The following is a 57,671-nucleotide window of genomic DNA, read 5'->3' on the forward strand; positions in this document are numbered from 1 at the left end:
CCATTCAAAGAGATATAGTCACCCTCACGGATAATTGTTCCGTCAATCTCCAAAGTACGCGCCTTATAGTCAACCATGATTGCACCAGCACCACTGACACAGCACTTACCCATACCACGAGCAACAACGGCTGCGTGTGAAGTCATACCGCCACGAGCTGTCAAGATACCCTCAGCAGCAGACATACCTGCGAGGTCCTCTGGAGATGTTTCAATACGAACCATGATAACTTGGCGACCATCCTCGTGCCACTTTGTAGCATCGTCAGCGAAGAATACAACCTGACCACTTGCAGCACCTGGAGAAGCTGGCAAACCACGTGTCAACACATGTGCCTGAGCCAATGCCTCCTTATCGAATACTGGGTGGAGAAGTTCGTCGAGTTTGTTTGGCTCACAACGCATAAGTGCTGTCTTCTCATCAATCTCACCCTCATGGAGCAGGTCCATAGCAATCTTAACCATTGCAGTACCTGTACGCTTACCATTACGAGTCTGGAGGAACCAAAGTTTACCTTCTTGTACTGTAAACTCCATATCCTGCATATCGTGATAGTGCTTCTCTAACTTATCTTGGAGTGCATAGAGCTGCTTGTACAACTCAGGCATAGCCTCTTCCATTGAAGGATATTTAGTTGCACGAGTTTCTTCGTCAATATTTTGCTGTGCAGCCCAACGAAGTGAACCTTCCTTTGTAATCTGCTGTGGAGTACGAATACCTGCAACAACATCCTCACCCTGTGCATTGATAAGATACTCACCATTAAAGAGGTTCTCACCAGTACCAGCATCACGAGAGAAGCAAACACCTGTTGCAGATGATTCACCCATGTTACCGAATACCATTGCCTGAACAGTTACTGCTGTACCCCACTCTTGTGGAATACCCTCCATCTTACGGTAGAGGATAGCACGCTCGTTCATCCATGAATCGAACACAGCACAAATAGCACCCCACAACTGCTCCATTGGATCATCAGGGAAGTCCTTACCAGTCTGCTCCTTGATAGCCTTCTTGAAGAGAGCTACAAGCTGCTTCAAGTCTTCAACAGTCATCTCGTTGTCGAGTTTAATTCCACGCTCAGCCTTAACCTGCTGGATAATTGCCTCAAATGGATCAATATCTTCCTTGTTTACAGGCTTCATACCCAAAACAACATCACCGTACATCTGTACAAAACGACGGTAACTATCGTAAGCAAAACGCTCGTTACCCGTCTTTTCAATTAATCCGGCAACCACTGCATCATTAAGACCAAGGTTAAGGATTGTATCCATCATACCTGGCATAGAAGCACGTGCACCAGAACGTACACTCATCAGGAGAGGATTAGCTGGGTCACCGAAGGTTGAATTCATCAAGCTCTCTACATGCTTAACACTATTCTCTACTTCTGCCTTCAGCAAGCCTACTACAGTTTCTTTACCTTTCTCATAATACTCAGTACATACATCAGTGGTAATTGTGAAACCTGGAGGAACAGGTACACCGATGAGATTCATCTCAGCCAGATTGGCACCCTTGCCACCAAGGAGATTTCTCATATCAGCCTTACCCTCAGCCTTACCATTACCAAAGGTATAAACTCTCTTTTCGCTCATAAGTTAAAAATGATAATAAATTTTAGTTATTTCTATAGTGCAAATATACCAATAAATAGGTAAAGTAACAAACTTTTCTATAAAAATTGCTATCTTCACCTTACATTTTTGCTTTGTTAGCGAACACAGACTTGATAAAAACTATCAAGCAGACTACAAACGGGAAAAATTTAGTAACTTTGCAGCGAAATACAAAACAGATTATGAGTAGAAAAAGAAAGCCATTACCCATTCTGGAGAATGTCACAATAGAAGCTGTGGCAGCCGAAGGTAAATGTGTTGCACATGTTGATGATAAAGTTATTTTTGTTCCTTTTGTTGTACCTGGGGACGTAGTTGACCTTCAGGTGCGCAAGAAGAAGCGTAGCTATTGTGAAGCTACAGTCGTTCGATTCATCAGTAAAAGTACTGTACGTCAGGAACCTATGTGTGAACATTTTGGTATCTGTGGTGGATGTAAGTGGCAAAACCTTCCTTACGAAGAACAGTTGAAAGCAAAGCAACAGCAAGTATATGATCAACTGAGTCGTATCGGTAAGGTTGAGCTCCCTGAGTTTCGCTCAATCATGGGTTCAGTACACACCAAGGAATATCGTAACAAGCTCGAATTTGGTTGTGCTAACAAGCGTTGGTATACAGAAGAAGAGTTAAAAGCTCTACCAGAAGGCGTTGGCTTGGCTGAAGGAGCCATTGGCTTCCATATTACAGGTGCCTTTGACAAGGTATATCCTATAGAGAAATGCTGGTTGATGGACGACCTCTGCAACGAGATTCGCAAGGATATACGCGACTATGCACTCTCTACTGGAATGAAGTTCTACGATATTCGTGCACAACATGGCTTATTGCGAGATATTATGGTGCGCAACTCTAATACAGGCGAATGGATGGTACTTGTACAGTTCCACTATGACGAGGAGGGAGACGATGAGCGTGCAAAGGCATTAATGCAGCATATTGCAGACCGTTTTCCACAAATTTCTTCGCTCTTCTACGTTGATAATCAGAAAGGTAACGATACTTTCAACGACCTTGAACTTACACTCTTCAAAGGCAACGACCACATCTTTGAAACGATGGAAGACTTAAGATTCAAGGTGGGTCCAAAGAGTTTCTACCAGACCAATACCGAACAGGCATATCACCTCTATTCTGTTGCACGCGAATTTGCCAACCTTACAGGTAACGAACTTGTATATGACCTCTATACGGGTACGGGTACAATTGCAAACTTCGTCGCAAAAAAAGCTCAGAAAGTAATTGGTATTGAATATGTTCCAGAGGCAATAGAAGATGCAAGGGTTAACTCAGAGGTCAACAAGATTGACAACACGCTCTTCTATGCAGGTGACATGAAAGACATTCTTACAGAGGACTTTATCAGCGAGCATGGACGTCCGGACGTTATCATCACTGACCCTCCACGTGCTGGTATGCATCCAGACGTTGTAAACGTTATCCTCGGTGCAAGTCCAAAGCGAATTGTCTATGTTAGTTGTAATCCTGCAACACAGGCACGCGACCTTGCACTACTTGATGTCGACTATAAGGTAGCTGCTGTTCAACCAGTAGATATGTTCCCACATACACCACACGTCGAGAACGTCGTTTTATTGGAAAAGAGGCAATGATATAGAAACCTACTTTTAAGACAGGGTAACACTTATTCTTTCTAAAGCTCTATCACTTAAGCCTTACGTTCTTATGTTACCCTTTCTTAAAACATTCCATAGGAGCATATGTCTTTATACCCTCCCGTCTTCATTCCCTGATTTACTCAATCAAAAAGAGTTCGCAAACGGTTTAGAAAGTTTGCGAACTCTTTTTCATTTATCCTTAATCAACACCCAAGCCTTCATCATCTTTCACCACCATCTTAGTAGTGTTTTCATCTCCCCTCTCCTCTTGGAGAGGGGCTGGGGGTGAGGTGTTACCCCGCCTCTGGTCCTCCTCCTTCCTTCTCTTTCTTTTCCTTTTCCTTCTTTTCTTTCTCATCCTTCCACTCCTCCCAGTAGATTGTTTCAGAAACCAACGAACGAGTGGCAACCTTGTTGTTCTGCGTGCGCGATGATTCAGGAATAAAGCGAACACGCACACCCTTGATCTGCTTTGCTGTCACTTCTTCAGGCTTCGCGATACCCTTATCGGCGTTGATAGTATAATAAAACGTACCTACGCCCTCCAGTTTCACCGTGCGACCCTCGGCCATAAAGGAAGCCATCACACCGCCAAGATCCTTTAACACAGCATACGTGTCACCACGGCTCACCGTCGAAATCAATGCCAAGCGGTCCGCCACCTGATCTGTTGTTACAGGTTTTCCAACCGTCACTACCTGTGGATACCACAAGCCTGTAATCTTTTTCTTTACTTTTTTGAAAAATGCCATAATATTAATATTTTAAAGTTGATAAATATAGTTTGTAAATTATTTTCTTAATTAAGATAGTCTCACCCCTATTCTCAGGGTACCTCGGTATAGGACTAAGGGTATCTCAGTATAGGACCGAGGTACCCTTAGTCCTATACCAAGATAGCCTGTTTTATAACGCATTGATAATCAATATATTACAAAAGCACATAAACATCCTTATATTTGTAAATATTTTTCGCACTAATTATCACCGAAATCCGAGAATGATTGTCCCCTTAGACCGTAGTAACGGTACTCATAGAGTAACTGTATACGATTATAATGAAACAGTAGGTAGTATGAACGCTCGTGGGAAGCTGGATAAGAATTAGACGACCAAAAGTAACCAACCTCACCAATACGTTTAAGCCAACCACCAATATATTCACCCAATGTTGGTAGGAAGAAGTAATTGTTTGCATCAGCAGGGGAAATATCAGTTGCAAATCTACCATTGCTCCCGAGATAGCCCCCAGGTGTTGTGCTTAAATTGGTTACTCCGTCAGCACTATACGCAGTATTATAATGTCCTTCTGCTTGTAATACCGACTTTTTCTTAAACCAAACACCACTCTTATATAAGCGACCCATTGATGTCCATAGTTCATCACTATCCCAACAAGGGTCACCATATACGACATACCAACTTAACTCATTAGCATTAGGAATAGTTTTAAAGTAAGTAGTCTGAGCGTCAGGACAAGGATGAAGTGTATTAGCCCAACGAGGTTCTGTCATGTAATAAGGCTCACCACCACCATACTGATCTTTAACTGTTGCCTGACTACCACCCTTATTCCATTCATGACCATACCAGTATTGCTTCTGGGCATCCCACATATAGTAATGATCGCCATCGTAATCACGTATATTAAGATTGGCTTTCATATCGTAGTAAGTGTTCTTAGCATAAGTGAAAGAACCTATATTCTTAGTGATTGTTCCCTCCACGTTAGTTCCGAAATCCTTTACCCAATAACGTATTTTTAATGAATGTGTACCTGGCTTGATAATCATATAAGCTCCGTTTGTTGCTAGGCTGGCAGAGGTATTGGTCAATGGGAAGCCATTAGGATTACTACTACTACTCCAGCCACCTGTCGTCAAGACTATATTCTTACCCGTACCTGTACCAGTCAGCTCACCAGTTGACGGATCAAGCGTATAAGTATGAGTGATGTCATTATCAGAAATTACTTCAATTTTTCTTAGATAGCAGCTATTCAACACGGTATTACTTGTGTAAGGCTGGAAAACAAGATAGGCTGCCTGATGATCGAGACGAAAATTAAAGACACTGCCTCCTACAGTACCTGATGCATCGGCTGTACCGCAGTCACCAGATACACCAAAGTGAGTGGTGATATTTGGTGCTGTTTGTGTCTGAGTAGCTGGGATGTTTACCTGGTTATTACTACCATTCCTACCTGGATAATAAACCTTATAGGTAGCACTGTTATTAAACTTACCTGGCACCTTGAATTGGAACGAAGCAACCTTGGAGGTTGGGGCATTACTACTCTTCCGCCATGTACCGTCATCATCCTTTACATAAATATAGTCTCCAGCCTCCCAATAGAAATCACCACTGGTGTAGTCCATTGAAGTGCGGGTCTTAGCCTCATCACCTGCAATGAACGTAGTGAGGTTCTTGTCATTCTCGTTGCCTGTACTTGGTGTCTTTTGCGCAATATCTTCATTAGCGCACGATGAAAACGCCAAAACGAGTCCGCAGAAAGCTGCAAACGATAGCAAGCGCGGCTTTAATAATTTCTTTTTCATTGTCTGTTTCTTCTTTGTGATTCTAATTTTGTTTAATAACTCTCATTTAGTCTTCCCATGATGAAGAAGTTCGTTTACTGCTTTCTTCTAAATCTTCCCATGAGGCTACAGCTTTAGCACTTGAAGGACCCGAAGCGTGATGTCCTGGATTGTGCTGGCTAGGGAAAGAGGTAGCCATAAGGTTAGTTTCTTCATTCATGTGTGCTATCTGGCACTGTGGCGCAAGATAGACTTTTCTTTCTTTTGTTTTCATCATCTTTTTGATTTGATTAAAATAGTTATTATCTACTCTCTATTATGTGGCTTCGTTGCTCACCTTTTATTATATACATCCTAATAACTCTCCTAACCGCTTGCCCTCTCCCTCTCTACAGGCAGATAGCGTGTTACTGCTACCTGCCCGAGAAATCAACGAGAGAAAACAAAATATTATGAGAGAATTACAATTATCTGTTACGGTAAAATCAGTGGTTAGGGTTTCCTTATTCTGCTCTTTAGACAGTTCGGAAACAAGCACAAAAAATAACAAAGGAAACTTACGAAAAGTCCTTTGTTTACTCGTTTGCACGCGATTCGCCTCGCGCGCGTATGCGTGAAAGAAAATAAAAGTAGTTACACCTGCTCTACTAGAGAGAGAGAGAGAGAGAGAGAGAGAGAGAGAGAGAGAGAGAGAGTATAAAATTATTTGGAACTACCAAATAATTTGATATATTTTTCTCATCTTTTTCTGTTAAAGCATCTTTCATGCAAAGTTTATTGCAAGCAACAGGTACAACAACAACAGCATTTACACCTTTATTATATAAGGCACCTGCGTAAGAAGTTGTCATATTAAGATGCTTTGTTATTCTCATTTTGTTATTATTATGCGTTAATTTTCGTTTAACTGGGCGCAAAGGTAATAATAAATATTGGAATAATGCAAGAATAAAAGAATGAAATATTAAAATAAGAGGAAAATTAAAGAATAATATATGGAAAGAATCAAGAACAAGATTAGATAACGAGATCTATAGAAAACGAGAATATAATTTTGAACTTATATAATAAAATACTACCTTTGCATCATTAACAGCCGAGTTATAAACCTAAAATATTATCATTACCTAAATTCATAGAGTTATGAGAAAAACAATTATCCTATCAGCAATGATGCTATGCTCACTTCTCGGTAAAGCACAGGAAGCACCAAAGTGGATTAATAACGTGAAATTGTCTGGCTTCGGTATCGTTCAGTACCAATACAATGGTATGAACAACAACAAGTCAAACAGTTTCAACCTCCGCTTAGGCCGTGTATCACTTGATGGTCGTATCCTTGAAGATTGGGCTTGGAAAGCACAGTTACAGTTCAACGGAAACACATCTACATTGGGCGCATCACCACGATTAGTAGACCTCTTTATTGAATGGCAAAAGTATGATTTCTTCCGTGTTAAAGCAGGACAGTTTAAGAATCCATTCACTTTTGACAACCCTATCCATCCTATTGATCAGGGATTTATGAGTGTAGCACAAGGAGTTCAGAAATTAGCAAGTTTCTCTGACCGAGCTGGTGCACATCCATCTAATGGACGTGACATTGGTGTACAGATTCAAGGAGATTTCCTAAAGACAGGTGCAGGTAGAAATCTTGTTCACTATCAGGTAGGTGTATTCGACGGTCAAGGTATCAACGTAAGAGATGTTGACCAACAGAAGAATATTATTGGTGGCGTATGGGTTATGCCTGTTGAAGGCATGCGCTTAGGCTGGTTCGGATGGACTGGTTCGTATGCTCGCAAGGGAACATGGCTTGATGATACTGGTGCAACACAAAAAGGTGTACGCAGTCTGCAACAACGTCGCTATGCCTTCTCTGCAGAATACAAAGTTAACGATTGGACCATACGCTCTGAATACGTACACTCTACTGGTAATGCCTTCGCTAAAGCACTGAGCAACACAGATGCTTCGGCAGCTACAGACTGCAGTCTTAGTGCAGATGGAGACAAAGCTCAGGGTGTTTATGCTTTAGTCATTGCGCCTATCATTCCTAAGAAGCTACATGCCAAGGCACGTTACGATATGTATCAGCCATCTGATGGTGCTGAAAAGCAGCGTACACAATACGACTTAGGACTTGACTATAAGTTCACCAAAAACCTTGCATTGAGTGGTATTTATTCTTATGTTCATGACCGCTCTATGAATAGTACAGGTAAACCAAACTATTCAATGCTTGACTTAGAATTAAGTTTCCGGTTTTAAAATAAAGAAAAATTAAAGAAAATCACGGATACATTAGGTTGTATCCGTGTTTTTTTATATCTTTGCCGATGTTCGAATAAACAGACATTAACAAACGAGGGTTGTATGTATTGCACGATAAAACATCCTCGTACAAACTCTAAAACATGACAAGACATCAGCACATCGACTATCAGACAGGAGGAATCAAACCTCCTTCTTCATCGGCAGCACGCCGTCGTAAGGCTTTTAATAAGGTAATGAAGATTGTTATGACATTCTTTGCCTTAGCAGTTGTTGGCTTGGCTTACTGGATGTATCACAACTAAGCCTATTATTTCTTTAACGAACAAAAGGTCAAACGTCTACGTCTTATTCAGCTATTTATAGCTGAATAAGTCTGAATTTGTAAGTAAAAACAAGTTCGCAACATCTTGGGAATGTTATTGTTAAATACCTTTCTTGGTAAACATTTCTTATATAAGATTGTCATTAACATCCTACTAAAGTGTAATTAATGACAATTGGTGTCTTCTATCCCACTTTATTTAATGATATCTGCAGCCCAACACATATGGTGCGGAGCCCTAACACCATTCGTGCGGAGGGTAAACACAAGTTGTGTTGCAGGCTAACACATCACAAATAAAGATCTAATATGACTTCACACACTCTTCTATAAGCGATTATTCAAGTACAAATATTATCTATCTTTGTGAACTATATGAAGATGATAATGAGAACCATCATAATCTATTCGCATCATTCTATTATGGAGTTCTTCCCAAGTAGATAAAGACAAGGCAACATGTCCCATCGTGCGTCTCAAGTTAATCTCAACTACAGGGTGAAGCATAAAACCATCTTCTGCAGCAACAATCATCATATCAACGCCTAAAGGACCACTATAAACACCTCGCAAATGATTGGTTAGCAACTGTTCCAAAGCTGAAATAACATCATGTAACAGTTCATTCGACACATAAGTAGACAGAGTAGAATGTTTCTCAGCTTCACCTGCAAGGCTATTACCTACATATGCACCGTTAACAGTATGGAATACTGATAGTCCTGCGTAATGGACTCCATCCGCATCCGCATAAAATTCTACACCAAAATCCTTCACCTTATTGTAATAAGGCTCTATCATTATACCGCCTTGCATCTTTATCACATTCTTAGACCAATTAGCCAAGGCAGCATCCAAGATAGTATCAACATAGCGCACTCCTCTCCCACTGCTACTCCACGGAGCCTTTATCACAGCCTTACCCAAACTCTGAAGAATACTTTCTAACTCTACAATACTATCAACATAGGACGACTTACCAAGTAAAATAGGATGAACAAAGCTCTCTTGTAGTTCCTTTAATACAGAAGAAGAGAACTGACGAGTACTAAGTCTTCGTATATTCGCAAGAGCCTCATCATCAGGAAGTATAGATGGTTTAACACCCATCTGCTCCAACTGAAACTTAATAGAAGAATCCCATCCCCATGGCAAAACCTTATCAATCTGATCTGATAGACGCTCTACACCATTCTTATCAACAAAATTCACCTGCTTACCATAACGCTGAAGACGAGACGCATGCTGCTGAGCAGAACATACGTTTTCCACAAGTACATAATCACCTTCTTCTGCCCACAGAACAGGTAGGTAATCTAAATCATTGCGAAGCTGCCTACCTGCGTGCGGAGCCGTAAAATACTTGTTATCATAAGCTAACGCTATATCATGTTCGGGGTTAAATACGTGTAATGTCATCGAAATCCTTTGTTAATGCTGTGCAAAGGTACATCAAACCAAATATAACACAAAATAAAAACAAAAAAATCATTTTTTGCTATCTATAGTTTGCAAATTAAAGAAATTAATAGTAACTTTGCATGTGGATAATATTATATATAACGGGAACAAGATGGACGCATTCTTTCGCACGCATACTTACTTGGTGGAGCATGTAAATGCCCCAGTGCGTCGTCGTCTCATGGATGAGATTAATTGGGACGACCGGCTCATCGGCATCAAGGGTACGCGAGGCGTAGGTAAAACGACCTTCCTCCTACAATATGCCAAAGAGCGTTACGGCGCTACTGATTGCCAATGCCTTTATGTAAACATGAACAACTTTTACTTCCAAGGCAGAGGTATAGCAGACTTCGCTGGCGAATTTTATCGTCATGGTGGAAAAGTCTTGTTGATTGACCAAGTATTCAAGCAGCCTGACTGGAGTCATGAACTCCGTCAATGCTATGACAATTATCCTGAGTTGAAGATAGTTTTCACAGGCTCAAGTGTCATGAGACTGAAAGAAGAAAACCCTGAACTTAATGGCATTGTAAAGAGCTATAACTTGAGAGGTTTCTCTTTTCGCGAATACTTGAATTTACAAACAAACCAACAGTTTGAGCCTTATACATTAAAGGATATTATAAACAACCACGAGGAGATAACAAGACATATTCTCTCAAAGGTTAGCCCGATGAAGTACTTTGCAGACTATATTCACCACGGCTTTTATCCCTTCTTCTTAGAACATCGTAACTTCTCAGAGAATCTACTGAAGACGATGAATATGATGACAGAGGTAGATATCCTTCTCATCAAACAAATAGACTTGAAATATCTGACCAAGATTAAAAAGCTATTTTACCTTCTTGCCTTGGAAGGCCCTAAGGCTCCAAACATCAGCAACCTTGCTAAAGATATCAACACAAGCCGTGCTACGGTAATGAACTATATCAAAAATCTTGCTGATGCACGACTTATCAACCTTGTATATCCAGTAGGACAAGAGTTTCCGAAAAAGCCAGCAAAGGTTATGTTACAGAACTCTAACTTGATATATGCCATCTACCCCATCCAACTTGACGAACAGCAACTCATGGAGACATTCTTTGTAAATGCGTTACAAGAGGTATGCTTGGTAAATGAAGGTAATAAACAAGGCACATATATTATCAATCAAAAAGAAAAGTTTAAGGTATGTGATACTGGAAAGACTAAAAAGCGATTTAGCACAGACACAACCTATACTATATACAATACTGAGGTGGGAAAAGACAATCAAGTACCACTTTGGCTAATAGGTTTCCTATATTAGGCAAGACCAAAAACATTATAACAATATTCATTTAATAAATTTCAAAATGGCTAAAGAAAAGAAGTTTATCACTTGTGATGGTAACGAGGCCGCTGCTCACGTGAGCTACATGTTCTCTGAGGTAGCAGCTATCTATCCTATCACTCCATCATCTCCAATGGCTGAGCACGTAGACGAGTGGTCAGCACGTGGTCGTAAGAACCTTTGGGGTCAGACAGTAAGCGTTCAGGAGATGCAGTCAGAGGGTGGCGCAGCTGGTGCCGTACATGGTTCACTGCAGTCTGGTGCTCTCACGACAACCTTCACCGCATCACAGGGTCTTCTCTTGATGATTCCTAACATGTATAAGATTGCTGGTGAACTTTTGCCATGTGTATTCAACGTTTCAGCACGTACACTCGCAAGTCACGCTCTTTGTATCTTCGGTGACCACCAGGACGTAATGGCTTGCCGTCAGACAGGTTTCGCTATGTTCTGTTCAGGTTCTGTTCAGGAGGTTATGGACCTCTCTGCAGTTCCTCACCTTGCTTCATTGAAGACATCAGTACCATTCATCAACTTCTTCGATGGTTTCCGTACATCACACGAGTATCATAAGATTGAGTGCCTTGACCAGGAAGATATCCGTCCATTGGTTGACGAGGAAGATATTAAGCGTTTCCGCGATCGTGCAATGACTCCAGAGCGTCCAGTAGTTCGTGGTACAGCTGAGAACCCTGAGACATTCTTCACACATCGTGAGGCATCTAACAGTGCTTACGAGAATGTAGCAGAGGTTGTTGAACACTATCTCGGCGAAATCTCAAAGATTACAGGTCGTGAGTATCACCTCTTCGATTACTATGGTGCTAAGGATGCAGAGAACATCATCATCTTGATGGGTTCAGCAACTGAGGCAGCTCGTGAGGCTATCGACTACTTGATGTCTCAGGGCAAGAAGGTTGGTATGATAGCTGTACACCTCTATCGTCCATTCTCAGTTAAGCATTTGCTCGCTGCAGTACCAAAGTCTGTTAAGCGTATCGCAGTTCTTGACCGTACTAAGGAGCCAGGTGCAGAGGGTGAGCCATTGTACCTCGATGTTAAGAGTGCATTCTATGATGTTGAGAACAAGCCATTGATCGTTGGTGGTCGTTATGGTCTCGGTTCTTCAGATACAACACCAGCTAAGATTATCGCTGTTTATGACAACCTCGAGCTGCCAGAGCCAAAGAATCACTTCACTGTAGGTATCGTTGATGACGTAACCTTCACTTCTCTCCCAGAGGTTGAGGAGATTCCATTGGGTGGTGAAAGCACATACGAGGCTAAGTTCTATGGTCTTGGTGCTGACGGTACCGTTGGTGCTAACAAGAACTCAGTAAAGATTATCGGTGACAACACTAATAAGTACTGTCAGGCTTACTTCTCATACGACTCTAAGAAGTCTGGTGGTTTCACTTGTTCTCACCTCCGCTTCGGTGATAATCCAATCCGTTCTACTTATCAGGTAAATACACCTAACTTCGTAGCTTGTCACGTTCAGGCTTACTTGAACATGTACGACGTTACACGTGGTTTGCGTAAGAATGGTACATTCTTGTTGAACACTATCTTTGATGGTGAGGAACTTGTACACTTCATTCCTAATAAGGTTAAGCGTTACTTCGCAAAGAACAATATCAGCGTTTACTATATCAACGCTACTAAGATTGCACAGGAGATTGGTCTTGGCAACCGTACCAATACTATCCTCCAGTCTGCATTCTTCCGTATTACTGAGGTAATTCCTCTCGACCTTGCTGTTGAACAGATGAAGAAGTTCATCGTTAAGAGTTACAGTAAGAAGGGGCAGGACGTTGTAGATAAGAACTTCGCAGCTGTTGACCGTGGTAACGAGTACAAGCAATTAACTGTTGACCCAGCATGGGCTAACCTCTCTGATGACGATGCTAAGGTAGACGATGCACCAGCATTCGTTAAGGAACTTGTTCGTCCAATGAACGCACAGGCAGGTGACCTCTTGAAGGTTTCTGACTTCGTTAATCATGGTACTGTTGACGGTACATGGTCAGTAGGTACAGCAGCTTTCGACAAGCGCGGTGTTGCTACCTTCGTTCCAAAGTGGGATGCAGAGAACTGTATCCAGTGTAACAAGTGTTCATACGTTTGTCCTCACGCTTGTATTCGTCCATTCGTATTGGATGAGGCTGAGAAGGCTAACTTCAACGAAGAGACACTCGACGTCATCGCTCCAAAGCAGCTCAAGGGAATGCAGTTCCGTATTGAGGTGTCAGTTCTCGACTGTACAGGTTGTAGCAACTGTGCCGATGTATGTCCAGGTAAGAAGGGTAACAAGGCTCTTTCTATGACTCAGTTCGTTGCTGGAGAGGAAGAGGCTAACCACCGTGCAGCTAACTGGAATTACCTCGTTAAGAACGTTAAGAGCAAGCAGAACTTGGTAGACATCAAGTCAAATGCTAAGAATTCTCAGTTCGCTCAACCTTTGTTCGAGTTCTCTGGTGCTTGTGCTGGTTGTGGTGAGACTCCATACGTTAAGCTTGTTTCACAGCTCTTCGGTGATCGTGAGATGATTGCTAATGCTACTGGTTGTTCTTCAATCTACTCTGCTTCAGTTCCTTCTACTCCTTACACAACTAATGAGGAAGGTCATGGTCCTGCATTCAATAACTCACTGTTCGAGGACTTCTGTGAGTTTGGTATGGGTATGGCTATGGGTAATAAGAAGATGCGCGAGCGTATCGCTGTACTTCTTAACGAATCTATGGCTAACGACCATACACCTGCAGAATTCAAGGAGGCTGCTCAGGAGTGGCTTGATAACATGAATGATGCTGATGCATCTAAAGTTGCTGCTGCTAAGCTGAAGCCATTGATCGCTGCTGGTGCTGAAAAGGGATGCCCTGTATGTGCAGAGCTGAAGACACTCGACCACTATCTCGTTAAGCGCAGCCAGTGGATTATTGGTGGTGACGGTGCTTCTTACGATATCGGTTACGGTGGTCTCGACCACGTTATCGCTTCTGGTGAGGACGTTAACATCTTAGTTCTTGATACTGAGGTTTACTCTAACACTGGTGGTCAGAGTTCTAAGTCTACTCCACTCGGTGCTATTGCTCAGTTCGCAGCTAAGGGTAAGCGTATCCGCAAGAAGGACCTCGGTTTGATGGCAACTACATACGGTTATGTTTACGTAGCTCAGATTGCTATGGGTGCTGACAATGCACAGACATTGAAGGCTATCCGTGAGGCTGAGGCATATCCTGGACCATCACTCATCATCGCTTACTCTCCATGTATCAACCATGGTTTGAAGGTGAAGGGCGGTATGGGTCGTAGCCAGGCTCAGGAAGCAAATGCTGTTGCTTGTGGTTACTGGCAGCTCTGGCGTTACAACCCACTGTTGGCTGAAGAGGGTAAGAACCCATTCTCACTCGATTCTAAGGAACCAGAATGGGATAAGTTCCAAGACTTCCTTCACAGTGAGGTTCGTTTCCTCTCTGTCCTCAAAGCTTATCCAAATGAGGGCGAGGAGCTCTTCAAGGCTTGTGAGGATATGGCTAAGCTCCGTTACAAGAGCTATGTTCGCAAGACTCAGGAGGACTGGAGCGAGGAGGCATAATCGCCTAATCCACAGATTAAACGGATATAGTTAAAACACTATATAACATATGTAAAGAGGCTTCTTCATTATGGAGGAGCCTCTTTTTTATACCTATTCGTACAGCTTGCTATACCTTCTCATATACGTATTAGTATCTTACGCCCTCATAATTATAATCTTAATGCCTCACTTTCATCCTCATTAACCGATGTATCACTATCCAACACCTATCGTGCTAAGGCTTAGCACCAATGGTGTTAATAGTGAGCACCATTGGTGCGGAGTAATAAACACGTTGGAATATACTACCAAAATAAAACCAACTTATTATTAAGAACAAGCTATACTACTAAAAACAAACTTAACTGATGTGCTTAGGAGCTTGACTTTCAGAAGCAAATACAAAATTAAGGCTTATATAACAAAAGGTGTATTTGCTTTGTATTTTACAAAATAAATTGTATTTTTGTCATGAGAACTGAATCTTCTAACGTAAACAACAATCATAATATGAAAAGTAAAATCTTATCATTAGCCATTATTATTGCTATTACAATAATTGCGTTATATTGTGTTCTGAATGGACCTGAGACGATTATCCTACATTGGAACATTAGTGGAGAGGCAGACAGCTATGGTCCTAAGTATCTTATATTGGCACATCCAGCTATTTCAATAATCGTCTTCTTGCTGATTATCAACCAAGAGAAGCACCCATACGACACAAGTCTATTGAGCGAACAAAGTCGAAGAAAGAGCTATCCAAAGGCTATCCGTACCATTATGCCCATACTAATGGTAGTTATATTGTATCTTACAGCATGTTCTGCCCAAATGCTTCCCATGTCATCAATAGTACTGCTCTCCCTTATCTTCCTTGCTATAATTATCTTTATCTATAAATCACACAAACAGATAAAGCATTAAAAACGACCTTATTTATTTTGCATTTCGCTTGATTTAATGTATCTTTGTAGCTATGAATGCACAAGAAGCACAGAACATTAAATGGAGTGAGAACATCATCATTGTGGATGGTGATTATATAGACCATGTCGCTTTCGATCTCATTGTCAACTTTGAGCGAATGCTGAACCGTCGTATTCCCGCTGCTGATTTCAGCCAGTGGGTTGTAAACATTGCCCTTGATGGACGTTTGAAGCCAGGAAATCACGAAACACAAGTGGTTCTTTTACATGATAAGAAGAATCCAAAACTTGAGAATTTTGCCCCAGCCGATTATCTGAAAGAACTGAATGGGCAAGCATTCAAGGATTCACAGCTTGGCGAATTTATTATCAATGCTATTGCCACAGGTGATGAAGTAACCAAGAAAGACGATGTTCTTCTCGACCTTCTAAAGACAATTCTTAATCATGAAGAGGTTAAACGTATTATGGTTGTATCAAACGCTGAGGACAGCCAATTGATGAGTACACTTCGTTCTACGCTTCGCGATGTAGATGATGAGCTAAAACATATTACCTTGTTTGCAATGCAACCACTCGAAGGAGGTAATTTCAAACAGCAAATTTTGGGTTACTCGCTTCTCAATGCAATGGGTATATCCGCTTCAGAGATTGAAAGTAAGATTAAGTAAGACATAAAAATAAAGTAATAATATTAAAATAAAAATTCTCAAAATAACATTCCGTTGCTCCCTCTTTGGAGTGGAGAATAGAATGGGAAGACAGAGAATTAAATTGAACTATGGGAAAAGTTTTAATGATTGGCGCAGGTGGCGTAGCTACTGTAGCCGCTTTTAAGATTGTCCAAAACCAGGACGTGTTTACGGAGTTCATGATTGCCAGCCGTCGTAAGGAGAAATGTGACGAACTGGTTAAGGCAATTCATGATAAGGGCTACAAGGCTGACATCAAGACAGCACAGGTTGATGCAGACGATGTTGAGCAGTTGAAGGAACTTTTCAACTCATTCAAGCCTGAGCTGGTTATCAATCTTGCACTACCCTATCAGGACCTCACTATCATGGATGCCTGCTTAGCTTGCGGTTGTAACTACCTTGACACCGCTAACTATGAGCCAAAAGATGAGGCACATTTTGAGTATAGCTGGCAGTGGGCTTACAAGGATAAGTTCGAGAAGGCTGGCTTGACAGCTATCCTCGGTTGTGGTTTCGACCCTGGAGTGTCACAGGCTTATACTGCATATGCAGCAAAGCATCACTTTGATGAGATTCACTATCTTGATATTGTTGACTGTAACGCAGGTAACCACCACAAGGCGTTTGCAACCAACTTTAACCCAGAAATCAATATCCGTGAGATTACCCAGAAGGGACTTTATTATGAAAATGGCAAATGGATTGAGACAGATCCATTGGTAGTACATCAAGATATTACCTATCCAAACATCGGTCCTCGCGACTCTTACTTGATGCACCACGAAGAATTGGAGTCATTGGTCAAGAACTATCCTACGATTAAGCGTGCACGTTTCTGGATGACCTTTGGTCAGCAGTACCTCACTTACCTCGATTGCATCCAGAATCTTGGTATGAGCCGTATCGACGAGATTGAGTATGAAGCACCATTAGCAGACGGTTCTGGCAAGACAGTGAAGGTTAATATTGTACCTTTGCAGTTCTTGAAGGCTGTATTGCCTAACCCACAGGACCTCGGTGAGAACTATGATGGTGAGACTTCTATCGGCTGTCGTATCCGTGGTATCAAGGATGGTAAGGAGCAGACTTATTACATCTATAATAACTGCAAGCATCAGGATGCTTACAACGAGACAGGTATGCAGGGCGTTAGCTATACTACTGGTGTACCAGCAATGGCAGGTGCAATGATGTTCTTCAAGGGTCTTTGGAGAAAACCAGGTGTATGGAATGTGGAAGACTTCGACCCAGATCCGTTCTTGGAGGTACTCAATAAGCAAGGCTTACCTTGGCACGAGGAGTTTGGTGGTGATTTAGAACTATAAGAAGATGGCTTGCTCTTTAGACTTTATTGAATTTGTCAGTAGTCAGATAGCTACTGCAGGGACTGTAAGATACAGGAAGATGTTCGGTGAATACATGATTTATGTTGACGAAAAGCCTGTTATCATAGTTTGTGACAATATACCTTATGTCAAAGAACACGAGGCAATTAAGTCAATGATGCTATCTGCCGAACGTGGCTTCCCTTATGAAGGAGCTAAGGAACACTACGTTTTAGATGTTTCAAGATCTGATTTCGCAGTCAGAGTTATTAAGACCTTAGCAGAGGTTTTACCCTATCCAAAGAGCAGAAAGAAGAAAAAATAGTATTTTATCAATCAAAAACAAGATAATAGTATATGGCAAAAGAAGATACAGGTACGACATCGGCAGCTGAAGGAAAACTGAAAGCCTTGCAAGCTGCAATGTCAAAGATAGAAAAAGACTTTGGTAAAGGGTCCATCATGCGTATGGGCGACGAACAAATAGAACAGGTAGAGGTTATCCCAACAGGTAGTGTTGCACTCGACACAGCACTCGGCGTAGGCGGTTATCCACGTGGTAGAATCATTGAGATTTATGGTCCAGAAAGTTCTGGTAAGACTACATTGGCTATTCACGCTATTGCAGAGGCACAGAAGCAGGGCGGTATAGCAGCCTTCATTGATGCTGAGCACGCCTTCGATCGTTTCTATGCAGAGAAGTTAGGTGTGGATGTTGATAATCTTTGGATTTCACAGCCAGACAATGGTGAGCAGGCTTTAGAGATTGCAGACCAGCTGATTCGCTCTTCTGCTATTGACATTCTTGTTATCGATTCAGTTGCTGCCTTGACTCCGAAGAAGGAGATCGAAGGCGATATGGGTGATTCAGCCGTAGGTTTACAGGCAAGATTGATGAGTCAGGCATTGCGTAAACTTACTTCAACTATCGCAAAAACTAATACTTGCTGCATCTTCATCAACCAGTTGCGTGAGAAGATTGGCATGATGTTTGGTAATCCAGAGACAACAACAGGTGGTAACGCACTGAAGTTCTACAGCTCTGTACGCCTTGACATCCGCCGTGTTACATCTATCAAGGATGGCGATCAGGTTATCGGTAATCAGGTTCGTGTGAAGATAGTAAAGAACAAGGTTGCTCCTCCTTTCCGTAAGGCAGAGTTTGAGATTACCTTCGGTGAGGGTATTTCAAAGATTGGTGAGATTGTTGACTTGGGTGTTCAGTATGGTATCATTCAGAAGAGCGGTAGCTGGTTTAGCTATAATGGGACCAAACTTGCACAGGGTCGTGATGCAACCAAGGCTATGATCAAGGATAATCCAGAACTTGCAGAAGAGCTGGAGGGCTTGATTAAGAATGCTATCATCGAACAGACGAAGTAATAAGCACAAACCTATGGTAACTTGAATGTAACTCTTTCACATAAATACATTCCTGATACCATAGGTTTTTGTATACCCTTATTAAATTCCAGTCCTATAAGGTTTAACAAGGATACTACATTAATTATAAGCTTTATTTTTATGCTTTCATTCTCTTCTCTTAATTCCAACGAGCGCACACTTCTTATGCTGATGGCTTATTTTTACAAATATGGTCAACCTAAGAAAAAACTATCAAACTTGTTGGAGAAGATAATGTTGCCATCTCTTTCCGATTTGGCTTTTAAAAGGTTAATGACCGATGGTTTACTGATAGAAGTAAATCTTCACTACTACGGAGGTGGAAAAGTATTGTACATAAATAAGGATATGCTGATTCCTTCTCTCTTTGAACTTTTCAAAGAAGAAAACAGCCTATTATTACAGCATATTCGCAGACTTTATAAGAAGACTTATAATAATGAAAAACCATCTCCTTTGGTGCGTTTGATAATATATTACATTGCGCCAAATGCAGAGGAAGCAATATCGACTTCCTATGCACAAGTCTTAGATTCATTCAATGACTGTTGCCTTAACTTGATTGATGAAAGAGAATATGAGACCTTCTTTCTATCAATGCCTACAGAATTATTGTCTTTTGTGTTGAATGCAACTCTTCGTATGGCAATGGCTCAGGATAGGATAATAGACTGGGAATATTTAAAACTACTTGTTTTCAGCCGTAAAAAAACAGGCAGTAATGTAGTAAAAAAAAACGAATTAGATTCTGTCTTTGCTTATTATTACTATTTAGGTACGGGTAAAATCTGTATTAATCTCAAAACATCTATAAGCAATATATTTACACTTCAGATAGCAGCGATTGATGCATTGTATAAAGGAGATTACGCTTTAGCCTATAAGCTATATACCAAGGTGATGACTGCTAATAATAAGGTAGCTCCGATTAAGGGACTTTTCGTAAACCCTATTGCTAATTATTATTTCGCAATTGCAGCAATCTTTACTAACACTGAGACCTCACTGAAGAAGTTAGAAACGATGATGAAGCGTAATGGGGATAGGGAATACACGCCTACATACTTCCTTGTACAACCGTTGAAGGCTTATTTTTATGATAAGTCTGATGCAAATATTCGAAAAGAGTCTTATCTTGAATTGTGCAAGGAGCCAGATATGCAGATGGTATCTTGGCTTACTTGGACGATGTATCCGTCTTTTGGCATACTTCCGACAAAGGCAACTAAGCCTATTAATCCACCTAACTGGGCTTTCTTGCAGCTGGAGACTGGCATTATGGAGAGTAGCTCTTCTGAAGCAAATATGGTGAAAGACTTCGGTGGTACATCACTGTTGAGCCGATTAGAAGTAAAATCTCTTTGGCAGCTTCGACTTGAAACGCTAATTGCGGAGAATCAAACAGTAGGGAATCAAACAGCAGAGACTGTTCGAGACACAATGCTCGTATATCTGTTGCGCTATGGAATTGTTGTTCCCATTCTTAAACGTAGGTTGAAAAATGGTAGTTGGTCTGTGGGTAAAGAGCTTTCTGTTCGTGAACTTATAAATCTGGATGTTCCGGGCTTAGACAGTGTTGATCAGCGTATTAAAGAAGGAATCTTTTCGTGGGAATATAGTGTCTATATTGAAAAGTATCTGTATCTTTTTGTTGATTGTGACCATATTTACACCGGTTCCACCTATGACTTGCAGCCTGTGAAGATTCATAAGGACAATCCACACCTTATCATAGATAAACGTTCGGATGGTTCTTTCAGTGTCTCTACGAATGTAAAAGAGTTACAAAGAGGTGAGAAGTCGTCTTTCTTTTATAAAAAGAATTCAGAAACAGACTATTCTGTCTTTACCCCTTCTGAGTTTGAATATAAGACTTATAAGGAAATATTAGCACAAGAGATTTATCCAGCTGAAGCCGAGACCTTGCTAATTCAGCTGATTAAAGCTGTAGGTGGAAAGACGGAAATCCACTCTAATATGGTGGCTGAGCTTGACGATTTACAGCGTGTTGATGTGCAACCTTGTATAACGCTCCGTGTTGTTTCCACTGCAAACAACTGTTTCCAACTTACTGCTTTGGTGAGTATCTCTGATAGTCTTTCCTTTGTTCCGGGAAAGGGAAATGTCACCACTATTGCAGAGCAGGAGCATAAGAAAGTGCAATTGGTTCGTAACCTGAAGAAAGAGCGAGATTATCTTAAAGCGATTAATGAGGGTCTAATTGAGGCAGAGTTCTTTGATGAAGGCGAAGCATGGAAGCCTCAAAGTATTACGGATTCGATAACGCTTCCTATCTACACGATGCTACCTTTCATTCAGTGGTGTAAAGAACACCGTGATATTTGCATAATGGAATGGGCTGAAGGTAGTAAGATAAAGTATTATCCGGGCATCAGCAGTAGTGCTGCTCATATTTCTTTTAAATCAAAGAATAACTGGTTTGAGGTCGAAGGGGATATTGAAATTAGTGAGGGGCAGGTCATTTCTCTTCAAAAGCTGCTCGGACTGATGCATCAGAGTGCTCATCAGAAGTATATTCTTATCGGTGATAATGAATTTATTACGATAAGCACCCAGCTCTCACGCATACTTAAACGACTTGACACAGTAACGACCGAGAATCGTTCACATCTGCAGATAGCACCTGCTGCAGTCTCTTTGTTAGGCGACTTGTTGGATGATTCGTCCTTAAATATAAAGCGTAATGAGGCTATGGACACCTTACGCCAGCGCATAGAAGCGTGCAGTAAGACGATTCCTGTTGTGCCCAAGACCTTGCAGGCACAGCTACGTGACTATCAGGAAGAGGGATTTGAATGGATGTCAAGATTGACAGCGTGGGGAGCTGGTGTCTGTCTGGCTGACGATATGGGATTGGGAAAGACCGTTCAGACCATCGCCCTACTTCTTGAACAGAGCGAAAACGGAGCTTCGCTGATTGTGGCACCATCCTCTGTCGTACCTAACTGGCGCAATGAACTTCAGCGATTTGCACCGACGTTGAATCTCACTATTCTCAATCAGAGTGAGGATCGTTCAAAAGATATTAAGGAGGCAAAGGCAGGAGATGTTATTATCACCACGTATGGTTTGTTGAATATTCAGCAGGATGACCTCACTGGGAGGGAATGGAACGTAGTCTGTCTTGATGAAGCACATACCATCAAGAATGCCAATACGAAGATGTCAAAATCGGCTATGCTGTTGAATGCACAACGCAAAATTATCCTTACGGGTACTCCTATTCAAAACCATCTTGCAGAGTTGTGGAATCTCTTCCAGTTTATTAACCCTGGTCTTTTAGGAAGTGCAGAACAGTTCAAGAAGAAGTTTATCCTGCCTATTGAAGGAGATAACGACAAAGCACGCCAAAGCCAGTTACGTCGTCTGATTTCTCCGTTCCTTTTACGTAGAACGAAAGCAGAAGTCATTGACGAATTACCAGCAAAGAACGAAATAAAACTCCCTGTTGAACTATCATCGGAGGAGATGGCTATGTATGAGGTTAAAAGGCGAGAAACAGAGGCGAAGATTCTTGAAAATAAAGCTGACAAGGTAAGTACGTTGGCAGAGATTACTCATTTGCGCCAGATGGCGTGTAGCTGTTCGTTGGTTGACAAGAAATGGAAGCTACCAAGCAGCAAAGTGCTTGCGTTCATAGACTTGGCGGAGAGTCTCAATGACAGCGGTAATCGTGCGCTTGTTTTCAGTCAGTTTACCAGTTTCTTTGAAGAGGTGAGAAAGGCGATGGATAAGGCAAAACTTCCATATCTTTACCTTGACGGAAGTACACCAATGTCCATGCGTGAAAAGCTGGTAAGAGAATTCCAGACGGGGAAGTGTCCTTTCTTCCTCATTAGCCTAAAAGCTGGAGGATTGGGACTAAATCTTACGGGTGCAAACTATGTTATCCATCTTGATCCATGGTGGAATCCTGCCATCGAACAACAGGCTACCGACCGCGCTTATCGCATCGGTCAAAAACAGGACGTAACAGTCTATCGTCTAATTAGTCAGCACACCATTGAGGAGAAAATACTACGTTTACATAAGACAAAGCGCAACCTTTCAGACTCTCTTCTTGAGGGTTCTGATATCTCTCATGCACTGACGCAGGAAGAACTACTTGAACTGTTACAAGACAATAGATAACAGATTTGACCCTCCTTTCGACATATATAAAGTAGGCAAAACAAGAACTTACAATCAGTAGGTTCCTGTTTTGCCTATTTTTATTTGTATTGTATACAACAACTAACTTATTGGAAGATATCTACAAGTTACACTCTCTTGCAAATGTATTTATTTGTGGATAGAACGACTATTGCCGTTGCGCTTTATTCCATTCTTTCTCAATCTCTTCTATTGTGATTCCTAACAGATTCATCTCACGGAAGATGGAAGGGAGAGACTGAGTAAGGAATGTTTTACGCCGAGTAGTCATAATTTGCTCACGTGCATCAGCCGAAACAAAGTAACCAAGTCCACGCCTGTTGTATATTATCTCCTCACGAGAGAGTAGCTCGTAGGCCTTCACTGCAGTGTTCGTATTCACCTGCAGCATAACGGCATACTCCCGGACAGACGGTATTCGGTCGTCAGCTTTATATGTTCCGGCTATAATCTCATCGCAAAGGCGGTCAGCCATTTGCTCATAGATAGCCTTATTATTTTCGAAATTCATAAGCCTTAATATTTAATCCACGTCATGTTAAATATTTCTCCATCGGTTGTTGATAACCTGCAGACGTGTATAGAGTTTGTAAGAACTCCAGTACATCAAGACTGTTAATCCGATACAGATGAGGTTGCTTATAACAGTGGTGAGTGCATTATTAGTTAAGACAAGCTCGTAGTCCGTGTACTCGTAAAGAAGATAGGCAAAAGTCGTGAGGCTCATTGCAATGCCGATAATGATGACAAATAAGCTGATTAGCGTCTTCAGCCATGCAACCTTGCGGAAGAACATTCCACCTAAGAGTGTGAATGAATTAGTAAGAAGAACTATTTCGGCGTTAACCCATAATGGAGAACCTGTTCTTAAACTTTGGCAGTATTCATACCACGTTGCGACCAAGGAAGCTCTTCCACCATAGAAAATAAGCATTGTCGTTAGCTGTTGCAATCCATCGGCAGCGATAAAGGCGATGGCAATAAGCAATGGACAAACCACAGAAACAAGTATGAAACGTGCCAAAAACTTCTCAATATTAGTTGCAGGCAGCATCATTTCATTTATACGCTGCTGACGTTTACCGAGGTCGCTGATAATGAATGTAGCTATAGTGAAGAATGACATTGCAAATACTAAATTGATAAAAGGTGTATTTCCCCATAACTTAATTCTTATATCAGCATCTGACATAGGCTGTCTCTCAAAGAACGGAAAAAACATTATTGCAATAACAAAGAATCCTATGAGAAAGCCTGCAAAGAGTTTAATGATAGAGCGGCGGCGTATAAGAATGAGCCGGCTCATTACTTTACAGAAGCGATTTATATCAAATTTTTTCATATTTATATCCTCCTTATGTTTATTTAATTCTTGTTGTTTCATTCTTGATCACGGCTTTACCCCCTTCTATCATTTGTATTGGCAGACGTGTTGTTCCCGTGATCTTGGCATCTGTATTACCCATTATATAGAAGGATGCCGTGTCTGTGCGGTTGAAGTTTACGTCTAAGTCAGCATTCCCCGGAACAGCAAAGCGAGCTTTCTTGGCTGTCAGATTTCTGATTTTCAGGTCAGCATTACCTGCTATGGAGAAAGATGTATTGTCTATATGCCCTGAGTTCAGCCTTATTTTGCCATTCCCAGAGATATCAAAATTGGCTTGCTTAGCGGTTAGGCTCTTAATATTTATACCCATATCATCAGCTATGACAAAGTTCAACTGATTAATTCTCATCTTATTTATAGTAACATTACAACCAAAATCAGAATTAATTATCAGGTTATCAAGTGTAATAGAGTCTGAGAAAATAATCGGGTTAGAGCCTTGCAAATTTATGTGTGTTAAGTTGGGAGCAGTAATATAAAGTTCAATATTGCTATTCACTTTTTCCATGTTATAGGGAAAGAATAGCTGACCAAATGCAGTATCTGGGTTCTTTATTTGTACAGTCAATTTGCCATCAATGACATCAAAATCCAAATATGAAAGCAATCTTTCCGGTCCTTTAACCTTTATACTGCTTTTCTTGCCTTGTATGATATGAACTGGAACTAATGCTGCAACCTCTAATTCCTGGAACTTTTCAACAGAAATATTCTTGGTTACGACCTTACCAAAGTCCCCTTTCTTGCGAATACAAGAACTGAAAAGGAATAGGCAAGCAGCGAAAACAAGGCTGAGATTAATTATTTTTCCAAATGTTGTCTTCATAATGATATTCCTCCTTTTTTATTTTAGTTTGCCTGTTGTCACAGCATTGAACAACAATTCAAGATTAATAGTTGTCTCGCTATCTCCCTCCTGACGTCGAGCAATCACATTATTGCCCTGAATCGAAGGCTCCGCGTAGAGTACGTCATCTCCCATCTCATTGGTTTGACGAATGCCGAAGGTGTATTCAGCTGTGATTTCCTCAGTTGATGCATTCATAAGGATTTGTGAGTTATCAAGTATAATAATGTGGTCAAGCAACTGCTCAACATCATGCACCTGATGAGTAGAGATAAACAGCGATGCGTCTTCTGCCATATTGCCAGCAACTACCTTACGGAAAAGTGCCTTTGAAGGAATATCGAGTCCGTTAGTAGGTTCATCCATCAGAAGAATACGACAACCAGTAGCAAGTGCAAAACTCATATACACTTTCTTTTTCTGACCCATAGAGAGTTGCTTAAAGTCGAGATTAGAGGACATCTCGAAGTCTGACAAACACTTTTCAAGGACCTCCTCGCTAAATCGAGGATAGAAGTCTCCATGAATCTTAGCATACTTACTGAGTGACATGTTGGGCAAGTCGTATTCCTCAGGTACAATATACAGTTCCTCTAACATTTCTGGATAACGGCATGAAGCGGTGTAACCATCAACGATAACACTACCCTTCTTCGGTTTCAGAAGTCCTGCTATAAGATATAACAGCGTACTCTTTCCTGTTCCGTTCTTGCCTAACAGACCATAAATTCGGTTCTCATTGAGTTGTAGATTCAACCCCTCAAACACGTTGTGCTTGCTTTTAGGATAGCTGAAAGTAAGTTCATTTACTTGAATCATAGGGCTTTTCTTTTTGATAGATTGTTTTCTTTGATTGCATTTTTTATTCTCATTTTTTAAACCTAAAGTGTACTACCATAATAGTACACTGCAAATGTAAGACTAAAAATCAATACTTGCAAGTATTTTAGTAAAAAAATGATGGAAAGATAATCATTTTCTTATGACCAGCCTCCACTAAACAATCATGCTATTTAGGTTTTCTAAGAAAAAAGAAAGCCATATATAAATAAGGTATAAATGGAATAGAGTGACAACTACAAAGCACCTTTTGTAATAAATTTATCATTGCTTCATTTTCTATTCATGCTTAATAGCATCTGAATTAAGCCTTAATTGGCTTTCAAAAGACGCCCTTTTGGAGTCTAACTAACGCCCTTTAAGAAGCCAATTAAGCACCTTTTAAAATCCAACCTTATAACCATCAGAATATAAGGAAGTTACAAAGGCAACACAAAACACACTTTTATACATTTCAAAAGACTTAAAAGCAACAAATTATGTAAAGATATTTTTCTGTGTTTTGATAAAAGTACTAACAAACCTTAAACACTTTCAAAGTATGCCTCATAGTCATCAGAGAGTGTATAGATGCTGTCCCTCTGCCCCATAATCTCTCGCAATTTCATCATCATCAACCATGCGGGAGAGTAATATTCGAGTTCAAGCTGATGCTGGATCTCCTTAGCCGACAGTACCTGCTTGATGGATGTCATCATGTGCGCAGTAGAGAACCAATCATACAGCGGTAGTTTGCTATGTTCCATAACGGTACCCTTTGTCAACGAGATTCTGTTGCCACAGTTCTCACATTGAAAGGATTTCCTTCCAGGCAGCCATTTATACTTTGTAGCTCCACACTTAGGACACACAACACCTATTTCCTCTCGAACAGCTCTAAGGTAGTTCTCGCAGCTATCCTCATCAGGGAACATCTGGAAGAAGTCTTTCAATAACATAGGTCTCATATTTGTGACAAATATAATTGATTTTCAGATTTTTACAATGGAGCTATATTGAAATTAACATACCTTAGTACTTTTATCAAAACACAGAAAGATATTTCGTACCTTAAAGGATAAATACATTCTATCAAAGAATAAGCCATTAACCACACGCCAAATCCCCCAAAAAAAATAAAAGACAGCTTTTAAGTGAAGTCTTTAATGAAAAGCACCTATTAAATAACAAGAAAATAGTAACTTTGTAAACATAAACAATTTACCGTAAAGTTTGAAACTCAAATGGCAAAGGCTGCCCTTCCCATATATTCTTAACCGACTTTTTGAGACGGAAAGTTCTCTTGTACTCATTAGGAAAGGGAGTAAATGAGGGAGAGACACAACTATCATAAATAGCATTAAATTCAAAACAACAACAATGAAGCATATATTCCTAAAGACAATCATGCTTTCTCTGTCCCTATTGGCTGTTGCATGCAAAGGAGAGAAACAGAAGGGAGATTTCTCAACATTAGACAAACCCTTTGTAGAATCCTATAACAACAATAGGTCTGACGACACATATACATCAAAGGGAAAGAAGAATGCGAACCAGAAAAACACATTTGAAGTAAAACAGGGCTTAGAAATTCCTATCGGTAAAGCCAATATTCCGTCTCTCATACTCTATCGTGAGGGCTATACAACATCGTATAACGCAGCAACACATACGCCTAACTGGGTGGCATGGCATCTAACGGCAGCTCACACAAACGGACCTATTAAGCGCAAGGGTATCACCTTCCAAGCAGACGAAGAGATACCGGCACCACGTGTTGACACTTATGATTATATGCGTTCTGGCTACGACAGAGGACACATGTGTCCTGCTGGTGACAACCATTGGAGCCAAAAAGCAATGGAACAGAGTTTCCTGATGACGAATATTTGTCCACAAGTACCAGCCTTGAACAGTGGTTTGTGGAATACAGTAGAAAAGCTTTGTCGAACATGGGCAGAGCAATATGGCGATGTTTATATTGTCTGTGGACCTATCTATTTCAATCGAAAGCATAAGACAATTGGAAAGAATAAAGTGCAAGTGCCTGAAGCTTTCTTCAAAGTTGTCCTCCGACTGAAAGGCGAACCGAAGGCTATTGGTTTTATATGCAGAAACGCATCGGCTAAAGGACACAAGAAGACTGATTACGTCAATACAGTTGACGAGGTAGAACGCATCACTGGAATGGACTTCTTCTCACAACTTCCTGATAACATTGAACAGGTAATAGAAAGCCAAGCTAATATAAAAGAGTGGTATTAATAAGGAGTTAAAGACTTTAAGCGATGGTAAATGAAGAACTAAAATATAGGATTTTACAGAACTTCGGATTTACGCCTACTGCCGACCAGCTACATGCCGTAGAGGTCTTTGCACGCTTTATGACCGACCGTGATGAGCGTGCTGTAATGATTCTCCGTGGTAGTGCTGGTACGGGTAAGACATCCTTAGCAGGTGCAATCGTGCGTACAATGCAGGAATTACGACAGAAGGTTTCACTACTGGCACCAACGGGTCGTGCAGCAAAGGTATTCTCATTGAATGCCAATCAGCCTGCAGCAACGATTCATCGCTCTATCTATCGGGAAAAAGCATTTACAGGACTTGATGGGAAGTTTAATCTGAATGTCAATCTCTTTCATGACCGTTTATTTATGGTTGATGAAGCATCTATGATTAGTTTGTCATCAAATAATAGCACTTTCGGTAGCGGTTGTCTACTTGACGACCTTATCCAATTTGTTTACAACGACCGTAATTGTCGTATGTTGCTTGTTGGCGACAAGGCACAGCTCCCTCCTGTAGGTGAAGAAGAGAGTCCTGCGCTACGTGCGGATGTCCTTCGTGCCTATGGACTGACTGTCTATGAGTGTGATTTAAACGAGGTTCTTCGTCAGAGTCAAGACTCAGGCATTCTCTATAACGCTACCGTTATTCGCCAAATGATAACCCATGATGAGGTAACGCAACTACCAAAGATTCGTTTCAATGGCTTTGCTGACATCTCCATCGTACCAGGTGATGAACTTATCGAACGACTGGCCTCCAGCTATTCAGAGGTTGGAATCGACGAGACTATGGTCATCACGCGATCCAACAAACGTGCTAATGTCTTCAATCAAGGTATTCGAAACATGGTTCTTGGACGTGAGGAAGAACTGACAACAGGCGACATGTTGATGGTCGTGAAGAATAAGTATAAGAACAGCCCAACCCCATCACCTTCCCTCAATGGCAGCCTCAACAATGCTATAAATAATATAAACAGTCTTACCACACAAGCGACAAGACAGGTTACGCAACTCCCTTCAGGAGGTGGAAAGGAGATAGAAAAACCCGCACTTACCTTCATTGCCAATGGCGACCGCGCTGTTGTGCGTCGTGTTCGCAATGTTCGTGAGTTCTATGGGTTCCGCTTTGCCGATGTATCACTGGAGTTTCCCGACTATAATAATGCCGAAGAGGAGATGACGGTCATCCTTGATGCACTGATGACAGAAGCCCCTGCCTTGACACAAGAGCAGAACGAACAACTCTTCCAACGTGTGTTGGAGGATTATGAAGACATCCCCTTAAAGGCAGACCGCATGAAAAAGGTGCGCGAAGATGAGTATTATAACGCCCTACAGGTAAAGTTCGGTTATGCTATCACCTGTCACAAAGCACAAGGCGGACAGTGGGCACACATCTATCTTGACCAAGGATATATGACAGATGAGATGCTCACACCCGACTATATCCATTGGCTTTACACCGCTTTCACTCGTGCTACAGAACATCTCTACCTTGTCAACTGGCCCAAAACGCAAGTAGAATAGGCATTTGTAACCGAAGTTTTAATCTCATTACATGGATAATAAACATTTCCATAAGACCTAAACAGCATAAAAAACATAATGGTGTGCATCATCTACAGAGGCTATTGACACAGAGTACACCTATGATGCAAAAGGAATATACTGCTCTTTTATCTTTATAATAAAACAATCTGGACTTAGCCTGAGTTGGTTTCATTTGTTCCTCCAAGCCTTTCCACATGATTAAACCCGATTTAACAATCAGAAGACACTTATCATAGACGCTTACAGAAAACATTCTAAGACGTATTTATCTATTGATGACAACACCTCCACCTACCCTTTTTTAGACTCGTGTTGATGCCCAACACATGTGGTGCGCATGCCCCGCACCAATGGTGCGGAGGCTTAACACCAATAGTGTTGACCGCTTAACACAAGACGCTATGTTGTCAATAAGAAAACAAAAGACCATTAGCATATATGAATACGACCATTAACAAATAACAATTACTTGCTTAAACCCAAATCATTCAACCACACTCCTTTATAGTTAAAACATGCTAAAGACAAACCAACTAAACGAAATTATACCTATCTTTGGCAAATATAGTAGTTAAATTTTTTATTCACTAAAGCTTAAAAAGATTATGAAGAAAGTATTTATTATGGCTATTGCTGTAGCAGCAATGACCTTCGCAAGTTGTAACAACGGTAAGACTAATGCTCCTAAGGCTAATGCAGACTCAGACACAACAGAGTCAGTTGCAACTGATTCAGCAACAACTGCAGCAGCTCCAGCCTCAGCAGATCAGCTCATCGAGCAACTCAACGATAAAGTAAAGGCTAAGGACGATAAGGGTGTAGCTGCCTTGCTTACAGTAGCACAGACCAAAATGGCTGAATTGGCACAGAAAGATCCAAAAGAGGCACAGGCTTATGTTGCAAAACTTCAGCAGTGGATGCAGAGTAACTCTGAGAATATTAAGGCTGCCTTGAAGTCTTCTGGTAATGAAGCTGCCGCTAACGCAGTAGGTGCTGCTATCGACGCTGCATCAAAGGCTGACCCAAAGGCTATTACTGAAGGCATGTCAAAGGCTAAGGAAGCTATGCAATCAGCATCACCTGAGCAGGTAGAAGCTGCTAAGAAGGCTGCCAAGGAAGCTGCAGAAAAGATGCAGGGCAAGACTGGCGAGGCTGCACAGAAGGCAATGAAAGACTTAGGTCTTTAATATCACCTACCCCACTTCCTTCACAGCTTGAAGGAAGTGGGAGATTATTCAAGCCGATACGATAAAGAAATCATCCAAGAGAAACACACTATCTCAAATAGTTTTCGTATCTTCGCACTATGATTAAGATTGAAGATGCACAAAAGAAGCAGGCTACAGTAATAGCCCGTTTGATTATGGAGGCTATGAACCACGAGTGTTGTCAGTGGTTTGCAGGTCCTAACCACACCTTAGAAGACTTTCATCTGCTAATGACAAGATTAGTGGAACGTGAAGACTCGCAATACTCCTATCTTAATACACTTGTAGCAATAACAGAAACAAATAAGATTGTTGGTATCTGCGTAAGCTATGACGGAGCTAAACTTAGAGAGCTAAGAAAGGCTTTCATTGAAGGAGCTTTGGAGGCTTTCGATTGTGACTTTTCTGATATGGAGGACGAGACAACAGCTGGTGAACTATATATTGACTCACTTTGTGTTGACAATTCTTTCCGTGGACGAGGGCTTGCTAAGCAGCTACTTAAAGCTACAATAGAGAAAGGAAGAAAGATGAACCTCCCTACTGGATTACTTGTTGACACAGGAAACCCTCAGGCAGAACGACTTTATCACCATGTAGGATTCGTATATATGGGTGATAATCAATGGGGCGGTCATAAGATGAAGCACCTACAAAAGCCATTATAAAATCACATTTCAACAGGTGATAAGCATTATGCTGTAAGTAGAAAAGTACATCTTTATTTGCCTATCTCTCCCCTTTGTCGTATCTTTGCATATGCAATAGGTTCATTACTATCATGATTAAAAAGGGAAAGCGGTGTAATTCCGCTACTGTCCCGCAGCTGTAAGTTGTCTCTCATTGGTAAGCTGATACCACTGGTGAATATAAAACCGGGAAGGTGCTTACCTACATTGGATAACAAGTCAGAAGACCTGCCATTGCAAGTCATTGCATCCCTCGAGGAAGGGCACTGCATAGAACCATTTGATTACAGAAAGAGATATGAGGCAGTTGGCTTCTTTCTTACTTTTATTGTGCCCACTCGGTGCGATAGCACAGACTATTGAATCTGACACAACACAAACCATAGATGAGCTTGTGGTCAATGGCTTTCGCATTTCTGGAAATGTATTGGCAAGTTCGCCAGTACAGACACTTTCACATGCTGATATGGAACGACTTGGCATCCACGATATGGGCGATGCCTTGAAACGATTTGCAGGTGTACAAGTGAAAGACTATGGTGGTGTAGGCGGTATGAAGACGGTCAACATCCGTGGTCTTGGAGCTGGTCATACGGGAGTCGTTTATGATGGTGTTCAGGTAGGTGACTGTCAAAGCGGACAAGTAGACCTATCTCGCTTTACCCTCGATAATATCTCACTCATCAGTCTTCAAATTGGTCAAGACGACAATATTTATCAGAGTGCAAAGTCATATGCTTCTGCGGGAATGATTAATATTAGTACACTGCAAGGCTATACAGACCGTAATGGTCAATCAACAAGAAAGAAGACTCAGCTCGCGGCAACCATCCGAACAGGTAGTTATGGTCTATTCTCACCTTCCCTACTCTTCCACCAGCAGTTTTCACGCCTTGGTATTGGGGCATACGGAAGCTATGAAAGGGCTGATGGCGTTTACGCTTTCAAATTGAAAAATGGTGTTAAGACTATCAATGAACGACGTAACAATAGTGACATTGAGACTTGGAGAGGAGAAATTAACCTTGATTATCAACTCAATGATAATCAAATACTGAAGTGGAAGACATACGGTTTCACCTCTCATCGAGGCTTACCGGGTGCTGTCATCTATGATAACACCTACTCTGCTGAGCGATTAGTAGACAAAAATGTCTTCACACAACTATTCTATGAAAACCAATTTAGCCAGCGTATCAAGTTGAAAGCAGCTGCTAAATGGAATTATTCATGGTCACGCTATTCGGATATACCTGCCAGTGGATATAAAGAAGATACCTACCGACAGAACGAGACTTACCTTACAGCGACTCTGTGGACAAATCCTTTGCAGGGATTAAACCTTTCCTTCGCACAGGATTATGCGCATAACCATCTATCCATGACGCTTCCGAAAGCTGCCAACCCTACCCGCAACTCGCTGTGGACAGCTTTAGCAGCTAACTATCAGATAGGCGCATTCAGTGTCAATGCATCTCTTCTTGCAACGAACATCTATGAAAGTGTAAAGCAAGGGAACGCTTCAAACGGATTTCACAGACTGTCGCCTGCCTTTAGTATGCAGTGGCGTTGTCTGCAAGACTTCCGCCTCCGCTTTGGATATAAGGACATCTTCCGTACTCCAACACTCAATGAACTTTATTATACAGGTATCGGCAACCGCCATCTAAACCCTGAGAAATCACGCATGTGGAACCTTGGTGCCACTTACTCGCACACCTTTAATCGTACACTCCAGCTTTCCTTGACCGCTGATGGGTATTTCGGCAATGTCACCGATAAGATTATTGCGGTACCAAAGATGTTCTATTGGCAGATGATGAACGCTGGGAAGGTGCGCCAATTAGGGCTGGATGTATCAGCAAACATAGAGAAGAGATGGGGTAATGATTGGTCCGTGAGTGCGACTGGCAGCTATAGTTACCTAAGTGCAACCGATAGGACTGATCTTTCGGAGCTATCCTATGGAGACCAAATAGCTTATACACCTCACCATTCAGGCTCTGCAAACATATTGATACACTCCCCTTGGCTAGATTTCGGATACAATGTCCTCCTTATGGGAGAACGATATACCTTAGGATATAACATTCCACATAACCGTATGTCAGGCTTTACCGACCATAGCATCACACTCTCTCGGGAGTTCAACATCAATAAGCAGCAATTACGAGTACAGTTTGATGTCCGCAATCTTGGCAACAAGAATTATGAGGTTGTTCGCTTCTATCCAATGCCAGGTACCAACTGGCGCCTGTCTGTAAGCTGGGAACTTTGAGTAAAGAACGATTAAGTAAAACCAATTATAAACAAAACAATGAAGACAATGAAAAAGAATCTACTTGCGTTAGGCATTATCCTCATGTCTGCGCTCACATTCACTGCTTGTAGTGATGACAATGGCTATGATGATGGTGTCCAGCCAAGCCTGTCAAGTACTAACACCTACATTCCTTGTGCTGGTAATTACATGAAGAATGACGGCACCGTAGGTCTGCTTGACTATAATACGGGGAATCGTCCTAATGCACCATTCCTTTATTATGACGCATATCAGGCACAGAATGGTACAGGGATTGGCGATGCACAAGACCTTATCATCGTTGGTAACAAGATTATCGTTACAAGTACTAGTTCGTCAAAGCTTGAAATTCTTAACCGCTTAGGGAAATTAGAGCACAGAGTGAAACTCCATAACACACAACCAAGATTCTTGGCTACAGATGGTAAGTACGTCTATTTCTCTGCTTATACGGGTAAAGTATATAAAGTAAATCCCAATGACTATAAGAAAACCATTATCGATTCAGTTATCGTTGGCTCACATCCAGAGGCTCTATCTGTGGCTAATGGCAAGCTTTATGTCAATATGAGTGACTATAACTATGATGGAACAGGAAAGTCAGTATCAGTAGTCGACCTCAATACCTTTAAGAAGATAAAGGAACTTCAAGTTGCTTTGAATCCCTACGACCAGAGCATTGCTGTCGGTGATAAGGTTTACTTCGCATCTTCATTCCATGGGGAGGATGCTGCTGTGCAAGTCATTGATGCCAAGACTGACCAAGTCACAACGCTATGCAAAGCCAACATCTTTGGTTATGACAAGACAAAGAACAGATTGATCTGCTTCTCTACCCAATACGACTACACACTTAAACGTTTTGTGGTAAACAAAGCTTTTACTTATGACATAGCAACAAAGGAGCAGAAAGAATTAAACCTAGAAGGTCTTATTTCCCCATCACAGGTTAGCGTAGACAGTAAAGGTTACATCTACGTTATTGACACTCCCAAGTATTCAGAACCAAGTAGAGTGTTCTATTATAGCCCTGAAGGTAAGCTGATTCAAGGTCCTATCCTTGTAGGATATGATGCACACAAGATTAAATTTGCTAATTAAACAACCCTACACTTTCTTAGCAAATCCTTTTCTCATCCCCTGCAAACAGTACTATTTACTCCCCTCTCCATCTCGGAGAGGGGTTGGGGGTGAGGCTTTTTTTTCTTCTTTTCCTTGCCCATTCCATTTAATCTTATTACCTTTGCGCCCGTTGAGTGAGAATTAACTTATTAATAATGATGTTACAAACAACTAAATTCAATCAAGCTAACGTTTGCGCCTTATATAATAAAGGTGTAAATGCACTTGCTATTGCGTTGGAATCTTTAACATCTAAATACGAGAAAAAGATAGTAAATTATTTGGTAGTTCCAAATATTTGTATACTCTCTCTCTCTCTCTCTCTCTCTCTCTCTCTCTCTCTCTCTCTCTCTAGTAGAGCAGACGTAAATTACACATTTTTTTCTTCTCGCGTACGCGCGCGCGAAGCGTGCCGCAAACCCTGTAAACAAAGGACTTCTAGGAGTTTCCTTTGTTCTTTTTTTGTGTCCGTACCTAAACCGAATTATAGAGAAATTAAGCACGAAATAACAACTATTTTTAATCAATAAAACAATGGATACATTAACTCTGTATCCTTTAACTTTAAAACAAAATGATAGCAACAGAAAGAAAGATTTATCTAAAGCCTCAATGCAACATCATTTGCACGGAGACAGAAGCCCTGTTAGGCACTGCCAGTGGTAATGCTGGAAAGATTCAGTCAGGAACGGTAACGGGCGATGCAAAGCGTAACTTCTTTAACGAAGAAGAAGACGAAGACCAGGAAGGATTTTCTTGGGACAATACAGAAAAGGACTAAAGATTATAAGAAAGGAAAACTAAAATGAATAAGTTTATGAAGAGAACAACTATAGGTTCAGTAATGCGAGGTATGTGTTATGGTTTCGCAGCCTTATTGTTTACTGCTAGCTGTGCGAATGACGACGTTGCACAAGAGAACAAGCAAAAGAAAGATAATATCCCTGCTGGTACAACCGTCTTTACAGGTACTTCTCAAACGGAAGTCACAACACGTACAGCCATTCTTAATCATACAAAGGGTTCAGATGCTTCTGTGAATTGGAGCAGCACAGACAAGATATGGGTAAAGGACGATGGAGGAAACTGGCAGCAGAGTGGAGCTGTAACATTCCCCTTTGCTACTAATAAGGCACAAGGAATGTTTGCCCTTTCTGGTACTTATACAGGTTCTACACACGATATTCTTTACACAAACAAGACTATTTCGGGGACGCAACCACAAGTAGAGATAAAGGCAACACAAGCACAGTCTGCCCCAAACAACTTTGACCATGCAGGTGAATCCGGCGATTTTGGTATCGCAACAGGTAACAAAGCGGGCAGTAATTACAAATTCACCCTTAATCACAAGGCTGCTTATCTCTGTTTTATCCCTCGATCAAGTAACCCATACGTAAATCGCAGTAAGTTGATTAAGGTTGAGATTATGAGCGATGACGATATTGCTGGTACTTACAACATAGCTGCCAATGGAGCTCTTACCCTCGCTTCAGGCGGTTCAAAGACAATCACCGTAACAACTGGTTCGGGCTTTGCAATTGATAACTCTGCTGATGATATGAGCAAGAATGCAACCTATGCAGTCGTTGCTCCTGGTACACATACTTTCCGCATTCGTTATTGGCTTCGCAATACAACTGACAATCCAGATGGCACAATAGAGGGAACAGTATCAAAGATCGTTACGGTAAATTGTACGGCAGGTTCAATTCATGATATAACAGCTAATCTTGATCCGCATGATTACGATGGCGACCATTACTCTATGTGGGATGCTCAGCAGCTATATTGGTATGGTTACGAATGGACAAAGAACTTGGGATCAGGCGTAGGCCAGCCAACCATTAATAACGGGCTTCCAGGTGCAACAACTTCCAGCAACTACGCCAAGAGCAACACTGACTCTCGTTGGTTTCACGAGGGCAGCGGTGCATTCCAAGCTACCCATTCATGTGCTACCCTTCCTAATGCCAACGAGATGTCTTGGTATTGCATGGCTGGTGATCCTCATTGGGACACAAACGAATTATGGACTACTATGGGTCACATATATAAAGGTGGTATGTGGTTTAAGAAGAAATCTGTTTTGAAAGCAGAGAATAATTATGATACAGAGAAGTCCTACGATCGTTTAACAGATTTACGTACAACACGGAAGGAGTACAACAATAGTAGTGTCAGCTCAGATCTCCCTTCCGCAGCCAACGCAAGCAATTACTTCTACTTGCCCACTTTGGGTTGGTACGACTGTAATAGCATTAGCAACTCTTGTCAGCTGCTCGGCATTGGTCTCAACGTCGGCTATTGGTCGTCAAGTGCCGATCCTTCAAACAATCTCCAAGCATGCAGTCTGGCATTCAGCAGTGTTGGCGTCGTAGTGCAATTCAACAGCCGCTCAGACGGGTTCATTGTTGGGACGTTTGAGTAGTCCTTGCGATTGTCTTTTATAGGTGTCGCTATCTAAAAGGCGACACCTAAGATATATTCATGAGTGGTTATCTTCTACTCTGTTTGATAAACAATAGTAGATAATTAATGCGAAAAAATATGACAAAAAGGGGTAAAAATAAACCCTTTATAAGTGGCTGACAATCAAGGTCTTATAAATAGGGTATCTAAGTATGATACTTAGGGGGTCTAAGTATGATACTCAGGTACCCTAAGTATGATACTTAGGTACCCTCAGTCCCATACCGAGGGTGGCTCGAATAAGAAAATAATTTACATATTGTATTTACCAACTTTAAAACATTGAGATTATGGCATTTTTTAAGAAAGTAAAGAAAAAGTTGACGGGGCTATGGTATCCGGAAGCGATAACCGTTGGAAAGCCCGTAACAACAGATCAAGTGGCTGACCGATTGGCATTGATTTCGACCGTGAGTCGCGGTGACACGTATGCGGTGTTGAAAGACTTAGGAGTTGTTATGGCTGCTTTTATGGCAGAAGGTCGCACGGTGAAGTTGGAGGGCATAGGTACGTTTTACTACACCATCAACGCCGATAAGGGTATTGCAAAGCCTGAAGAGGTGACGGCAAAGCAAATAAAGAATGTCCGTGTGCGTTTTATCCCCGAGACTTCTCGCACGCAGAGCAATAAAGTTGCCACTCGCTCGCTGGTTTCTGATAACATTCATTGGGAAGAGTGGAAGGAAAGCCTCACCCCCAACCCCAAGCCGAAAGGAGAGGGGAGTGAAGAGCATCCTGGACCACAGGTTGGGTAGGAAAGGAAGCCGCCCCTAAAGAAGCCTCCCCAAGCCTTTCCAAAGGAGGGGGAGTGCCTACGGGAGCTAGTTAGGATAGGTTTTTCTCAATCTCCATAAATTAAGGACAGACGAGAGCGTCTGTCCTTATTTTGTGGCGTGTTTAGGAGACATCCCCTCCTTTCGGCTTGGGGAGACCCTAATTTTGAATTATGAAATCTGAATTTAATAGTAACTCTTACAACGGAGTTGTGAAGATAAATGTACGGATAACCCAATAAGAGAGAATACCACAGAGATAACCCAAGAAAGCTATCCACGAAATCTTCTTCATGTACCAACCAAAGGTTATCTTCTCCAATCCCATTACGACAACACCTGCTGCAGAACCGATGATAAGGATAGAACCACCCACCCCAGCACAATAAGCCAATAGCTGCCAGAAGATACCATCAACAGCCATGTCGCCTGTTGCCTGAACAGGATACATACCCATACTACCTGCAACAAGTGGGACGTTGTCAACAATAGACGATAATACTCCAATGATACCCGTCACTGCATAATGATTACCTTGGAAGAAACTGTTTAATCCTCCACCGAGTTCGTGTAATACTCCCACTTCTTCAAGACAGGCAACAGCCATCAAAATACCAAGGAAGAAGAGGATTGTTGACATGTCAATACGGCTCAACAGATTGGTGACACGCTTAGAGAAGTCTTCGCTATCGCCCTTAGCACGATGTAGCTTGCGATAAAATATCTCTGTAATCGTCCAAAGAATACCCAGGACAAAGAGGATTCCAACGAATGGGGGAAGGTCTGTGAAATAATGGAATACTGGTACGAAACAGAGTCCACCCACACCAATGGCAAAGATTATCTTGCGTTGTGAGCCATTGAACTCTAATAGTTCAGTATCACAAGAGTGATCGGTCTCTAACATATCACCACCTAACTTGCCCTTTAATAAGAACTGAAGAACAAAGGCTGGGATAATCATTGATATAAGAGATGGAATGAAAATCTCGCTTATCACGCCACCAGCTGTTATCATTCCTGCATTCCACAACATGATAGTTGTCACATCACCGATTGGTGAGAAAGCACCACCCGAGTTGGCGGCAATGATAACCAATGACGCATAAATCATACGGTCCTTATGGTCTTGAACGAGCTTGCGAAGAATCATAATCATCACAATACTTGTTGTCAAGTTGTCCAAGATAGCTGAAAGGAAGAATGTCATGAAGGCTATCTTCCATAATAAACTACGCTTTGACTTAGAACGCATCACGTCTTTAACCCAATTAAAGCCACCATTCTGATCAACAATCTCAACGATTGTCATCGCTCCCATGAGGAAGAAAAGCGTAGTTGCAGTGTCACCAAGATGCTCGGTTATCAACTTGTTGGCAAATGTAACTAACTGATCACCCACACCCTTAAACTCTGGGTGCATCAGCTGTACAAACGGTGCTGGATCAAACATGTAAAGTGTCCAGCAGAAAACAAACATCAATAAGGCAACTGCTGCCTTGTTAACCTTAGTAAGGCTCTCCATTGCAATGAGCGCATAGCCCAGCACGAAGACTACAATAATCGCAATTGTTAGTGTAGACATAAATGATTATAATTTCTAATATTTTATTAGTGTACAAAGATACGCAAAAGATATGAGTTGCCTATAAAGAATTGAAATTAATTCTAAGAAAGATAGACTTATTTGGCAAATTGTAGTATATTTGCAAATAAAGCAAGAAATAAGAGGTCGAAAATAACCGAACGATAGATAAAATTATGGAAAAGAAACATCTCAACGTTGTCTGCGCTGTTATTCATGATGGTGATAAGATTCTATGTACACAGCGATTGCGCAAAGGTCCTAATTATATTGCTGAACATTGGGAGTTTCCTGGTGGTAAAGTCAATGAAGGGGAAAATGATCATGAGGCTTTACGTCGTGAAATACTTGAGGAAATGGACTGGGACATCTATGTCGGAGCAAAACTTGGGAGCGTTGAATATGACTATCCAGACTTTTCAATCTGCCTTACCGCCTACGACTGTATGGCACATGACAATAATTTTAAACTTCTCGAACATATTGACTCCTGTTGGTTGAAACCAGAAGAGTTCTCAAAACTCGATTGGACTGAGACTGATGCGGCACTCATCAAACAGCTTTGGAAATAAAATCAGCCTCCTTCCACTACCTGCCTCTACTTATACTCATTTAGTACGATTTGTTATCGTCAATCAACAAACAGAACAATGAACACAGAAATACAATCACTTGTTAATCAACTTAATGCTGCATCCGACGCTTATTACAATGGTCGTGATGAACTTATGACTGACTATGAATGGGATGCAGCCTTTGATAAGCTAAAAAAGTTAGAAGAAGAAACAGGTATTATACTCCCCGATTCTCCAACACAAAATGTATCTGCCGATAATGTTACTGGCAAAAAGGAAAAACATGAATTCCCTGCACTCTCCTTGGCAAAGACTAAGAAGGTAGAAGACTTGGCGAAATGGGCAGAGAATAGACCTATATGGCTCTCATGGAAGTTGGATGGATTGACACTTGTTGTTACATACGATAATGGTAAACTGACTAAGGTTGTCACACGTGGAAACGGTCATATTGGCACCAATATTACTCATCTTTCTACGGCTATTGATGGTATCTTGCAAACCATTCCCTACAAGGGGCATCTTGTTATCCGTGGTGAAGCTGTCATCAGTTATCCTGATTTTGAACAGTTTAACATAGAGGCAGAGGAAGAATATGCCAACCCTCGCAACCTCGCATCGGGCTCTCTCACTTTGAAAGATATCAATGAGGTGAAAGCCCGTCACCTGCGCTGGATTCCCTTTACACTCGTTTATACAGAGGAAGAAATAAACTCTTGGGGCGGACGCATGGAATGGCTTGAACACCAAGGGTTCAGAGTTGTCGACAGAGAGCTCATTGAACAGCCTACCGTTAATAACATAGAAGCAGTCATTCATCATTGGACAGAAAGAGTTACTGGTGTGAGTTCATCACCATTCCCCTACCCTGTTGATGGCTTGGTCATCTCATACGACGACACAGCCTATGCTGCAACAGGTTCTGTCACTGGTCATCACGCCACACGTGCAGGCTATGCTTTTAAATGGCAAGACGAGAGTGCTGAAACAGAATTAGACTATATAGAATGGTCATGTGCTGCTTCAACAATCTCACCAGTAGCTGTTTTTCGCCCTGTAGACTTAGAAGGAACAACCGTTAAACGTGCATCACTTTGCAACATCTCCGAGTGTGAACGATTAGGGATTGGTGATAAAGGTACGAAGATAGCTGTTATCAAAGCTAATAAGATTATTCCGAAGGTTATTAACGTTATTGAAAGCGTTGGTACTTTCCATATTCCTGAGACATGTCCAGTATGCCATTCTGCTACAGAAGTTAGCGAAAGTGAGGTTAGTGGAACACGCACACTACACTGTACCAATACACATTGTCCAGCTAAACAGCTGAAGAAGTTTGGTAGATTTGTATCAAAAGAAGGTGTAAACATTGACGGACTCTCTGAACAAACCGTGCAGAAATTTATTAATCTTGGCTGGGTTCGTGAGTATGCCGACCTTTTCCATCTTACAGAACATACCACAGAGCTGCGTACAATGGAAGGTTTCGGAAACAAGAGTGTCACTAAAATATTGGCTGCTATTGAAAAAGCACGTAATGTAGAAGCACGTCGTCTGCTCTTTGCTTTAAACATTCCACTTGTTGGACAGGATGTTTGTAATCGTCTTTTATCAGCATATCCATTGGAGGAACTTATTAAAACGGCTACAGAAAGTGCTACAGAAGATGTCTTCTCAACCATTGCTGGTATTGGACCAGAGAAGAGTGCAAGCTTTGTACGCTGGATGAAAGATACTGATAATCAATCAATGCTACAGCATCTATTGGTTGAGCTAAACGTTAGTCAACCTTCATCAGCTCCAACTGGTGATAGTTGCCAGGGATTAACCTTCGTCGTTACGGGTGATGTTCACCATTATAAGAACCGTAACGAATTGAAAGCATACATAGAAAGTCAAGGTGGTAAGGTAACTGGCTCTGTTTCTAAATCAACGAATTATCTTATAAACAACGACGTAGAAAGTACTTCTGGAAAAAATCAGAAAGCCAAGGAACTTTCCATTCCTATTATCTCTGAAGATGAATTCATAGCTCGATTTGCACAAGTTACAGCACCAGAAACATCTTCACAACCAACAGAAGGAAGTCTATTCTAAGATATAGATTCTATAAACATATAAAGAGAGTGTGTCAAAATGCAAAAGACCATTTCTATACTCGGTTTTGAGTAAAGAAATGGTCTTTTCTTTAACTTTAGAAGAATCCTACTTATAGATTGAAAATGTCAAGTTAATGATTTGAATTCTGACACACCCCTATGTAAAGATTAGAAAGTCACGCTCGTTCGTCCGCTTATGGCTCTGCAATCTCTGGTCCCGATTGAGAGTGATTCTTAGCTGGCTTCTTAGTTTCCTTTTCAGGCGCAGTAACACGTTCGTAGCTCACGCCAGTAAGTGTAAAATACTTCTTTGAGGGAGTGAGGTGTACCACAGGTTTCGTAATATGAACCTTTGGGTTGAACTCCGCTTTTCCTTTCTCAACCAGTTTACTCTGGAAAGAAGGTGTAAGTGTCCCGATGTCTCCGAAGTCTACAATGTCTCCGTTCTCAACGTGCTTTTTTGCTATTTCAGCTGCAAGTCTGAGAACAGCCTCAACCTCTGCACCTGTGAACGTTGTAGCGTGTGCCACTTCATCACAGAAACTACGATGATCAACTCTCTTTCGTCCTGTAGGATGTGCCTGCACAACGATTTTTCCTTTCAAAATTCCAACTGTTCCTTTACGCTCCTTTAGCGTATAGGCAATAGGTCTGTTCGACATAGTAATTAGTGTTGCCCCCGATTGTTAAGCCTTTGGAGGCTGGGGCTTTATCCTCCTCAACTTGTTAGTAGATTAATATCACAAAGGTAAGAAATTTCTTGACTATCTCCAAGAGATGTTCATACTTTTTCTTACATTTATCAACCCTTTTTCGCAAAATGGTTCACCTATTTTAGTAAAACCATCTACCTATTACCAGAAAACCGTCTACCTTTTTCGCCAAAAGGGTCTACCTTTTCTATTAAAAAGGTCTACCTTTTTTGCCGAAAAGGTAGACCCTTTTTGAAGAAACAGCCAAACATCTTCTATAGATTTGGATATGGTTAATTAATAACCCTAATAAGAATATGCGGTATTTGGCTTTCATTTTGTCCAATGATTTTCAATCTCTATTTTCATATCTCTGATAATTTAATGGTCATCAGCGTTGGAAAACAGAAGATTATGTTGTATCTTTGTGGTGAATTCTAAAAAATGTATAATATGTCTATAAATGTTATTGAATCGGTTATACAGACCAATCGTTCTCGAGAGTTGGTAAGTCAAATTATACCTATTCTCATAAGTTGGGCAAAACTCCGGTTAACTAATAAGACCTATGGAGACTTGCTTTCAGCCTTGGGGTATACACGCTTTTCAGGTATTGGAAGGCAACTTGGAAATGTGGAAACTGTTTTACGAGAACTTCGAGAGAGTACTGGAGCCGTAGATATCCCAACTCTAAATGCGTTAGTTAAAAATCCAAAGTCAGACCTTCCCGCTGATGGTTTCGAATTTGTGTATCCTAATTATAAAAAGCTATCTGTTCCTGAAAAGAAGATCTTCATTGCTGGGATGAATGAAAAAGCATGCGCTTATACAAAATGGGACTGGGTATTGAAAGAGTTGGGATTGAAGGAAGCTATTCTACTTTCAGAGTACCAACTAAATACCATAAAGAATGTACAATTTAATTATGGAGGTGAAGGGGTTGAACATAAAAACTTAAGGGAATTCATCTTTGAACATCCAGAAAGTATTAATTCTAACAATATAGTTTTTAAAGGAACAGAATATATATTGCCATCAGGAGACAGACTTGATGTTTATTTTGAATTTGAAGATAGAAAACATGTGGCTATAGAAGTTAAGCCAAGTACCTCTCCAGAGTCTGATATTATCCGTGGTATTTTCCAGTGTGTCAAATATCAAGCTGTAATGGAAGCGTTAAAAAGGATAGAGTGCCAAGACTATGGAATAGAAGTCATTTTACTTGTAGCTAAGAAATTATCTTTTCAAGAAAGAACACTTGCAGAAGATCTCGGGATATCATATATAGAAAACTTTAAAATGTAACATTCGTACAACTATATCAATACTTTGATTAGCAGTATTTCAAGAGTTTGTTTTTATAGTAGGATTCTTCTAAAGGCAAAGAAAAGACCATTCCTTTACTCAAAACCGAGTATAGGAATGGTCTTTTTTTGGATTATTTCTAACTGTAAGATTACCAAAATGAGATTTGCATTTTGACACATCTTCTGTTATATATAAATAAATCTTTTAGAATGTCCACTTAGCTGCAACTGTAGGGATAGCATAGAAGTGGTTATTCTGTCCTTTGTCGTTCCATACGAAATTATTGCTAATCTCAACCTCAGTACCCAAAGAGAGATTTACATCTTTCATTCCCTTAAGCGTATTGAGATTAAACCAGAACTGAGGCTCAGAGAGAAGTATCATTTTACCATTAACATTTGGATCATACCAAAGATCACAGAACCCAGAGAACGTACAAAGACCCTTAGCGAAGGTAGTTCCCCACACCTCTGTCAGCTGAAAACCACTGAAAGGATGTGCACCAGTGTGAGCATTCTTAAACTGATACTTATACATTAACTGAAGGCTAAACGTTTTTGAAAAGTCTTTTGAAGCCCAGTTCCATGCTCCACCAAGAAGAACAGCATGCTGATAACGGTTACCATAATAGCTATCCATTGTTTTACCAGAGCCTAAACCACCATTATACTCAATATGTGCAGCCCACTGCTTATTCTTCGTAAGATTAAACTCACGTGAAATCTCCCAATAAGCACCCATTACACCATCGCTCTTGTAATCAATATCAGTAAACATATAGGTAGAACCCCAAGTGTCAGGTTTGAACATTTCAACCGTCGTTGTTACTGACGTACGTGAATTAAGGTCCTTGCAAAGACTATGACCCAAGTCATAATGTAGCTGAACGTTTTGTGCACTTGCACAACCAAAAGCTGCTATCATACAGATAGCGAGGGAAAAGAATCTTTTCATAACTGTTCTTAGTTTATATATTAGAATCTACGGCAAAGTTACAAAAAAATCCTAAACTATCAACGTAATAGCAAAAGATTAGTTAACTTTGTAGCTATATGAGAATAGATATCATCACCGTATTACCAGAGATGCTGGAAGGATTCGTACACGAGAGCATCCTTGCCAGAGCTGAAAAGAAAGGGTTAGCAGAGATTCGTCTGCACAATCTTCGTGACTACACAAAGGATAAATGGCGGCGTGTTGACGACTATCCTTTTGGTGGACAAGCTGGTATGGTCATGCAGATTGAGCCTATAGACCGTTGTATCGCTGCTTTGAAGGAAGAGCGGGAGTACGACGAAGTCATCTTTACATCACCTGATGGCGAACAATTCAATCAGAAGATAGCCAATGACCTCTCGTTGGGAGGTAACTTCATTATTCTTGCAGGACATTATAAAGGTGTTGACCAACGTGTACGCGACCATCTCATCACACGTGAAATCTCTGTTGGCGACTTTGTTTTAACAGGTGGCGAACTACCAGCTGCTATCATTGCTGATGCTGTTGTACGACTGGTTCCAGGTGTTATCAGTGACGAACAGAGTGCACTCTCAGACTGTTTTATGGATGATATGCTCTCAGCACCTATCTACACTCGCCCTCGTAGTTATAATGGTTGGGATGTTCCTGAGATTCTACTCAGTGGAAACGAGGCTAAGATTAGACAATGGGAGTTTGATCAGGCAATGGAACGCACTAAACGACTACGCCCTGACCTCTTGAAAGAATAAAACTACTAAACGCTGTAAATTAACTTATAAAACAATAATAACTAAGGCGCAGCTTTGAAACATACAAAAGAAGTTGCAGTAATAGATAGGTACGCAATCCATACTCCTATCCTTTATTGCAACTTCTTTTTTTCGACATACTTCTATTACTTTAAGAAAAAGCAATTTACCCATTGTTAGGTATTGTAGTATTCATATTTTATATATACTTTTGCACCGCTTATAAATTATTTCAGGATTATTATATTTATCAATATGGTTAAAAGATTACACTCTTATCTTTTATTGACAGGCACCTTATTATACTCAGCAGCTCTGCCAATAAATGCACAAGGAAACACTATGGGAAAAGCCCCAACTGACAGCCTTACACAAGACACATTATTCTCAACTCCTTATCTGCACGCTCAAACGTTGCAGACGGTTGAAGTAATTGGGCGTAACGAACGTTCCTATAAGAATACCAACTCTTTCATCGGTACAAAAACAGAGACACCTTTGAAAGACATTCCACAGTCTATCGGCTACGTAACAAAGGAGTTAGTGCGCGACCAAGGAGCAACTACTGTTAATGAAGTTGTAAAGAATATCAGCGGTGTGAATCAATACACCTTCTACAATGACTTTTCTATTCGTGGTTTCCGCACTACTGGTAACCGCAATTCAGGAAACCTTGTCAATGGTATGCGCGCACAAACAAGTCTTTGGAAACAGCAGTCACTGGCAAATATCGAGCGTGTTGAAGTTATCAAAGGTCCTGCTTCTGCCCTTTTTGGCAATGCTGCACCGGGTGGTGTCATTAATCGTGTAACAAAGAAGCCACTGCCTTATCAACGCAATACGGTATCAACAACCGTTGGTAGCTTCAACACACTGAACACCTACGGAGATTTTACTGGACCATTAGACAAGAAGAACACCCTTCTATATCGTCTTAATATCGGTTACGAACATACAGATTCCTATCGTGACCTACAAGAAAATACAAACTATATAGTTGCACCATCTTTCTCGTTCCTCCCAACACAAAGGACACGCTTTAACGTCGACATCGTTTATCAGCGCACCGATGGCAAGGTTGACCGTGGTCAGCCTATCTTTGGAGATGGTGACCTCAATTCAGTACCAATTAGTCGTTCGCTCTCTGCAACAAATGACTATCTAAAGGAGAACCTCGTGAATATTACGCTTGGTGTAACCCATAAGTTCACGGATAACCTCTCTTTCAATGCTACCTATCTGAACTCTTCCTATGATGAAGACCTTCGTGAGCATAATCAGGCAAATGCTTATGTGAAACTGGCTGACGGTTCTCAAAGTCCATCTCGCATCCTTATGCAGTGCCTTATACGTCAGCGTCATTTTAGAAATAACAGCTTTAACACCTATCTCAATTATAACGTAAGCACAGGAGCTGTCAATCATCGCCTCCTCCTTGGCTATGATTATTTCCAAATGGCACAGCAAGCTGGCTCGTCAGCAATGACTGCAGGAGGCTATCTGCTAAAAGACGGTACGACAACAACAGCTTTCAAGCCTGCCAACATTGCGAAATACGTACTTGACAAGGATGGTAATCCACAAACAAATGTGCCTTATTATGACTTGACAAGTAATAATAACAACATTGAGCGTGACTACTCTAAGTATGTCTTTGTTGCAACTGCACTCTCTCCTTACCTACAGTATTCTCATGGCATCTATCTTCAAGAACAGATGGAAGTAGGACCAGTAAAACTTCTCTTGGGTATTCGTCAGGAGATATTCACTGATGTACTAAATTATAAGACCAATAAGGAGACCCGCACCACACAGCATGCTTTCATTCCACGTCTTGGTGCTGTCGTTGCTATCAACAAGAATCTGAATGTGTATGGTACATGGGTAAAAGGCTTTGAGCCACAGAGTGCATCCGTACAGGGTAACCCTAACACAGGTGGACCATTTGATCCAGAATACAGCCAGTTGTTGGAGGCGGGCTTGAAAGGCGAATGGTTTGACAAACGACTCAGTACTACCCTTTCTTTCTTCCATCTTCAGAAACGCAATACACTCTATAATGCCAACGATGCAAATAATCCAGAGTTGCTGGAACAAGTGGGAGAAGAAACTTCAAAGGGTATTGAATTAGACGTAGCAGGTTTCATTCTTCCTAATTGGAGTATCGTTGCTAACTATGCCTACACCCATGCTGCTATCACAAAGACAGCAACCAACTCAGAGAAAGACTATGGTATGCAACGCCCAAACACACCACGTAACTCATTCAACATTTGGTCGAAATATATCATTCAGACAGGTGCGCTACGCAACTTTGGTTTTGGTCTGGGTTTCAATGCTGTAACAAAGCGTTACGGACAGGTTGGAAGACGTGAGAATACCATTGTCTATCCTGGCTATGGACTCCTCAATGCAGCACTGTATTATCGACTTCGTAACTTGCAGGTACAGCTAAATCTCGACAACGCAATGAACAAAGTTTATTGGGTGGGAGGTTACGACAAACTCCGTTCCTTCCCAGGTGCTCCACGCAGCATAAAAGCTACAGTGACTTACAAGTTCTAAAGAGCTAAAAAGCAGCCTAAATAAAAAGCCTTCATCCATCTACAGAGCTATAGCTTTTGTAAAAGGATGAAGGCTTTCTCTATAAGTAACAACGCACTATAAACCATGTATGCATCTTTACATCCCACTACTTTGACAATATTACAAGAGAACAACTAAAACATTTTCATTAATAAAACGGCTAAACCCCACTTAACTTAGAAGCCATTTATTACACATTACCATCTTAGATCTTTATATTCAAGTTGCTGTCATTTTAACATTTAAAGAGAACTCACTGTATAACAACCTATTACCTCTCCACAAAGAATGACAGCAGTGACAGGAAAATTGATTTAAAGAATTGCCTATCGGATTTAAGAAGAAATAGGTAAACCTCCAAAAAATACAAAACAAAGTAGCTGAAGGACATTGAAACAATGACAGCCAAGAAAGACTTTATTCGTATAATCACGATGTCGAATAGCTTGAACCAGCGAGCAAATATAAATAATAATAAGAGGTATTGAAATAAACCAACTTCCAACAACAAATATCATTAACCAAAAGCAACACTCACCTGCATCATCACCTGCAAACGAAGCAAGTAACATTAAGAACAAAAAGGCAGTAACCAAAGCAAACGACACCACACGTAGAGATATCCAAAAAAAGGAGCGCCAGTTCTTTTTGTAAAGTGTATCTATTCTTACCGTTTCCCCACGCTTCGCTCCATTATTCCAATGACTCACTAATAGTGATACACCAAGAGCAAGAATACAAATTAGTATAATGATAGTAAATGTAAACATAATTAATTTATTGTGGCAAAAACCTACGTATAAATATCATGAAAGATCTCTTGCAGAGATATCCTTTTATTCTCACATATACAAGTGAAGCATCTATAAACAAATGACTTCAACAACTTACAAAGCAGCTTTATAAAATATGTGTTGCTACTCAACACATGTCGTGCTGGTAGTAAGCACCAATGGTGTTGAGTGCTAAACACCTTGCAGTATATTACCAAAAGAGGGTGTATCAATCGCTTGATACACCCTCTGACATTATTTGTAATCTATTTGATTATACTTCGTTCAGCATAAACTTACTTCAAAGCTTCACCATTTGCCTCAACTGGCCAGTAGATATTCTGATACAAGTTAGAGTTCTCTGCTGTACCATCTGGTGAACAGAGCTGCATCTCCTGATAAGAGAATGGATACAGATAGTGAGCCTGATAGAAGGTATAACCATTATAGAGAATATTGTTGTTCTTCTGAATCTGATAAGGATGGATATACTTTGAAATGTCCTTGGATGACATCGTAGCCTTATCACCACCATCAGAGATAATCAGACTATTTCCCTTTCCATCTACAAATGTAGGATTCTGATAGGTCTGATCCCAGAAGTTGATACCCTCAACCTGATAGTTCTTCACCTGATCCAAAGATGCCCAACGAATCAAGTCATCATTACGAAGACCTTCACCAGCAAACTCGCTACGACGTTCACGACGGATAGAATAGAGCGTAGCGTCAACAGGCTTGCCTGCAGAGAATGCTGCCCAGTCGTAAGAAGGACGTTTAACATCAGCCTCCTTGGTCATATCAGTTGCAGCAATAGTTGTTGAGATAGGAGCAGTAATACCAGCACGTTCACGCAAAGCTGTCCAATAACCTGTTGCAGTTGCATCTAATGAACCTTTACGGAGATAAGAAGCCTCGATGTAATTGAGCATAGCTTCCTCTACACGGATGATAATCTGACCGTCAACATCTGAGAAGGTCTGACCTAACTGCATTGCAGGATCATAGTTATAGAACTTACGCTGACGATAGCCAGTAACATCCCGACATGCTTGGTCAGTTGCAAAGAGATCAGCAACATTGAACTTGATGTTGTCAATAGGTGCAGTACCGGCAGGACGCTTCTCGTTCACAAGGTCAATGCTCTTTTGGTCAATACCGAGTATATCAGACTCACCAAAGAGGAAGAGTTGCAGACGCTCGTCACGATCTTTCTTAACCATATCAATGGTGGTGTCACCATTATAACCAGAGCTGGCAGCATAGATTGGCAGACCGTTCTTCATAAGGAATGACTCAACGAGACCGCGTGTCCAACCTGTTGCAGCACCGCCACGAAGTTTGTTTGATGTGAGGTGAGCCACGTTAATATCTGAATTGAACTGACGCCACAACAACACCTCCGGATACTTAGACAGGTCTGGGCTGGCAAACATATCGTAGTATGCATTCCATCCATTGTACAGTCCAACGATACTTGGATTCATTACATGACTGTTCTTAGTTTTCAATGGAACTGCATCGCAAACCTTCTTGGCAGCATCAATAGCCTGATCAAGGAAAAAGTTTACCTCATCATCCTGATTGATAGTGAAGCTCTTGTTCCACTCCTTATTCTTGCCTGGCCAGTTAGCATCACCCGGCACACGACCAGTTCCTCTGTGATACTTCTCGAATGTTGCCTCATAAAGTGCCATTCTTGATTTCATAGCCAGAGCTGCATACTTGTTGATACGTACCTTCTTGGCAAAATCCACCTGCAGTTTCTCAATCGCCTTGTCCATATCAGAGAGTATCTGACGGGCAACAAGGTTACGAGGCTGACGCTTATTCGGCGTAACAAGATCATCTTCAACCTTAAGTTCTGTCAACTGAATAGGGAAGTCTCCATAAGCCTGTAGCTTATCATAGTAGAGCATAGCCCTGATGAAGTATGCCTCACCCATATACTGGTTGATAAGATTCGCATCACCAGATACCTTGCCTTCAGCAATCTTCGGCTCATTCTCATTAATAAACTTATTGACGTTACGAATGTTGTTCATACCGATACCGCCAGATGTAGGAACTTTCCACTGGTCCTGTAAGAACATTGAAGTGTTACCACCTCTTGCAGCCTGATTGTCCGTCCCATCATCAAATGTTGCTACACCAGCCCACCATCCACTGTTGTTTGGGAAAATAGAAGTATAGTAATTGATAGGGAATGTGCCTAACTGATCTGCTGTCAGATAATAAGAAGTGGGAGGTACTTGATCGAGTGGTGGTCTGTCAAGGAAATCGTTACATGACGTAACCGTCATGCCTAAGCAAAGAATAGGCAATCCTCCCTTCAATATATTTGATATAATATGTTTCATAATTGCTACGAATTAAAAATTAAGATTTAAACCGAAAGAAACTGTTCTCTGGAGTGGATAGATTTTACCTGGTCCCCAATCTCCACCAGTAGCCTCTGGGTCAAAGATCTTGTTCATCTTTGTGAATGTTGCGAGATTCTCAGCAGAGAAGTAGAAACGAATGCGATTTGCACCAATCTTGCTTGCGATAGCAGTAGGGAGTGTATAACCAAGCTGGATATTCTTGATTCTCATGTAAGCTGCATTCTGCAAGTAACGGTCACTTGTCTGGAAGTTCTTAGAACCCTGACCGAAGAGAGGACGTGGGTAGAAGCCGTTAGGATTAGGACCTAAGTTGGTGTCTGTTGCTGGACGCCAGTAATCTAAGTGATCCTTGAAAGCAGCAGCCTGCCACATACCAGTATTTGCACCTACGCTGTAAGGAGAAGCATCCCAAAAGTCGCGCTTACCAACACCCTGCATAAAGATTAGGAAGTCAAATCCATTCCAATTAGCATCCAAAGTAATACCGAAACGATAGCGTGGCAAAGAGTTACCAATCTTAGTCAAGTCACCCATATCATCATAAGTGCCCTTACCACTGTTAACCTTCTTGTCACCGTTCAAGTCCTTATACATAACGTCACCTGCCGCCCAGTTTGAGCCCCATGAAGGTTTGTTGTTAGCCAGCCATTCGTTCATCTGTTCGTTTGACTGTGCAATACCCTCTACTAAGTATCCGTAGATATCACCCATGCGCTTGCCTTCGCACCACTCTGAAAGCAGACGGTTTGGATTGTAGTAACGTGTAATTGTCTGGAAGTCATCAGAGAGTACGAGCTTGATACCATAGCCAACCTGACCAATTCTATCACGCCATCTAACCTCTAAGTCCCAACCATTAGAACGCATATCACTATTGTTCTCAGCTGGCTGTGTAGCACCCAAGATAGAAGGTTTGACAGGAGCAGGACCTACCATATCCTTTGTTGTACGAACAAAGTAGTCGAAAGTACCCTGCAATCTGTTGTTGAACATACCGAAATCAAGACCGATATTCCATGAGCGAATGCTCTCCCATGTCAAGTTAGGTGAAACCAGTCCCGGAACATTAGAGATATTCACACGCTCACCGTTAACAAGCCATGAAGAAGCAGAAGCACTTGCTGGCTGGCTCAAGAACCAAGGATAGAGTGCTGTGATATTGGTATTACCCAAAGCACCATAAGTAGCACGAAGTTTAAGTGTATTAACAGTCTTTGTCAATGGTTTGAAGAACTCTTCGTTGGCAATATTCCAACCCAATGCAAATGAAGGGAAGGTACCCCATGTCTTATCACCGATAAAGCGTGAAGAACCATCACGACGGATAGAGAACTCTGCAAGGTAACGTGAATCGTATGCATAGTTGATACGACCAAAAGCACCCATTGTTGCCCACTGAGTATTTGAGAAACTTGGTCTCACATCCTTATGAGTAGCATTGTTGAGTGATGGAACTAATGGGGATATCAAGTCTGCACGTGCTGCACCAAGAGAGGTATAACGGTTAGATTCCATATCCAGACCAGCCAAGAACTTAAAGTCATGCTTATCGTTCAATGTGAACATATACTCTGTGAAGAAACGACCATTATAATAGTTGTTTCTTGACATACTATCACCAACATCAGACTTACCAGCTGCATAGCCACCGCTCCATGCAGCTGCTATCGGTTTCTGCTTCTGATCATAGTAGTAGATTGGCAATACATCCCAATGGTTGTAGTAGTGAACGGTATTATAGTTACCCTCCAAACGAATCTTCCAACCCTTGAGTGGTCTGAACTCAAGTGCTAACTGCTGATAAAGCTTATCCTGCTGTGTGGCATCAAGTCCACCGTTCTCCATCTGAAGAATTTCATTACCATGAACATAATGTCCGTTTGGATCGTAAACAGGGTTAGTTGGCCAACGACGAGCAATATTATGGAAGAAGAGACCTGTCATATAAGAAGGACGGCTGTAGTCCTCACGTATCCACTTTGTATTATAGGTAACTGTAAACCAGTCTTTCAGGTTAGCAGTAATCTTGCCTGAGAAGTTGTAACGCTTGAGTTGGTCCTTACCATGACGAATCAAACCACGCTGGCTGAGAACTGCACCACTAAGATAGTAGTTCACCTTGCTTCCACCGCCACTGAGGGCTACATTATGCTCGGTAGAAGGGACTCCAGATTTGTACATCTCATCAAACCAGTTAACATTGTTCCAAGAACCAGTATACATACTCCAAGGCTCATTAGCTGCATAACCCGCCCATGTAGTAGTTGCCTCATCACCAGGTTTCGGAGTACCGTTTATATGATTCTTAATCTTATCCAGTATATCCTGCTTGAATGGGGCAGGTGCACCACTATTAGCAGCAGCATCATTCCAATAGCGTGCGAAGTCATATGAGTTAGGCATCTCAGGAATCTGAGTTGCTGTAGAGAAACGTACGTTACCATTGTAAGATACGTTCATACGTGAATCCTTACCGCTCTTTGTAGTAACGAGGATTACACCGAAGGCTGCACGTGAACCGTAGATAGCACTTGAAGAAGCATCCTTCAATACAGAGATACTCTCGATATCATTTGGAGAGATTGAGTAAAGATCACCTTCAGAACCATCAATAAGGACGAGAGGTGCAGCATTTGAGCCAGAACCGATGGTACCAATACCACGGATATTCATACTCATACGGCTGTTAAGAGAACCACCTGAATTGCCAACGCTGAAGTTCAAACCAGGAACCTCACCCTGCAATGCCTGTGCAACACTCGTTACAGGACGAGACTCAAGTTGCTTAGAATTAACAACAGAGACAGCACCAGTAAGGTTAACCTTCTTCTGAGTACCATAGCCGACAACAACAACGTTCTCAAGCATCTCACTGTTCTCCTGGAGTGTAACCTTGAGGTCCTTGCCACTCCAAGTTACCTGCTGGGTCTTGTAACCAACATAAGAAATAGTAAGTGATGAGCCAGAAGCAACGCCTGCAATCTCAAAATTACCATCAAGGTCAGTCACACTTCCCTTTTTCTGTCCATTACTTACGACAAAGACAGAGGCACCAACAACAGGGTCTCCGTTATTGTCGACAACAGTTCCTTTACATACAGACTGCTGTTGAACAACAGCTGCATTCGCTTCATACGTAATGTTGGCATGCAGTAAACTTGTACTGAACAAAGCCACCATCAATAAGCTCGTAGTCCTTTTTCTTTTTAGGTACATAGGCTTTAAGTATACTTTAGGTTAAAAAATGCTTTTAGGTTTATTAATCGCAAAGTTAAATCATTTTAAACGTCCGTTCTACAATTACACATATAAAAGATGTTAAATATGTGTTTTGTTTAGTTTATTGTAAAAAAAACAACCACAAAACAGGTCTTCTTTTACATTTTTCTACATTAAACAAGACCTGACAGCGACTCTTTCAGGCACGTGGATAACATGCTATTCAACAAAGGAAGCTCAATCGAGAAAAAAGAGACTGATTCTACTACTATCAAGATTATACATTAATTAATAGACAAAGATACTTTTCAAAACCACATGGAGCTATTTTAATAAATATAACTTGAATAGAGCTATCAGAGTTTCTTCCGTCAGTTCATCCTCTGTTACATTTATATAGTAATGCCCATAACTATATGAAAATCTTTTGTTCTTATCAGGTTTATCACGGCACACATTGATATATACACTCCTCGTGAAGTCTAATATATTTGAATTTAGGAACAACCACTTTGCAACTATCTGTGTCAAGTTCCCATATTTATTACAGAGTTCACTTGACGTCAACTCTGATCGCTGGAAACATATATTAAATCCACCATAGTGTGTAGATAATTGCGTACATGGGAAACTATACGCATAATTCTCTGACGTAGCGACATTCCAACTCTCCACCAATTCAAATGACTTAAAGTGTTGTGTCAAAGAATCAATTTGAGGGATGAGCTGTTGAATAACTTCTGGCTTATTATTCTTCACAGCATTACATGATATTTCCAAAATATCAATCAAACTTCCTCGTCCAACATCCACCTTACGTGAAGAGTATTCAGCCCCATCTTGCAAGTCAAAGAAAAAACAAGTCTTTAGTTGAATACCAAGCTTCTTACGTACAAAGGTTGTAGAAGAAAACACAGCATAACGCAGCAATGATGCTATTTTCATTTGACAAAGACTATCAGTGATTTCTTTCTTATTGCCTTTTAAGTCCTTGTAAGCAAGTATGTATGTTCGTTCTGAGAAGTGTGAACCCTTGATTACTTGCAAAGCGTACTTCTCAGACTCCCCGTCTACAACAATATACTGTTGTGAAGCGAGAGGATTATACAACTCCTTAAGTACAGGCGCATAGAGTTCATAATCCTGCTTACTACAAGGGGAAAGACGGTTCTGTGCCACCGAGGCTATCGCCATAAAGAGTAGCAATGAAAGCAACAAAACCTTAATGACATAAGTACTATAAAATTCTTTCATATCTTCATCTTCATGCTCTTGATCGTAATTAAGGAAGCACCTTACTCTTCCAGTTTCCGAATTACTCTACATGGATTACCAGCAGCTACGACACCACTTGGAATATCATGTGTAACAACAGAACCAGCACCAATCGTAGTATTATCGCCTATCGTCACACCCGGCACGACAACGACATTGCCACCTATCCACACATTATTCCCAACATGAATAGGTAGTGCATACTCTATCTTCTTATTACGCTGCTCAACATCAAGTGGATGTCCAGCAGTATAGAAGGCGCAATTAGGTGCAATAAAAACATTATCGCCGAATGTCACCTTAGCCTCATCGAGAATCACACAATTAGTATTGGCAAAGAAGTTCTCACCTACTTCAATATTATAACCATAGTCGCAGAAGAATGGGGCAACAATAAACATTCCGTCGCCAGCCTTACCAAACAACCTTCTCAGACGCTCCATGCGTTCCTCCCTACGTGAAGGAGGAATCTGATTGATTTCAAAACATTCATTCTCGCAGTAGTATAAGTCTTTTAAAACTTCTGGGTCGTTTGCTTGATAAAGCATCCCTTTCTGCTGTTTCTCCTTCTCTGTCATATTCCAAGCTTTAATGTTTATATGCGCAAAGATACAAATCAATTTCTAAGAAACATAGAAATTCATTCATGAAAAAGATATTTTTAGGGAAGAAAAGAGTGAGATGCGTGAAGTTTTTTGTATTTTTGCGACAACGATTTA

At 41.1% G+C, this 57,671-nt stretch carries 43 protein-coding genes, 1 pseudogene and 1 riboswitch (1 of these 45 cut by a window edge); of the genes and pseudogenes, 25 read left to right on the plus strand and 19 right to left on the minus strand.

What is annotated here, in order from left to right:
• Window positions 1-1,601: the 5' portion of a pyruvate, phosphate dikinase gene (gene ppdK / locus J4861_RS08670; protein WP_211817630.1), read on the minus strand. It extends 1,123 nt beyond the left edge of the window; 1,601 of the gene's 2,724 nt are visible here — the first part of the coding sequence; it begins with the start codon at window positions 1,599-1,601; its stop codon lies off the left edge, out of view.
• A 203-nt stretch (window positions 1,602-1,804) separates the two neighbouring features.
• Between ppdK and rlmD the strand changes: the two genes are divergently transcribed.
• Entirely contained in the window at window positions 1,805-3,232 is a 1,428-nt protein-coding gene (rlmD, locus tag J4861_RS08675) for a 23S rRNA (uracil(1939)-C(5))-methyltransferase RlmD (protein ID WP_211817631.1), read from the plus strand.
• A 299-nt stretch (window positions 3,233-3,531) separates the two neighbouring features.
• Here rlmD and J4861_RS08680 read toward each other — a convergent pair whose 3' ends face one another.
• The 4 genes from J4861_RS08680 to J4861_RS08695 all read right to left on the minus strand — a co-directional run bounded on the left by J4861_RS08680 (window position 3,532) and on the right by J4861_RS08695 (window position 6,650).
• Window positions 3,532-3,990 (minus strand): HU family DNA-binding protein, encoded by a 459-nt coding sequence (locus tag J4861_RS08680; RefSeq protein WP_211817632.1) that lies wholly within the window; start codon window positions 3,988-3,990, stop codon window positions 3,532-3,534.
• Window positions 3,991-4,215: 225 nt separating this feature from the next.
• Window positions 4,216-5,796 carry a hypothetical protein gene (locus J4861_RS08685; protein WP_211817633.1) on the minus strand — a complete coding sequence of 527 codons (1,581 nt, stop codon included), beginning with the start codon at window positions 5,794-5,796 and terminating at the stop codon, window positions 4,216-4,218.
• Window positions 5,797-5,842: 46 nt separating this feature from the next.
• A complete protein-coding gene (locus J4861_RS08690; protein ID WP_249110923.1) occupies window positions 5,843-6,052 on the minus strand; it encodes a hypothetical protein in 210 nt (69 codons plus the stop codon).
• Window positions 6,053-6,422: 370 nt separating this feature from the next.
• Window positions 6,423-6,650, minus strand: coding sequence for a hypothetical protein (locus J4861_RS08695; protein WP_211817634.1), 228 nt, complete (start codon window positions 6,648-6,650; stop codon window positions 6,423-6,425).
• Window positions 6,651-6,918: 268 nt separating this feature from the next.
• On the opposite strand from J4861_RS08695, the gene J4861_RS08700 reads away from it, so the two are divergent.
• Window positions 6,919-8,046 carry a porin gene (locus J4861_RS08700; RefSeq protein ID WP_211817635.1) on the plus strand — a complete coding sequence of 376 codons (1,128 nt, stop codon included), beginning with the start codon at window positions 6,919-6,921 and terminating at the stop codon, window positions 8,044-8,046.
• A 146-nt stretch (window positions 8,047-8,192) separates the two neighbouring features.
• Window positions 8,193-8,354 (plus strand): hypothetical protein, encoded by a 162-nt coding sequence (locus J4861_RS08705; RefSeq protein WP_211817810.1) that lies wholly within the window; start codon window positions 8,193-8,195, stop codon window positions 8,352-8,354.
• Window positions 8,355-8,728: 374 nt separating this feature from the next.
• Here the strand turns inward: J4861_RS08705 and J4861_RS08710 are convergent, their stop codons facing one another.
• Window positions 8,729-9,793: an ATP-grasp domain-containing protein gene (locus J4861_RS08710; RefSeq protein WP_211817636.1), complete on the minus strand. Its 1,065-nt coding sequence runs from the start codon at window positions 9,791-9,793 to the stop codon at window positions 8,729-8,731.
• A gap of 154 nt (window positions 9,794-9,947) precedes the next feature.
• On the opposite strand from J4861_RS08710, the gene J4861_RS08715 reads away from it, so the two are divergent.
• From J4861_RS08715 to J4861_RS08750, 8 genes are all read left to right on the plus strand, one after another.
• Window positions 9,948-11,132 carry an ATP-binding protein gene (locus J4861_RS08715; RefSeq protein ID WP_211817637.1) on the plus strand — a complete coding sequence of 395 codons (1,185 nt, stop codon included), beginning with the start codon at window positions 9,948-9,950 and terminating at the stop codon, window positions 11,130-11,132.
• Window positions 11,133-11,178: 46 nt separating this feature from the next.
• Entirely contained in the window at window positions 11,179-14,754 is a 3,576-nt protein-coding gene (gene nifJ, locus J4861_RS08720) for a pyruvate:ferredoxin (flavodoxin) oxidoreductase (RefSeq protein WP_211817638.1), read from the plus strand.
• A 492-nt stretch (window positions 14,755-15,246) separates the two neighbouring features.
• A complete protein-coding gene (locus tag J4861_RS08725) occupies window positions 15,247-15,663 on the plus strand; it encodes a DUF1648 domain-containing protein (RefSeq protein ID WP_249110924.1) in 417 nt (138 codons plus the stop codon).
• Window positions 15,664-15,715: 52 nt separating this feature from the next.
• Window positions 15,716-16,336, plus strand: coding sequence for a DUF6621 family protein (locus J4861_RS08730; protein ID WP_211817640.1), 621 nt, complete (start codon window positions 15,716-15,718; stop codon window positions 16,334-16,336).
• 110 nt (window positions 16,337-16,446) lie between these two features.
• The gene (locus J4861_RS08735) at window positions 16,447-17,685 is read left to right on the plus strand and encodes a saccharopine dehydrogenase family protein (RefSeq protein WP_211812565.1); all 1,239 of its coding nucleotides are present in this window, start codon (window positions 16,447-16,449) and stop codon (window positions 17,683-17,685) included.
• Window positions 17,686-17,689: 4 nt separating this feature from the next.
• Window positions 17,690-18,010, plus strand: a complete 321-nt coding sequence (locus tag J4861_RS08740) for a TfoX/Sxy family protein (RefSeq protein ID WP_211817641.1) — start codon at window positions 17,690-17,692, stop codon at window positions 18,008-18,010.
• Window positions 18,011-18,042: 32 nt separating this feature from the next.
• Window positions 18,043-19,068, plus strand: coding sequence for a recombinase RecA (gene recA / locus J4861_RS08745; protein WP_211817642.1), 1,026 nt, complete (start codon window positions 18,043-18,045; stop codon window positions 19,066-19,068).
• Between the two features lie 141 nt (window positions 19,069-19,209).
• A complete protein-coding gene (locus J4861_RS08750; protein ID WP_211817643.1) occupies window positions 19,210-23,241 on the plus strand; it encodes a DEAD/DEAH box helicase in 4,032 nt (1,343 codons plus the stop codon).
• A gap of 169 nt (window positions 23,242-23,410) precedes the next feature.
• Here J4861_RS08750 and J4861_RS08755 read toward each other — a convergent pair whose 3' ends face one another.
• The 5 genes and pseudogenes from J4861_RS08755 to J4861_RS08775 all read right to left on the minus strand — a co-directional run.
• Window positions 23,411-23,773 carry a GntR family transcriptional regulator gene (locus J4861_RS08755; RefSeq protein ID WP_211793251.1) on the minus strand — a complete coding sequence of 121 codons (363 nt, stop codon included), beginning with the start codon at window positions 23,771-23,773 and terminating at the stop codon, window positions 23,411-23,413.
• A gap of 27 nt (window positions 23,774-23,800) precedes the next feature.
• Window positions 23,801-24,604, minus strand: a complete 804-nt coding sequence (locus J4861_RS08760; RefSeq protein ID WP_249110925.1) for a hypothetical protein — start codon at window positions 24,602-24,604, stop codon at window positions 23,801-23,803.
• A 19-nt stretch (window positions 24,605-24,623) separates the two neighbouring features.
• Complete coding sequence (locus J4861_RS08765) at window positions 24,624-25,475, minus strand: GIN domain-containing protein (RefSeq protein WP_211817645.1); 852 nt, start codon at window positions 25,473-25,475, stop codon at window positions 24,624-24,626.
• A gap of 18 nt (window positions 25,476-25,493) precedes the next feature.
• Complete coding sequence (locus tag J4861_RS08770; RefSeq protein WP_211817646.1) at window positions 25,494-26,315, minus strand: ABC transporter ATP-binding protein; 822 nt, start codon at window positions 26,313-26,315, stop codon at window positions 25,494-25,496.
• A gap of 551 nt (window positions 26,316-26,866) precedes the next feature.
• Window positions 26,867-27,274 (minus strand): annotated as a pseudogene (locus J4861_RS08775) (transposase); the annotation flags it as partial.
• Between the two features lie 421 nt (window positions 27,275-27,695).
• Between J4861_RS08775 and J4861_RS08780 the strand changes: the two are divergent.
• The 9 genes from J4861_RS08780 (at window position 27,696) to J4861_RS08820 (ending at window position 38,708) form a co-directional block, all read left to right on the plus strand.
• A complete protein-coding gene (locus J4861_RS08780) occupies window positions 27,696-28,580 on the plus strand; it encodes a DNA/RNA non-specific endonuclease (RefSeq protein ID WP_211817647.1) in 885 nt (294 codons plus the stop codon).
• Window positions 28,581-28,603: 23 nt separating this feature from the next.
• Window positions 28,604-30,136, plus strand: a complete 1,533-nt coding sequence (locus J4861_RS08785) for an ATP-dependent DNA helicase (RefSeq protein ID WP_211817648.1) — start codon at window positions 28,604-28,606, stop codon at window positions 30,134-30,136.
• A 629-nt stretch (window positions 30,137-30,765) separates the two neighbouring features.
• Window positions 30,766-31,347: a biopolymer transporter gene (locus J4861_RS08790; protein WP_211817649.1), complete on the plus strand. Its 582-nt coding sequence runs from the start codon at window positions 30,766-30,768 to the stop codon at window positions 31,345-31,347.
• Window positions 31,348-31,466: 119 nt separating this feature from the next.
• Window positions 31,467-32,036, plus strand: a complete 570-nt coding sequence (locus tag J4861_RS08795) for a GNAT family N-acetyltransferase (protein WP_211817650.1) — start codon at window positions 31,467-31,469, stop codon at window positions 32,034-32,036.
• Window positions 32,037-32,116: 80 nt separating this feature from the next.
• Window positions 32,117-32,307: riboswitch (cobalamin riboswitch) on the plus strand.
• 48 nt (window positions 32,308-32,355) lie between these two features.
• Window positions 32,356-34,335 (plus strand): TonB-dependent receptor plug domain-containing protein, encoded by a 1,980-nt coding sequence (locus J4861_RS08800; protein ID WP_211817651.1) that lies wholly within the window; start codon window positions 32,356-32,358, stop codon window positions 34,333-34,335.
• Window positions 34,336-34,383: 48 nt separating this feature from the next.
• Window positions 34,384-35,460 carry a YncE family protein gene (locus J4861_RS08805; protein WP_211817775.1) on the plus strand — a complete coding sequence of 359 codons (1,077 nt, stop codon included), beginning with the start codon at window positions 34,384-34,386 and terminating at the stop codon, window positions 35,458-35,460.
• 595 nt (window positions 35,461-36,055) lie between these two features.
• Window positions 36,056-36,262, plus strand: a complete 207-nt coding sequence (locus J4861_RS08810) for a hypothetical protein (protein WP_211817652.1) — start codon at window positions 36,056-36,058, stop codon at window positions 36,260-36,262.
• 24 nt (window positions 36,263-36,286) lie between these two features.
• Entirely contained in the window at window positions 36,287-37,912 is a 1,626-nt protein-coding gene (locus J4861_RS08815) for a hypothetical protein (RefSeq protein WP_211817653.1), read from the plus strand.
• A gap of 331 nt (window positions 37,913-38,243) precedes the next feature.
• Window positions 38,244-38,708 (plus strand): HU family DNA-binding protein, encoded by a 465-nt coding sequence (locus J4861_RS08820; protein WP_211817654.1) that lies wholly within the window; start codon window positions 38,244-38,246, stop codon window positions 38,706-38,708.
• A gap of 217 nt (window positions 38,709-38,925) precedes the next feature.
• Here J4861_RS08820 and nhaD read toward each other — a convergent pair whose 3' ends face one another.
• Window positions 38,926-40,311: a sodium:proton antiporter NhaD gene (gene nhaD / locus J4861_RS08825; protein ID WP_211817655.1), complete on the minus strand. Its 1,386-nt coding sequence runs from the start codon at window positions 40,309-40,311 to the stop codon at window positions 38,926-38,928.
• A gap of 176 nt (window positions 40,312-40,487) precedes the next feature.
• Between nhaD and J4861_RS08830 the strand changes: the two genes are divergently transcribed.
• Window positions 40,488-40,883, plus strand: a complete 396-nt coding sequence (locus tag J4861_RS08830) for a (deoxy)nucleoside triphosphate pyrophosphohydrolase (protein ID WP_211817656.1) — start codon at window positions 40,488-40,490, stop codon at window positions 40,881-40,883.
• Window positions 40,884-40,961: 78 nt separating this feature from the next.
• Complete coding sequence (gene ligA / locus J4861_RS08835) at window positions 40,962-42,983, plus strand: NAD-dependent DNA ligase LigA (RefSeq protein ID WP_211817657.1); 2,022 nt, start codon at window positions 40,962-40,964, stop codon at window positions 42,981-42,983.
• A gap of 196 nt (window positions 42,984-43,179) precedes the next feature.
• On the opposite strand, the gene J4861_RS08840 is transcribed toward ligA, so the two are convergent.
• Entirely contained in the window at window positions 43,180-43,647 is a 468-nt protein-coding gene (locus tag J4861_RS08840) for an HU family DNA-binding protein (protein WP_211817658.1), read from the minus strand.
• Window positions 43,648-44,130: 483 nt separating this feature from the next.
• On the opposite strand from J4861_RS08840, the gene J4861_RS08845 reads away from it, so the two are divergent.
• On the plus strand, window positions 44,131-44,982 hold the full coding sequence (locus J4861_RS08845) for a hypothetical protein (protein WP_211817659.1): 852 nt from the start codon (window positions 44,131-44,133) through the stop codon (window positions 44,980-44,982).
• A gap of 207 nt (window positions 44,983-45,189) precedes the next feature.
• Here J4861_RS08845 and J4861_RS08850 read toward each other — a convergent pair whose 3' ends face one another.
• Window positions 45,190-45,939 carry a nucleoside-specific channel-forming Tsx family protein gene (locus J4861_RS08850; protein ID WP_211817660.1) on the minus strand — a complete coding sequence of 250 codons (750 nt, stop codon included), beginning with the start codon at window positions 45,937-45,939 and terminating at the stop codon, window positions 45,190-45,192.
• Between the two features lie 98 nt (window positions 45,940-46,037).
• Between J4861_RS08850 and trmD the strand changes: the two genes are divergently transcribed.
• Window positions 46,038-46,715 (plus strand): tRNA (guanosine(37)-N1)-methyltransferase TrmD, encoded by a 678-nt coding sequence (gene trmD / locus J4861_RS08855; RefSeq protein ID WP_036922392.1) that lies wholly within the window; start codon window positions 46,038-46,040, stop codon window positions 46,713-46,715.
• A 342-nt stretch (window positions 46,716-47,057) separates the two neighbouring features.
• A complete protein-coding gene (locus tag J4861_RS08860) occupies window positions 47,058-49,280 on the plus strand; it encodes a TonB-dependent siderophore receptor (RefSeq protein ID WP_249110926.1) in 2,223 nt (740 codons plus the stop codon).
• Window positions 49,281-49,636: 356 nt separating this feature from the next.
• Here the strand turns inward: J4861_RS08860 and J4861_RS08865 are convergent, their stop codons facing one another.
• From J4861_RS08865 to J4861_RS08885, 5 genes are all read right to left on the minus strand, one after another.
• Complete coding sequence (locus J4861_RS08865) at window positions 49,637-50,071, minus strand: hypothetical protein (RefSeq protein WP_211817662.1); 435 nt, start codon at window positions 50,069-50,071, stop codon at window positions 49,637-49,639.
• A 299-nt stretch (window positions 50,072-50,370) separates the two neighbouring features.
• Complete coding sequence (locus J4861_RS08870; protein WP_211817663.1) at window positions 50,371-52,434, minus strand: RagB/SusD family nutrient uptake outer membrane protein; 2,064 nt, start codon at window positions 52,432-52,434, stop codon at window positions 50,371-50,373.
• A 12-nt stretch (window positions 52,435-52,446) separates the two neighbouring features.
• Window positions 52,447-55,674, minus strand: coding sequence for a SusC/RagA family TonB-linked outer membrane protein (locus J4861_RS08875; protein WP_211817664.1), 3,228 nt, complete (start codon window positions 55,672-55,674; stop codon window positions 52,447-52,449).
• A 327-nt stretch (window positions 55,675-56,001) separates the two neighbouring features.
• Complete coding sequence (locus J4861_RS08880) at window positions 56,002-56,931, minus strand: hypothetical protein (RefSeq protein ID WP_211817665.1); 930 nt, start codon at window positions 56,929-56,931, stop codon at window positions 56,002-56,004.
• A 41-nt stretch (window positions 56,932-56,972) separates the two neighbouring features.
• Entirely contained in the window at window positions 56,973-57,530 is a 558-nt protein-coding gene (locus J4861_RS08885) for a sugar O-acetyltransferase (RefSeq protein WP_211817666.1), read from the minus strand.
• Between the last annotated feature and the right edge of the window lie 141 nt (window positions 57,531-57,671).

It is taken from the genome of Prevotella melaninogenica, from assembly GCF_018127925.1.
Lineage (GTDB): Bacteria > Bacteroidota > Bacteroidia > Bacteroidales > Bacteroidaceae > Prevotella > Prevotella melaninogenica_C.

What these genes read in the sequence shown, in the direction of transcription:
- rlmD (WP_211817631.1), top strand. Translation starts at nt 1,805, where the DNA reads ATGAGTAGAAAAAGAAAGCCATTACCCATTCTGGAGAATGTCACAATA.
- J4861_RS08680 (WP_211817632.1), bottom strand. Translation starts at nt 3,990, where the DNA reads ATGGCATTTTTCAAAAAAGTAAAGAAAAAGATTACAGGCTTGTGGTAT.
- J4861_RS08685 (WP_211817633.1), bottom strand. Translation starts at nt 5,796, where the DNA reads ATGAAAAAGAAATTATTAAAGCCGCGCTTGCTATCGTTTGCAGCTTTC.
- J4861_RS08690 (WP_249110923.1), bottom strand. Translation starts at nt 6,052, where the DNA reads ATGATGAAAACAAAAGAAAGAAAAGTCTATCTTGCGCCACAGTGCCAG.
- J4861_RS08695 (WP_211817634.1), bottom strand. Translation starts at nt 6,650, where the DNA reads ATGAGAATAACAAAGCATCTTAATATGACAACTTCTTACGCAGGTGCC.
- J4861_RS08700 (WP_211817635.1), top strand. Translation starts at nt 6,919, where the DNA reads ATGAGAAAAACAATTATCCTATCAGCAATGATGCTATGCTCACTTCTC.
- J4861_RS08705 (WP_211817810.1), top strand. Translation starts at nt 8,193, where the DNA reads ATGACAAGACATCAGCACATCGACTATCAGACAGGAGGAATCAAACCT.
- J4861_RS08710 (WP_211817636.1), bottom strand. Translation starts at nt 9,793, where the DNA reads ATGACATTACACGTATTTAACCCCGAACATGATATAGCGTTAGCTTAT.
- J4861_RS08715 (WP_211817637.1), top strand. Translation starts at nt 9,948, where the DNA reads ATGGACGCATTCTTTCGCACGCATACTTACTTGGTGGAGCATGTAAAT.
- nifJ (WP_211817638.1), top strand. Translation starts at nt 11,179, where the DNA reads ATGGCTAAAGAAAAGAAGTTTATCACTTGTGATGGTAACGAGGCCGCT.
- J4861_RS08725 (WP_249110924.1), top strand. Translation starts at nt 15,247, where the DNA reads ATGAAAAGTAAAATCTTATCATTAGCCATTATTATTGCTATTACAATA.
- J4861_RS08730 (WP_211817640.1), top strand. Translation starts at nt 15,716, where the DNA reads ATGAATGCACAAGAAGCACAGAACATTAAATGGAGTGAGAACATCATC.
- J4861_RS08735 (WP_211812565.1), top strand. Translation starts at nt 16,447, where the DNA reads ATGGGAAAAGTTTTAATGATTGGCGCAGGTGGCGTAGCTACTGTAGCC.
- J4861_RS08740 (WP_211817641.1), top strand. Translation starts at nt 17,690, where the DNA reads ATGGCTTGCTCTTTAGACTTTATTGAATTTGTCAGTAGTCAGATAGCT.
- recA (WP_211817642.1), top strand. Translation starts at nt 18,043, where the DNA reads ATGGCAAAAGAAGATACAGGTACGACATCGGCAGCTGAAGGAAAACTG.
- J4861_RS08750 (WP_211817643.1), top strand. Translation starts at nt 19,210, where the DNA reads ATGCTTTCATTCTCTTCTCTTAATTCCAACGAGCGCACACTTCTTATG.
- J4861_RS08755 (WP_211793251.1), bottom strand. Translation starts at nt 23,773, where the DNA reads ATGAATTTCGAAAATAATAAGGCTATCTATGAGCAAATGGCTGACCGC.
- J4861_RS08760 (WP_249110925.1), bottom strand. Translation starts at nt 24,604, where the DNA reads ATGAAAAAATTTGATATAAATCGCTTCTGTAAAGTAATGAGCCGGCTC.
- J4861_RS08765 (WP_211817645.1), bottom strand. Translation starts at nt 25,475, where the DNA reads ATGAAGACAACATTTGGAAAAATAATTAATCTCAGCCTTGTTTTCGCT.
- J4861_RS08770 (WP_211817646.1), bottom strand. Translation starts at nt 26,315, where the DNA reads ATGATTCAAGTAAATGAACTTACTTTCAGCTATCCTAAAAGCAAGCAC.
- J4861_RS08780 (WP_211817647.1), top strand. Translation starts at nt 27,696, where the DNA reads ATGAAGCATATATTCCTAAAGACAATCATGCTTTCTCTGTCCCTATTG.
- J4861_RS08785 (WP_211817648.1), top strand. Translation starts at nt 28,604, where the DNA reads ATGGTAAATGAAGAACTAAAATATAGGATTTTACAGAACTTCGGATTT.
- J4861_RS08790 (WP_211817649.1), top strand. Translation starts at nt 30,766, where the DNA reads ATGAAGAAAGTATTTATTATGGCTATTGCTGTAGCAGCAATGACCTTC.
- J4861_RS08795 (WP_211817650.1), top strand. Translation starts at nt 31,467, where the DNA reads ATGATTAAGATTGAAGATGCACAAAAGAAGCAGGCTACAGTAATAGCC.
- J4861_RS08800 (WP_211817651.1), top strand. Translation starts at nt 32,356, where the DNA reads ATGAGGCAGTTGGCTTCTTTCTTACTTTTATTGTGCCCACTCGGTGCG.
- J4861_RS08805 (WP_211817775.1), top strand. Translation starts at nt 34,384, where the DNA reads ATGAAAAAGAATCTACTTGCGTTAGGCATTATCCTCATGTCTGCGCTC.
- J4861_RS08810 (WP_211817652.1), top strand. Translation starts at nt 36,056, where the DNA reads ATGATAGCAACAGAAAGAAAGATTTATCTAAAGCCTCAATGCAACATC.
- J4861_RS08815 (WP_211817653.1), top strand. Translation starts at nt 36,287, where the DNA reads ATGAATAAGTTTATGAAGAGAACAACTATAGGTTCAGTAATGCGAGGT.
- J4861_RS08820 (WP_211817654.1), top strand. Translation starts at nt 38,244, where the DNA reads ATGGCATTTTTTAAGAAAGTAAAGAAAAAGTTGACGGGGCTATGGTAT.
- nhaD (WP_211817655.1), bottom strand. Translation starts at nt 40,311, where the DNA reads ATGTCTACACTAACAATTGCGATTATTGTAGTCTTCGTGCTGGGCTAT.
- J4861_RS08830 (WP_211817656.1), top strand. Translation starts at nt 40,488, where the DNA reads ATGGAAAAGAAACATCTCAACGTTGTCTGCGCTGTTATTCATGATGGT.
- ligA (WP_211817657.1), top strand. Translation starts at nt 40,962, where the DNA reads ATGAACACAGAAATACAATCACTTGTTAATCAACTTAATGCTGCATCC.
- J4861_RS08840 (WP_211817658.1), bottom strand. Translation starts at nt 43,647, where the DNA reads ATGTCGAACAGACCTATTGCCTATACGCTAAAGGAGCGTAAAGGAACA.
- J4861_RS08845 (WP_211817659.1), top strand. Translation starts at nt 44,131, where the DNA reads ATGTCTATAAATGTTATTGAATCGGTTATACAGACCAATCGTTCTCGA.
- J4861_RS08850 (WP_211817660.1), bottom strand. Translation starts at nt 45,939, where the DNA reads ATGAAAAGATTCTTTTCCCTCGCTATCTGTATGATAGCAGCTTTTGGT.
- trmD (WP_036922392.1), top strand. Translation starts at nt 46,038, where the DNA reads ATGAGAATAGATATCATCACCGTATTACCAGAGATGCTGGAAGGATTC.
- J4861_RS08860 (WP_249110926.1), top strand. Translation starts at nt 47,058, where the DNA reads ATGGGAAAAGCCCCAACTGACAGCCTTACACAAGACACATTATTCTCA.
- J4861_RS08865 (WP_211817662.1), bottom strand. Translation starts at nt 50,071, where the DNA reads ATGTTTACATTTACTATCATTATACTAATTTGTATTCTTGCTCTTGGT.
- J4861_RS08870 (WP_211817663.1), bottom strand. Translation starts at nt 52,434, where the DNA reads ATGAAACATATTATATCAAATATATTGAAGGGAGGATTGCCTATTCTT.
- J4861_RS08875 (WP_211817664.1), bottom strand. Translation starts at nt 55,674, where the DNA reads ATGTACCTAAAAAGAAAAAGGACTACGAGCTTATTGATGGTGGCTTTG.
- J4861_RS08880 (WP_211817665.1), bottom strand. Translation starts at nt 56,931, where the DNA reads ATGAAAGAATTTTATAGTACTTATGTCATTAAGGTTTTGTTGCTTTCA.
- J4861_RS08885 (WP_211817666.1), bottom strand. Translation starts at nt 57,530, where the DNA reads ATGACAGAGAAGGAGAAACAGCAGAAAGGGATGCTTTATCAAGCAAAC.